The sequence below is a fragment of the Pseudomonas sp. IT-P12 genome, from assembly GCF_949767465.1.
Classification (GTDB): Bacteria; Pseudomonadota; Gammaproteobacteria; order Pseudomonadales; family Pseudomonadaceae; genus Aquipseudomonas.
The window spans coordinates 282,483-338,090 of the sequence record NZ_CATKPY010000024.1 but is presented as its reverse complement, the minus strand read 5'-3'; the positions used below and the strand labels follow the sequence as shown (position 1 = coordinate 338,090).

The 55,608-nt window shown below is 62.1% G+C and carries 54 protein-coding genes and 1 pseudogene (1 of these 55 cut by a window edge); 26 read left to right on the top strand and 29 right to left on the bottom strand.

Annotated elements, in window-relative coordinates:
* The 3 genes from ACM6IM_RS22470 to ppx all read left to right on the top strand — a co-directional run.
* Positions 1-298: the final stretch of an amino acid ABC transporter permease gene (locus tag ACM6IM_RS22470; protein WP_192307053.1), read on the top strand. Its footprint begins 353 nt before the window's first position; 298 of the gene's 651 nt are visible here — the last part of the coding sequence; its start codon lies off the left edge, out of view; its stop codon occupies positions 296-298.
* Complete coding sequence (locus ACM6IM_RS22465) at positions 285-1,022, top strand: amino acid ABC transporter ATP-binding protein (RefSeq protein ID WP_414866340.1); 738 nt, start codon at positions 285-287, stop codon at positions 1,020-1,022. The genes ACM6IM_RS22470 and ACM6IM_RS22465 overlap by 14 nt, the downstream gene beginning before the upstream one ends.
* Before the next feature lie 226 nt (positions 1,023-1,248).
* Positions 1,249-2,751, top strand: coding sequence for an exopolyphosphatase (ppx, locus tag ACM6IM_RS22460; protein ID WP_414866339.1), 1,503 nt, complete (start codon positions 1,249-1,251; stop codon positions 2,749-2,751).
* Positions 2,752-2,848: 97 nt separating this feature from the next.
* Here ppx and ppk1 read toward each other — a convergent pair whose 3' ends face one another.
* Positions 2,849-5,074, bottom strand: coding sequence for a polyphosphate kinase 1 (ppk1, locus tag ACM6IM_RS22455; protein ID WP_414866338.1), 2,226 nt, complete (start codon positions 5,072-5,074; stop codon positions 2,849-2,851).
* Positions 5,075-5,092: 18 nt separating this feature from the next.
* Complete coding sequence (gene hemB / locus ACM6IM_RS22450; RefSeq protein ID WP_192307057.1) at positions 5,093-6,106, bottom strand: porphobilinogen synthase; 1,014 nt, start codon at positions 6,104-6,106, stop codon at positions 5,093-5,095.
* A 208-nt stretch (positions 6,107-6,314) separates the two neighbouring features.
* Between hemB and ACM6IM_RS22445 the strand changes: the two genes are divergently transcribed.
* Positions 6,315-6,947, top strand: a complete 633-nt coding sequence (locus ACM6IM_RS22445; RefSeq protein WP_192307058.1) for a DedA family protein — start codon at positions 6,315-6,317, stop codon at positions 6,945-6,947.
* Here the strand turns inward: ACM6IM_RS22445 and ACM6IM_RS22440 are convergent.
* Positions 6,928-8,163, bottom strand: a complete 1,236-nt coding sequence (locus ACM6IM_RS22440; RefSeq protein WP_414866337.1) for a sterol desaturase family protein — start codon at positions 8,161-8,163, stop codon at positions 6,928-6,930. The two genes, ACM6IM_RS22445 and ACM6IM_RS22440, sit on opposite strands and share 20 nt — an antisense overlap.
* 115 nt (positions 8,164-8,278) lie before the next feature.
* Between ACM6IM_RS22440 and elbB the strand changes: the two genes are divergently transcribed.
* Positions 8,279-8,947 carry an isoprenoid biosynthesis glyoxalase ElbB gene (elbB, locus tag ACM6IM_RS22435; RefSeq protein WP_192307060.1) on the top strand — a complete coding sequence of 223 codons (669 nt, stop codon included), beginning with the start codon at positions 8,279-8,281 and terminating at the stop codon, positions 8,945-8,947.
* A gap of 115 nt (positions 8,948-9,062) precedes the next feature.
* Here the strand turns inward: elbB and ACM6IM_RS22430 are convergent, their stop codons facing one another.
* The gene (locus ACM6IM_RS22430) at positions 9,063-9,518 is read right to left on the bottom strand and encodes a YaiI/YqxD family protein (RefSeq protein WP_414866336.1); all 456 of its coding nucleotides are present in this window, start codon (positions 9,516-9,518) and stop codon (positions 9,063-9,065) included.
* A 60-nt stretch (positions 9,519-9,578) separates the two neighbouring features.
* Positions 9,579-11,477 carry an FTR1 family protein gene (locus ACM6IM_RS22425; protein ID WP_414866335.1) on the bottom strand — a complete coding sequence of 633 codons (1,899 nt, stop codon included), beginning with the start codon at positions 11,475-11,477 and terminating at the stop codon, positions 9,579-9,581.
* A gap of 312 nt (positions 11,478-11,789) precedes the next feature.
* On the opposite strand from ACM6IM_RS22425, the gene ACM6IM_RS22420 reads away from it, so the two are divergent.
* Genes ACM6IM_RS22420 through ACM6IM_RS22405 form a run of 4 tightly spaced genes read left to right on the top strand, consistent with a single transcriptional unit; the run spans position 11,790 to position 14,942 of the window.
* Complete coding sequence (locus ACM6IM_RS22420; RefSeq protein WP_201191479.1) at positions 11,790-13,187, top strand: COG3014 family protein; 1,398 nt, start codon at positions 11,790-11,792, stop codon at positions 13,185-13,187.
* A gap of 15 nt (positions 13,188-13,202) precedes the next feature.
* Entirely contained in the window at positions 13,203-13,574 is a 372-nt protein-coding gene (locus ACM6IM_RS22415; protein WP_192307064.1) for a YcfL family protein, read from the top strand.
* A gap of 33 nt (positions 13,575-13,607) precedes the next feature.
* On the top strand, positions 13,608-14,195 hold the full coding sequence (gene lpoB / locus ACM6IM_RS22410; RefSeq protein WP_192307065.1) for a penicillin-binding protein activator LpoB: 588 nt from the start codon (positions 13,608-13,610) through the stop codon (positions 14,193-14,195).
* 3 nt (positions 14,196-14,198) lie between these two features.
* Complete coding sequence (locus ACM6IM_RS22405; RefSeq protein WP_192307066.1) at positions 14,199-14,942, top strand: penicillin-binding protein activator LpoB; 744 nt, start codon at positions 14,199-14,201, stop codon at positions 14,940-14,942.
* 55 nt (positions 14,943-14,997) lie between these two features.
* Here ACM6IM_RS22405 and ACM6IM_RS22400 read toward each other — a convergent pair whose 3' ends face one another.
* The 3 genes from ACM6IM_RS22400 to ACM6IM_RS22390 form a co-directional block, all read right to left on the bottom strand.
* A complete protein-coding gene (locus tag ACM6IM_RS22400; protein ID WP_192307067.1) occupies positions 14,998-15,630 on the bottom strand; it encodes a LysE family transporter in 633 nt (210 codons plus the stop codon).
* A 135-nt stretch (positions 15,631-15,765) separates the two neighbouring features.
* Positions 15,766-16,347: a mechanosensitive ion channel domain-containing protein gene (locus tag ACM6IM_RS22395; RefSeq protein ID WP_414866334.1), complete on the bottom strand. Its 582-nt coding sequence runs from the start codon at positions 16,345-16,347 to the stop codon at positions 15,766-15,768.
* A complete protein-coding gene (locus ACM6IM_RS22390) occupies positions 16,347-18,257 on the bottom strand; it encodes an ATP-binding cassette domain-containing protein (protein WP_414866333.1) in 1,911 nt (636 codons plus the stop codon). Before ACM6IM_RS22390 ends, ACM6IM_RS22395 begins: the two co-directional genes overlap by 1 nt.
* 50 nt (positions 18,258-18,307) lie before the next feature.
* On the opposite strand from ACM6IM_RS22390, the gene ACM6IM_RS22385 reads away from it, so the two are divergent.
* Complete coding sequence (locus ACM6IM_RS22385) at positions 18,308-18,772, top strand: TIGR02444 family protein (RefSeq protein ID WP_414866332.1); 465 nt, start codon at positions 18,308-18,310, stop codon at positions 18,770-18,772.
* On the opposite strand, the gene ACM6IM_RS22380 is transcribed toward ACM6IM_RS22385, so the two are convergent.
* Positions 18,769-20,070 (bottom strand): AlgP family protein, encoded by a 1,302-nt coding sequence (locus ACM6IM_RS22380; protein WP_414866331.1) that lies wholly within the window; start codon positions 20,068-20,070, stop codon positions 18,769-18,771. The two genes, ACM6IM_RS22385 and ACM6IM_RS22380, sit on opposite strands and share 4 nt — an antisense overlap.
* A 192-nt stretch (positions 20,071-20,262) precedes the next feature.
* On the opposite strand from ACM6IM_RS22380, the gene ACM6IM_RS22375 reads away from it, so the two are divergent.
* The gene (locus ACM6IM_RS22375; protein ID WP_414866330.1) at positions 20,263-20,928 is read left to right on the top strand and encodes an FKBP-type peptidyl-prolyl cis-trans isomerase; all 666 of its coding nucleotides are present in this window, start codon (positions 20,263-20,265) and stop codon (positions 20,926-20,928) included.
* A gap of 60 nt (positions 20,929-20,988) precedes the next feature.
* Here ACM6IM_RS22375 and rsd read toward each other — a convergent pair whose 3' ends face one another.
* The 8 genes and pseudogenes from rsd to ACM6IM_RS22335 all read right to left on the bottom strand — a co-directional run.
* Positions 20,989-21,447, bottom strand: a complete 459-nt coding sequence (rsd, locus tag ACM6IM_RS22370) for a sigma D regulator (RefSeq protein ID WP_192307073.1) — start codon at positions 21,445-21,447, stop codon at positions 20,989-20,991.
* A 177-nt stretch (positions 21,448-21,624) separates the two neighbouring features.
* Positions 21,625-22,176 (bottom strand): disulfide bond formation protein B, encoded by a 552-nt coding sequence (locus ACM6IM_RS22365; protein WP_414866329.1) that lies wholly within the window; start codon positions 22,174-22,176, stop codon positions 21,625-21,627.
* Between the two features lie 261 nt (positions 22,177-22,437).
* A complete protein-coding gene (locus ACM6IM_RS22360) occupies positions 22,438-23,673 on the bottom strand; it encodes a heme biosynthesis protein HemY (RefSeq protein ID WP_414866328.1) in 1,236 nt (411 codons plus the stop codon).
* The gene (locus tag ACM6IM_RS22355; RefSeq protein WP_192307076.1) at positions 23,670-24,830 is read right to left on the bottom strand and encodes a uroporphyrinogen-III C-methyltransferase; all 1,161 of its coding nucleotides are present in this window, start codon (positions 24,828-24,830) and stop codon (positions 23,670-23,672) included. The genes ACM6IM_RS22360 and ACM6IM_RS22355 overlap by 4 nt, the downstream gene beginning before the upstream one ends.
* Before the next feature lie 16 nt (positions 24,831-24,846).
* Positions 24,847-25,614, bottom strand: coding sequence for a uroporphyrinogen-III synthase (locus ACM6IM_RS22350; RefSeq protein WP_414866327.1), 768 nt, complete (start codon positions 25,612-25,614; stop codon positions 24,847-24,849).
* Positions 25,611-26,552, bottom strand: coding sequence for a hydroxymethylbilane synthase (gene hemC / locus ACM6IM_RS22345; RefSeq protein ID WP_414866326.1), 942 nt, complete (start codon positions 26,550-26,552; stop codon positions 25,611-25,613). Before hemC ends, ACM6IM_RS22350 begins: the two co-directional genes overlap by 4 nt.
* Before the next feature lie 139 nt (positions 26,553-26,691).
* Complete coding sequence (locus ACM6IM_RS22340; protein WP_192307079.1) at positions 26,692-27,438, bottom strand: LytR/AlgR family response regulator transcription factor; 747 nt, start codon at positions 27,436-27,438, stop codon at positions 26,692-26,694.
* A pseudogene (locus ACM6IM_RS22335) lies at positions 27,435-27,551 on the bottom strand (sensor histidine kinase); the annotation flags it as partial. The pseudogene ACM6IM_RS22335 and the gene ACM6IM_RS22340, both read right to left, overlap by 4 nt.
* 345 nt (positions 27,552-27,896) lie before the next feature.
* Here ACM6IM_RS22335 and argH point away from each other — a divergent pair.
* Positions 27,897-29,291: an argininosuccinate lyase gene (gene argH, locus ACM6IM_RS22330; protein ID WP_201191451.1), complete on the top strand. Its 1,395-nt coding sequence runs from the start codon at positions 27,897-27,899 to the stop codon at positions 29,289-29,291.
* Positions 29,292-29,414: 123 nt separating this feature from the next.
* On the opposite strand, the gene ACM6IM_RS22325 is transcribed toward argH, so the two are convergent.
* Positions 29,415-30,074, bottom strand: a complete 660-nt coding sequence (locus ACM6IM_RS22325; RefSeq protein ID WP_414866325.1) for a glutathione S-transferase family protein — start codon at positions 30,072-30,074, stop codon at positions 29,415-29,417.
* A 125-nt stretch (positions 30,075-30,199) separates the two neighbouring features.
* Here ACM6IM_RS22325 and ACM6IM_RS22320 point away from each other — a divergent pair, with 125 nt between their 5' ends.
* The 3 genes from ACM6IM_RS22320 (at position 30,200) to ACM6IM_RS22310 (ending at position 33,908) form a co-directional block, all read left to right on the top strand.
* Positions 30,200-30,484 carry a hypothetical protein gene (locus ACM6IM_RS22320; protein ID WP_192307082.1) on the top strand — a complete coding sequence of 95 codons (285 nt, stop codon included), beginning with the start codon at positions 30,200-30,202 and terminating at the stop codon, positions 30,482-30,484.
* Positions 30,485-30,630: 146 nt separating this feature from the next.
* Positions 30,631-30,876 (top strand): TIGR02647 family protein, encoded by a 246-nt coding sequence (locus ACM6IM_RS22315; protein WP_192307083.1) that lies wholly within the window; start codon positions 30,631-30,633, stop codon positions 30,874-30,876.
* Positions 30,877-31,067: 191 nt separating this feature from the next.
* Positions 31,068-33,908 (top strand): class I adenylate cyclase, encoded by a 2,841-nt coding sequence (locus ACM6IM_RS22310; protein ID WP_414866324.1) that lies wholly within the window; start codon positions 31,068-31,070, stop codon positions 33,906-33,908.
* 7 nt (positions 33,909-33,915) lie between these two features.
* Here the strand turns inward: ACM6IM_RS22310 and rnk are convergent, their stop codons facing one another.
* From rnk to cyaY, 3 genes are all read right to left on the bottom strand, one after another.
* Positions 33,916-34,326, bottom strand: a complete 411-nt coding sequence (gene rnk, locus ACM6IM_RS22305; RefSeq protein WP_192307085.1) for a nucleoside diphosphate kinase regulator — start codon at positions 34,324-34,326, stop codon at positions 33,916-33,918.
* Between the two features lie 176 nt (positions 34,327-34,502).
* Positions 34,503-34,721, bottom strand: coding sequence for a DUF1289 domain-containing protein (locus ACM6IM_RS22300; protein WP_192307086.1), 219 nt, complete (start codon positions 34,719-34,721; stop codon positions 34,503-34,505).
* A gap of 4 nt (positions 34,722-34,725) precedes the next feature.
* A complete protein-coding gene (gene cyaY, locus ACM6IM_RS22295) occupies positions 34,726-35,058 on the bottom strand; it encodes an iron donor protein CyaY (RefSeq protein WP_123454569.1) in 333 nt (110 codons plus the stop codon).
* Between the two features lie 318 nt (positions 35,059-35,376).
* Here cyaY and lptM point away from each other — a divergent pair, with 318 nt between their 5' ends.
* Genes lptM through ACM6IM_RS22265 form a run of 6 tightly spaced genes read left to right on the top strand, consistent with a single transcriptional unit; the run spans position 35,377 to position 39,996 of the window.
* Positions 35,377-35,559, top strand: coding sequence for an LPS translocon maturation chaperone LptM (lptM, locus tag ACM6IM_RS22290; protein ID WP_192307087.1), 183 nt, complete (start codon positions 35,377-35,379; stop codon positions 35,557-35,559).
* Between the two features lie 9 nt (positions 35,560-35,568).
* Positions 35,569-36,816 carry a diaminopimelate decarboxylase gene (gene lysA, locus ACM6IM_RS22285; protein ID WP_414866323.1) on the top strand — a complete coding sequence of 416 codons (1,248 nt, stop codon included), beginning with the start codon at positions 35,569-35,571 and terminating at the stop codon, positions 36,814-36,816.
* A 4-nt stretch (positions 36,817-36,820) separates the two neighbouring features.
* Positions 36,821-37,651 (top strand): diaminopimelate epimerase, encoded by an 831-nt coding sequence (dapF, locus tag ACM6IM_RS22280; protein WP_192307089.1) that lies wholly within the window; start codon positions 36,821-36,823, stop codon positions 37,649-37,651.
* A 13-nt stretch (positions 37,652-37,664) separates the two neighbouring features.
* Entirely contained in the window at positions 37,665-38,390 is a 726-nt protein-coding gene (locus tag ACM6IM_RS22275) for a DUF484 family protein (protein WP_414866322.1), read from the top strand.
* Positions 38,391-38,392: 2 nt separating this feature from the next.
* Complete coding sequence (gene xerC, locus ACM6IM_RS22270) at positions 38,393-39,292, top strand: tyrosine recombinase XerC (protein WP_192307091.1); 900 nt, start codon at positions 38,393-38,395, stop codon at positions 39,290-39,292.
* Positions 39,289-39,996 (top strand): HAD family hydrolase, encoded by a 708-nt coding sequence (locus ACM6IM_RS22265; protein WP_201191443.1) that lies wholly within the window; start codon positions 39,289-39,291, stop codon positions 39,994-39,996. The genes xerC and ACM6IM_RS22265 overlap by 4 nt, the downstream gene beginning before the upstream one ends.
* Before the next feature lie 90 nt (positions 39,997-40,086).
* Here the strand turns inward: ACM6IM_RS22265 and sutA are convergent, their stop codons facing one another.
* The 4 genes from sutA to glnK all read right to left on the bottom strand — a co-directional run bounded on the left by sutA (position 40,087) and on the right by glnK (position 42,864).
* Positions 40,087-40,410 (bottom strand): transcriptional regulator SutA, encoded by a 324-nt coding sequence (gene sutA / locus ACM6IM_RS22260; RefSeq protein WP_192307093.1) that lies wholly within the window; start codon positions 40,408-40,410, stop codon positions 40,087-40,089.
* A gap of 101 nt (positions 40,411-40,511) precedes the next feature.
* Positions 40,512-40,937: a secondary thiamine-phosphate synthase enzyme YjbQ gene (locus tag ACM6IM_RS22255; protein ID WP_414866321.1), complete on the bottom strand. Its 426-nt coding sequence runs from the start codon at positions 40,935-40,937 to the stop codon at positions 40,512-40,514.
* Between the two features lie 214 nt (positions 40,938-41,151).
* Positions 41,152-42,489, bottom strand: coding sequence for an ammonium transporter (locus ACM6IM_RS22250; protein ID WP_192307095.1), 1,338 nt, complete (start codon positions 42,487-42,489; stop codon positions 41,152-41,154).
* Between the two features lie 36 nt (positions 42,490-42,525).
* Entirely contained in the window at positions 42,526-42,864 is a 339-nt protein-coding gene (gene glnK, locus ACM6IM_RS22245) for a P-II family nitrogen regulator (protein ID WP_002555808.1), read from the bottom strand.
* 418 nt (positions 42,865-43,282) lie between these two features.
* Between glnK and ACM6IM_RS22240 the strand changes: the two genes are divergently transcribed.
* Both ACM6IM_RS22240 and ACM6IM_RS22235 read left to right on the top strand, forming a co-directional pair.
* Positions 43,283-43,543, top strand: a complete 261-nt coding sequence (locus tag ACM6IM_RS22240; RefSeq protein WP_192307096.1) for an accessory factor UbiK family protein — start codon at positions 43,283-43,285, stop codon at positions 43,541-43,543.
* A 194-nt stretch (positions 43,544-43,737) separates the two neighbouring features.
* On the top strand, positions 43,738-45,231 hold the full coding sequence (locus ACM6IM_RS22235; protein WP_192307097.1) for a YifB family Mg chelatase-like AAA ATPase: 1,494 nt from the start codon (positions 43,738-43,740) through the stop codon (positions 45,229-45,231).
* 112 nt (positions 45,232-45,343) lie between these two features.
* Here ACM6IM_RS22235 and ACM6IM_RS22230 read toward each other — a convergent pair whose 3' ends face one another.
* Both ACM6IM_RS22230 and ACM6IM_RS22225 read right to left on the bottom strand, forming a co-directional pair.
* Entirely contained in the window at positions 45,344-47,320 is a 1,977-nt protein-coding gene (locus ACM6IM_RS22230; RefSeq protein WP_192307098.1) for a methyl-accepting chemotaxis protein, read from the bottom strand.
* A 180-nt stretch (positions 47,321-47,500) separates the two neighbouring features.
* A complete protein-coding gene (locus tag ACM6IM_RS22225; RefSeq protein ID WP_414866320.1) occupies positions 47,501-48,421 on the bottom strand; it encodes a LysR substrate-binding domain-containing protein in 921 nt (306 codons plus the stop codon).
* A gap of 158 nt (positions 48,422-48,579) precedes the next feature.
* Between ACM6IM_RS22225 and ACM6IM_RS22220 the strand changes: the two genes are divergently transcribed.
* A complete protein-coding gene (locus ACM6IM_RS22220) occupies positions 48,580-49,974 on the top strand; it encodes a NorM family multidrug efflux MATE transporter (protein ID WP_192307372.1) in 1,395 nt (464 codons plus the stop codon).
* A gap of 50 nt (positions 49,975-50,024) precedes the next feature.
* Here ACM6IM_RS22220 and ACM6IM_RS22215 read toward each other — a convergent pair whose 3' ends face one another.
* Positions 50,025-51,698, bottom strand: a complete 1,674-nt coding sequence (locus ACM6IM_RS22215) for a putative bifunctional diguanylate cyclase/phosphodiesterase (RefSeq protein ID WP_414866319.1) — start codon at positions 51,696-51,698, stop codon at positions 50,025-50,027.
* 264 nt (positions 51,699-51,962) lie between these two features.
* Here ACM6IM_RS22215 and rep point away from each other — a divergent pair, with 264 nt between their 5' ends.
* Both rep and ACM6IM_RS22205 read left to right on the top strand, forming a co-directional pair.
* On the top strand, positions 51,963-53,972 hold the full coding sequence (rep, locus tag ACM6IM_RS22210) for a DNA helicase Rep (RefSeq protein WP_192307101.1): 2,010 nt from the start codon (positions 51,963-51,965) through the stop codon (positions 53,970-53,972).
* A gap of 191 nt (positions 53,973-54,163) precedes the next feature.
* The gene (locus ACM6IM_RS22205) at positions 54,164-54,736 is read left to right on the top strand and encodes a xanthine phosphoribosyltransferase (protein WP_201191430.1); all 573 of its coding nucleotides are present in this window, start codon (positions 54,164-54,166) and stop codon (positions 54,734-54,736) included.
* Between the two features lie 163 nt (positions 54,737-54,899).
* On the opposite strand, the gene ACM6IM_RS22200 is transcribed toward ACM6IM_RS22205, so the two are convergent.
* Positions 54,900-55,586, bottom strand: coding sequence for a DUF2931 family protein (locus ACM6IM_RS22200; protein ID WP_414866318.1), 687 nt, complete (start codon positions 55,584-55,586; stop codon positions 54,900-54,902).
* Positions 55,587-55,608: the final 22 nt, after the last annotated feature.

Below are 55,608 nucleotides of genomic sequence, written 5' to 3'. Positions count from 1 at the left end.
AGCCTCGTCGAGCCTGGCGCTCAACCCGCTGGAGCAACTGCGCTACGTGATCCTGCCGCAAGCGTTGCGCATCGCCATTGCGCCGACCGTGGGCTTCTCGGTGCAAGTGGTCAAAGGCACCGCCGTCACCTCGATCATCGGCTTTACCGAACTGACCAAGACCGGCGGCATGCTCGCCAATGCGACCTTCGAACCGTTCATGGTCTACGGCCTGGTCGCCCTCGGTTACTTCCTGCTCTGCTACCCCCTGTCTCTCAGTGCGCGCTATCTGGAAAGGAGACTGCATGCCTCTGCTTAGAATTTCCGCCTTGCATAAATACTACGGCGATCACCATGTGCTCAAAGGCATCGACCTGAGCGTCGAGGAAGGCCAGGTCGTGGCGATCATCGGCCGCAGCGGCTCGGGCAAGTCGACCTTGCTGCGCACGCTGAACGGGCTGGAGTCGATCAACGACGGCGTGATCGAGGTCGACGGTGAATACCTCGACTCCGCCCGCGCCGACCTGCGCAGCCTGCGCCAGAAAGTCGGGATGGTGTTCCAGCAGTTCAACCTGTTCCCGCACCTGACGGTGGGCGAGAACGTCATGCTCGCGCCGCAGGTGGTCCAGAAAGTGTCCAAGGCCCGGGCGGCGGAGCTGGCGCGGGAGATGCTTGGACGGGTCGGGCTGGGGGAGAAATTCGATGCCTTCCCGGATCGCCTGTCCGGAGGACAACAGCAGCGCGTGGCGATCGCCCGGGCCCTGGCGATGTCGCCCAAGGTGTTGCTGTGCGACGAAATCACTTCCGCCCTGGACCCGGAGCTGGTCAACGAAGTGCTGAGCGTGGTCCGGCAGCTGGCCAGGGACGGGATGACGCTGATCATGGTCACCCATGAAATGCGCTTTGCCCGGGAAGTGGGGGACAAGCTGGTGTTCATGCACCAGGGCAAGGTGCATGAAGTGGGAGATCCCAAAGAGCTGTTCGCCCATCCACGGACGGCCGAGCTGGCGAACTTCATCGGCACCACCGAAGCGGCAGGCTGACCGTTCTGCTGCGCCTGTGATGCCCTCATCGCGAGCAGGCTCGCTCCCACCGTGGTTCTGCGTCGTACACAGGATCGGTGGCGACATGCAAACCCTGCGGGAGCCAGCCAGCCCGCCCGCGCTCGCCAACTTTCAATGCGCCGGATCAAGGCTTTGAACACTGTGCGTTGGCGTCAGCCTTTGATCGTGGCACGATGTCAGGGTTATCGACCGAGACCCCCTGACCATGCCGCAATCCCAAGCCAAGAACCTGTCCCTGATCGCCGCAATCGACCTGGGCTCCAACAGCTTCCACATGGTCGTGGCCAAGGCCCAGAACGGCGAAATCCGTATTCTCGAACGCCTGGGAGAAAAGGTTCAACTGGCGGCCGGCATCGACGAAGAGCGCCGTCTCAGCGAAGAATCCATGCAACGCGGGCTCGATTGCCTGAAGCGTTTTGCCCAACTGATCAACGGTATGCCGTTGGGCGCGGTGCGGATCGTCGGCACCAACGCCCTGCGTGAAGCGCGCAACCGGGCGGAATTCATCCGCCGCGCCGAAGACATCCTCGGCCACCCGGTGGAAGTGATCTCCGGCCGTGAAGAAGCCCGTCTGATCTACCTCGGCGTCTCCCACACCCTCGCCGACACCCCGGGCAAGCGCCTGGTGGCCGACATCGGCGGCGGCAGTACCGAATTCATCATTGGCCAGCGCTTTGAACCGCTGCTGCGCGAAAGCCTGCAGATGGGCTGCGTCAGCTTCACCCAGCGCTACTTCAAGGACGGCAAGGTCACCCCGGCCCGCTACGCCCAGGCATATACGGCGGCGCGGCTGGAGATCATGAGCATCGAGCACGCCCTGCACCGCCTGACCTGGGATGAAGCGATCGGCTCCTCGGGCACCATTCGGGCCATCGGCCTGGCCTTGAAGGCCGGCGGCCACGGCACCGGCGAGGTGAATGCCGAAGGCCTGGCCTGGCTCAAACGCAAACTGTTCAAGCTGGGCGACGTCGATAAGATCGACTTCGAAGGCATCAAGCCTGACCGCCGGGCGATTTTCCCGGCCGGCCTGGCGATTCTCGAAGCCATCTTCGATGCCCTTGAACTGCAGCGCATGGACCACTGTGAAGGTGCCCTGCGCGAAGGCGTGCTGTATGACCTGCTGGGTCGCCATCACCATGAAGACGTGCGCGAGCGTACGCTGACCTCGCTGATGGAGCGCTACCACGTCGACCTGGAGCAGGCCGCCCGGGTCGAGCGCAAGGCCTTGCATGCCTTCGATCAGGTGGCCAGCGACTGGGACCTGGAAGACGGTGTCTGGCGCGAACTGCTCGGTTGGGCGGCCAAGGTCCATGAAGTGGGCCTGGACATCGCGCACTACCACTACCACAAGCATGGCGCCTACCTGATCGAGCACTCCGACCTCGCCGGATTCTCCCGTGAAGACCAGCAAATGCTCGCGCTGCTGGTACGCGGCCACCGTCGCAACATTCCCAAGGACAAGTTCGCCGAGTTCGGCAACGAAGGCATCAAGCTGATTCGCCTGTGCGTGCTGCTGCGCTTCGCGATCCTGTTCCACCACATTCGCGGCACTCAGCAGATGCCCCAGGTGGAACTGAACGCCAACGGCAACAGCCTGGAAGTGGTGTTCCCGCAAGACTGGCTGGACAACAACCAGCTGACCCAGGCCGACTTCGCGATCGAAGCGGAATGGCTGGCCCGGGTGGATATCGTCCTCAACGTTCGCTGACTGCCCCTGCAGGAGCGAGCTTGCTCCTACAGGGGCCGGGCATGTGCAAAAAAAATGGCGACCCAAACGGGTCGCCATTTTTCATTCCCGCCGCAGGTCAGCTGCTGACCGGCAGAATCGGGCTGCCCAACCGCTCCAGCAAGGTCGCCTGCGCACTGCGCGGGTTCTGGTTGCCGGTCGGCGTGTTGCGGATGTAGCGACCGTCCGCCTGCAGGCTCCAGCTGTGGGTGTTGTCGGTCAGGTACAACTCCAGCTCTTTCTTGACCCGCATGATCAGCTTCTTGCCTTCCACCGGGAAGCAGGTCTCGACGCGCTTGTCGAGGTTGCGCTCCATCCAGTCGGCGCTGGACAGGAACATCTGCTCTTCACCGCCATTGAGGAAGTAGAAGATCCGGGTGTGTTCCAGGAAGCGGCCGATGATCGAGCGCACGTGAATGTTGTGCGAGACGCCGGCGATGCCCGGACGCAGGCAGCACATGCCACGCACCACCAGGTCGATACGCACACCGGACTGGCTGGCCTTGTACAGCGCGCGGATGATCTTCGGATCGGTCAGCGAGTTGAACTTGGCGATGATGTGCGCCGGCTTGCCGTCGAGGGCGAATTGCGTCTCCCGGGCAATCATGTCGAGCATGCCCTTCTTCAACGTGAACGGCGCATGCAGCAACTTCTTCATGCGCAGGGTCTTGCCCATGCCGATCAGCTGGCTGAACAATTTGCCGACGTCTTCGCACAAGGCGTCATCGGAGGTCAGCAGGCTGTAGTCGGTGTACAGGCGGGCGTTGCCGGCGTGGTAGTTACCCGTGCCCAAGTGCGCATAACGCACGATCTCACCGGCTTCGCGGCGCAGGATCAGCATCATCTTGGCGTGGGTCTTGAAGCCGACCACCCCGTAGATCACCACCGCACCGGCCGCTTGCAGGCGGCTGGCCAGTTGCAGGTTGGACTCTTCATCGAACCGCGCCCGCAACTCGATCACCGCCGTGACTTCCTTGCCGTTACGCGCGGCATCCACCAGCGCATCGACGATTTCGGAGTTGGCGCCGGAGCGATAGAGGGTCTGGCGCACGGCGAGCACGTGGGGGTCTTTCGCCGCCTGACGCAGCAGGTCGACCACCGGCGTGAACGACTCGAACGGGTGCAACAACAGGATGTCCTGCTTGCTGATCACGCTGAAGATGTTCTCGCTGTTTTGCAACAGTTTCGGGATCTGCGGCGTGAACGGCAGGTATTGCAGCTCGCGCTGGCTGTCGAGGCCGGTGATGCTGAACAGGCGCGTCAGGTTCACCGGACCGTTGACCTGATACAGCTCGGTCTCGCTCAGGTTGAACTGCTTGAGCAGGTAGTCGGACAGGTGTTTCGGGCAGGTATCGGCCACTTCCAGCCGCACCGCGTCACCGTAGCGACGGGAGAACAATTCGCCGCGCAGGGCGCGGGCCAGGTCTTCCACGTCTTCGGAATCCAGCGCCAGGTCGGCGTTGCGGGTCAGGCGGAACTGATAGCAGCCCTTGACCTTCATGCCCTGGAACAGGTCATCGGCGTGCGCATGGATCATCGACGACAGGAACACGTAGTTGTCGCCCGCGCCGCCGACTTCTTCCGGCACCTTGATGATCCGCGGCAGCAAGCGCGGGGCCGGGATGATCGCCAGACCGGAATCGCGCCCGAACGCATCGATGCCTTCCAGCTCGACGATGAAGTTCAGGCTCTTGTTCACCAGCAGCGGGAACGGGTGCGTCGGGTCGAGGCCGATCGGGGTGATGATCGGGGCGATCTCGTCGCGGAAGAAGCGGCGGACCCAGGTCTTGATCTTGGTCGTCCAGTGACGGCGACGGATGAAGCGGACCTGATGCTTTTCCAGTTCCGGCAGCAGAATATCGTTGAGGATCGCGTACTGGCGGTCGACGTGACCGTGTACCAGCTCGCTGATCCGGGCCAGGGCCTGATGCGGTTGCAGGCCGTCGGCGCCCGCCTGCTCACGGGCGAAGGTAATCTGCTTCTTCAGGCCGGCTACGCGAATTTCGAAGAACTCGTCCAGGTTGCTGGAGAAGATCAACAGGAACTTCAGCCGCTCCAGCAACGGATAGGACTCGTCCAGCGCCTGTTCCAGCACGCGGATGTTGAACTGCAGTTGCGAGAGTTCGCGGTGGATGTACAGGCTGCTGTCATCCAGGCCGGGAATGGCAATCGGCGGGGCCGCCACAACGGGCTCGGCCACCACCGCCGGGGGAGCAGGCTCCAGCTCCGGCGGGGTCTCGTCGAGTTGCTCCACCACGGGTAGAGCCTCGTTTACGGCAACTTCAGTGAGTCCTTCGGTATTCATGGAATGTTCCTGGGAGGGCTATGGTTGCTCTCGTAGCAATTGAGCAGCACGAACGGCAAAGTACGTCAGGATGCCATCAGCCCCTGCACGTTTAAAGGCGGTCAGGGATTCAAGAATCACCCCTTCGCTCAACCAGCCATTCTGGATCGCCGCCATGTGCATGGCGTATTCACCGCTGACCTGATAAACGAAGGTCGGCACTTTGAATTCTTCTTTGACCCGATAAAGGATGTCCAGGTACGGCATGCCCGGTTTCACCATGACCATGTCCGCACCCTCGGCCAGGTCCGCCGCCACTTCGTGCAGGGCTTCGTTGCCGTTGGCCGGGTCCATCTGGTAGGAGGCCTTGTTGGCCTTGCCCAGGTTCAGCGCCGAACCCACCGCATCGCGGAACGGGCCGTAATAGGCGCTGGCGTACTTCGCCGAGTAGGCCATGATCCGCACATTGACGTGCCCGGCCACTTCGAGGGCTTCGCGGATCGCCTGGACACGGCCATCCATCATGTCCGACGGCGCCACCACCTGCGCGCCGGCTTCGGCGTGGGACAGGGCCTGCCTGACCAGTGCGTCGACGGTGATGTCGTTCTGCACATAGCCTTCTTCGTCGAGGATGCCGTCCTGGCCGTGGGTGGTGAACGGGTCCAGTGCCACGTCGGTGATCACCCCCAGCTCGGGGAACTGTGCACGCAAGGCGCGGGTGGCGCGCTGCGCAATGCCTTCGGGGTTCCAGGCTTCAGCCGCGTCCAGGGATTTGAGTTCGGACGGCGTGACCGGGAACAGCGCCACGGCCGGAATCCCCAGCTCCACCCAACCGGCCGCTTCTTCCAGCAACAGGTCGATGGTCAGGCGCTCCACGCCTGGCATCGAGGCCACCGCTTCCCGACGGTTTTCACCGTCCAGCACAAAGACCGGCAGGATCAGGTCATTCGTGGTCAGGACATTTTCACGAACCAGACGGCGCGAAAAATCATCACGACGGTTACGACGCAGACGGGTGGCAGGAAACAAGCGATTGGCGGGGGTAAAGCTCACGGCAGACTCCTGAGCCCGCGCTGACGGGCGAGCGTGACAGTTATAAGCGGCCATTATGACCAACGTATGACAGTTGTGTGCATCCCTGCGACAGGTAGTCGCATTCCATTGTCCTTGTAGGAATTGTTCACGTCGAGACACATTTGGACACTTTCATGAATGTGTGCGAAGGGGTAGGCTGCGCGTTCATTTCGCCAGCACCCAGACAATGCTCCAACAATTTCTGCATGACTTCGGCTACTTTGCCCTGTTTATCGGCACATTCTTCGAAGGCGAAACCATCCTGGTCCTCGCAGGCTTCCTCGCGTTCCGTGGATACATGGACATCAACCTGGTGGTGGTCGTGGCGTTCTTCGGCAGTTATGCCGGCGATCAGCTGTGGTACTTCATGGGACGCAAGCATGGCCGCAAGTTGCTGGCGCGCAAGCCACGCTGGCAAATGATGGGCGACCGGGCGCTGGAACACATTCGCAAGCACCCGGACATCTGGGTGTTGAGTTTCCGCTTCGTCTACGGCCTGCGCACGGTCATGCCCGTGGCCATCGGCCTTTCCGGCTATCCACCAGGCCGCTACCTGCTGCTCAACGGGATTGGCGCGGCGATCTGGGCGACCGCCTTGGCCGCTGCCGCCTATCACTTCGGCGCGGTGCTCGAAGGCATGCTGGGCAGCATCAAGAAATACGAGTTGTGGGTGCTTGGCGCCCTGCTGGTGCTGGGACTGGGCCTGTGGCTGCGCCGGCGCTTCAAGAATGCACGCCTGGCCAGGCAGGTCTATGCCGAGGAGCAGGCCCTGAAAGCCGAACAGGCCAAGGCCGCCGAGGTCAAGACACCAGGCGAGTGAAGCGGTTTCTGCAGCAGTAGAGACCGATGGCGCTGAGCAGGCTGTAGCTCAGCAGGCCGATCCAGCCCACGGCACTGGCCGGCCACAGCCCGACCACCGGCGCCAGCCACACCAGCGGCACGTTCGACACCAGCCGCAGCCACTCCAGCTTCAACGCCCACGGGCGATTCTCCAGGGCCACGCCCAGCGTGAACAAGCCCAACGCCACCGCGCTCCAGCCGAGCACCAGCGCCGCAGTCGACAGGCGCGGTTCGGCGTTCATCAGGTAACTGCCCAGCGCGATGTAGGCGCCAAACTGCAACACGATGTAGATCTGCTGACGTGCGTCCAGCGGCACCTCGAACTTGCGGAACTGGCTCAGGTCCGGCTTGTTCATCGGGTACTTCGCCGCCACGTCGGCCGGTCGCCAACCGGTGCGCATGAACCAGATCCGCAGCTTGTCCCAGGGGCTTTGCGCCCGGCGCGCGTCATCCCAGAGCTGCACATAAAACTGCACGTTCGCCCACAGCGGATTCCAGCTCGCCAGCGGCGTGGTCACCCCGAAAATCACCGGCTCGTTGTCGTCCTCCTCCTGGAACGAACCGAACAGGCGATCCCAAATAATGAACACCCCGCCGTAGTTGCGATCCATGTAGAGAGCGTTCTGCGCATGGTGGGCACGATGATTGGAAGGCGTGACGAAAAACCACTCGAACCAGCCAAGCTTGGGAATATGCCGGGTATGCACCCAGAACTGATACAGCAGGTTAAGCGCCGCAACGCTGACGAACACCAGCAGCGGCACGCCCAGCACCGCCATCGGCAGGTAGAAGATCCAGCTCAGCAGGAAACCGGTGCTGGTCTGGCGCAACGCCGTGGAGAGGTTGTAGTCCTCGCTCTGGTGATGCACAGAGTGCGCCGCCCAGAGGATGTTGCGTTCGTGCCCCAGGCGATGCAGCCAGTAGTAACAAAAATCGTAGAGCACGAAGGCGAACACCCAGACCCAGGCGCGGTCCGCCGACAGTTCGAACAGTGCCAGGTGCTTGAGGGCGAACGCATAGGTCAACAGCCCCACGCCCTTGGTCAGCAGCCCGGTGGTGGTGGACAGCACGCCGGTGCTGATGCTGTTGATGGCATCGGCGACCCGATAATTGCTCATCCCGCGCCAGCGGTCGGCCAGCAGCTCGAAGGCAATCAGCACAAAGAAGAACGGCACCGCATACAGAATGAAGTCCATGACGCGCCCTGATCGGAATCTTTGGGACAGATCCTAGGTGTAGCCGTGAATTAACCCTATGGCAACGAATGACAAATTAGTGGACATTTAACGCCATGAATCAGGAGAAAAGCCCATGAGCAAAAAAGTTGCAGTGATCCTTTCCGGTTGTGGCGTGTACGACGGCGCCGAAATTCAGGAAAGCGTGATCACCTTGCTGCGCCTGGACCAGCGCGGCGCTCAAGTACAGTGTTTCGCCCCCAACATCGCGCAGTTGCATGTGCTCAATCACCTGACCGGTGAAGAGATGCCCGAGTCGCGCAACGTCCTGGTGGAATCGGCGCGGATCGCCCGGGGCGACGTCAAGGATATCCGCGAAGCCGACGTCGAAGACTTCGATGCGCTGATCGTGCCGGGTGGCTTCGGCGTGGCCAAGAACCTGTCGAACTTCGCCATCGAAGGCGCCGGCTGCACGGTTCAACCACAAGTGCTGGCGCTGGCCGAAGCCTTTGCCGAAGCCGGCAAACCGGTTGGGTTGATCTGCATTTCGCCGGCCCTGGCGGCAAAGATCTACGGCCCGGGCGTCGCCTGCACCATCGGCAACGACGCCGATACCGCCGCCGCCATGAACAAGATGGGCGCCACGCACACTGACTGCGCGGTGACCGACATCATCGAGGACAAGGCGCGAAAACTGGTGACCACGCCGGCGTACATGCTGGCGCAATCGATCAGCGAGGCGGCGTCAGGCATCAACAAGCTGATCGACCGCGTGCTCGAACTGACCCACGAAAACGACGCCTGACAAGGCACTGAGGGTGGGAGCGAGCCGGCTCGCGATGGCGGTGAACCAGGCGACACTCGTATCGACTGACACGGCCCCTTCGCCAGCAGGCTCGCCCCCACCGTCAGGACAGTGATCAGGGTTCGCGAGAGAGGCGGGTCAGGATCCGATCCAGCGCATTGGCAAATGCCTGCTTCTCGCGATCGCCATAGGGCGCCGGCCCGCCGCTCATCTGCCCCTGCTCACGCAGATCGGTGAACAGGTTGCGCACCGCCAGTCGATCGCCCATGTTCTGCGCGTCGAACTCCTTGCCTCGCGGATCCAGCGCCGACACGCCCTTCTTCACCAGCCGATCGGCCAGCGGCACATCGCTGCAAATCACCAGTTCACCGGGTTCGGCGTGTTCCACCAGGTAGTCGTCGGCGGCGTCCGGGCCACTTGGCACCACGATCAGCTTCACCAGCGCCAGAGCAGGCTTGATCTGTGGCTGTCCCGCCACCATCACCACCTTGAACTGGCGCTTCAGGGCGAATTTCACCACCAGGTCCCGGGCCGGCCGGGGGCAGGCATCGGCATCGATCCATACGCGCATGATTCTTTTCCTCCGTCGAACGCTTCGACTTTTCCGCGCCGATGAGCGCAGCGATGCCGGTCAGGAAACCTGCACCCGCCGTTTCTCCGCCAGCCAGCTGCGCCCATACAGCAGGATGATCGCAATGATCGCCACCGCCTGGGCACTCAGCGAATAGGCATCGGCATGGATACCCAGCCAGTCGAACTCGAAGAACGGCACCGGCCGCGTGCCGAAGATCCCGGCTTCCTGCAACGCCTTCACGCCATGCCCGGCAAACACCACCGACAGCGCACACAGCAACGCGGCGTTGATGCTGAAGAACAACGACAACGGCAGCCTCGCCGAACCGCGCAGGATCACCCACGCCAGGCCCACCAGCAGCACCAGTGCCGTCGCACCACCGGCCAGCACCGCGTTGTGTCCCGCCGGCCCGGCCTGCAGCCACAGGGTCTCGTAGAACAGGATCACTTCGAACAACTCGCGATACACCGAGAAAAACGCCAGCGTGGCAAAACCGAAACGCCCGCCGCCGCCCACCAGGCTGCTCTTGATGTAGTCCTGCCAGGCGGCCGCGTGGCGACGGTCGTGCATCCACACGCCGAGCCAAAGCACCATGACGGCCGCAAACAACGCCGTGGCGCCTTCCAGCAGCTCACGTTGCGAACCGCTGACATCGATGACGTAGGCCGCCAGCGCCCAGGTTCCCAGTCCAGCCAGCAGCGCCAGGCCCCAGCCGACATTGACGCTGCGCACCGCCGACTGCTGGCCGGTATTGCGCAGAAACGCGAGGATTGCCGCCAGCACCAGGATCGCTTCCAGGCCCTCGCGCAACAGAATCAACAGACCGGAGATGTAGCTCAGGGACCAGCTCAGGCCATCGCCGCCCAGCAGGCCGGCAGACTCCTTCAGCTTGACCTTGGCCGCGTCCAGGCGCTGCTGGACCTCAGCCACCGGCAAGCCGTCCTGCAACGACTGACGGTAAGCCATCAGGGATTTTTCAGTGTCCTTGCGCACGGTGGCGTCGACGTTGTCGAGGGAGCTTTCGACCAGTTCGAAACCTTCCAGGTACGCTGCCACCGACAGGTCGTAGGCCTGATCATGATCACCGCCGCGATAGGCGGCGAGGCTCTTGTCCAGGGTGGTCGCGGTGTAGTCGAGCAGTTGCCCCGGGCCACGCTTGACCTGGGACGGCTGCGCACGCTGGGCACGGAAGGCTGCGGCCGCTTGCGGGCCTTCGGCGGCCAGCACCTCAGCCGGGGTCTGGCGGGCCAGTTCGGCGATATCGTAGGTTTTTTCGCGGGTTGCGGTCGCCGGGTCGGCGCTGAAACTGGCGATGTAGGTCGCCAGGTCCCAGCGCTGACGGTCGTCCAACTGATCGGCGAAGGCTGGCATGTCAGTGCCTTCGACGCCCATCCCCAGGGTGTTGTAGATCGCGTACAGGCTCAGCCGATCCAGTCGCGCGGCATCGCGCAGATTGGCCGGCGGCGGTGTCAGGCCGACACCGGCCGGGCCATCGCCGGCACCGGCATCGCCATGGCAGACCGAACAGTGCTGGGCATACAGCGGTGCCCCACGGGTCGGGTCCGGTGTAATGATCGGCGCCTGGCTCACCTCATAGGTCACGGCCAACTTCGCACCCAGCTGCCTGGCCTGACGTGCAATCTCCGCTCCGTCCTGACGTGTGGCAATGGCGCTGTGCAGCGCGCTGACGCCCTGCTCGAGCCCGGCTTTCTCCGGCTTGTCCGGCATCGCCGCGACCAGCCCCTGCAACACCTTGGCAAATTCCAGTTGTTCGCGGTATTCGGATTCGTTGATAACGTGACCCGCCTCGACCGACTGCGGGTAATCCGCGCCAATGTAATCGAGTAGGTGCAGGGCCTGCGGCGCACCTTCCACGGTGTCGGCCAGCAGATTGAAACTGCACAAGGCAACCAGCGGCATCGCCAGCCAGGCCAGGAAACGGGACGGGGCAGTCATGAATGAATCTCAACTGGAAATACGAAGTAACACATTGTTCACTTCGAAAGCCTTTCACTCAAGCTTTGTTGTGAAACGCGTGCCACGGAAATCGTCCGAGGTTTCCACTGGGTGATGGCACTTTCTGGAGAACAGGGATTAAAAAGCCATTACGAAGCCATCATCCCTGTTTATAATGCCGCGCCTGTTATTGATCGACAGGCCATTCAAGCTCCCCGCTTCAGGGGGAATTGGCAGGACGCCAGTCTGCGCCAATAGGTCTCAACAGCCAGACCGGCAACCACGGCTGCTACATTCAGGGAAGAAGTATCCATGGCCTCCCGCGCCCTTACCTTGATCGCGCTCGGCGCTGTCACCTTGCTCTCCGGCTGTTCGGTGTTTCGCAATTACGATTCCGAACTCGCGCAAACCAACCAGCAACTGGCTTCCGGCAATGTCGACGCCGCACTGACCCTGCTGGAAAAGAACAACACGGGTGATGACAAGGACCTGCTCTACTACTTCGAGAAAGGTGAACTGCTGCGTGCCAAGGGCGACCTGTCCGGCAGCCAGAACGCCTGGGGCAGCGCTGACGTCGTGGTTGGCCAGTGGGAAGACGCGGTCAAGCTCGATACCGGCAAATACCTCGCTCAGTTCGGCAGCTTCCTGGTCAACGACAAGGTTCGTCGCTACGAGGGCTATGACTACGAAAAGGTCATGCTGACCACACAGATGGCCCTGAACCTGCTGGCGGTGAACGACTTCGACGGCGCACGCACCGCAATCAAGAAAACCCACGAGCGTGAAGCGGTGATCGCCGATCTGCGCGACAAGGAATACCTCAAGAGCGAAGAGGAAGCCGAGAAAGAAGGCATCAAGACCGAATACAAGGACCTGCAGGGTTACCCGGTCGCCAGCCTCGATGCGCCGGAAGTCGTCGGCTTGAAAAACAGCTACCAGAGTGCGTTCAGCCACTACCTGGCCGGGTTCGTCTACGAAGCCCTGGGCGAAAAGGACCTGGCCGCGCCGGGCTATCGCAAGGCCGCCGAACTGCGCCCGAACACCCCGCTGCTGGAACAGGCCCTGAAGGACCTCGACAAGAAAAGTGCCAAGGATGAGGACAGCGACATCCTGATCGTCGTGCAAAGCGGCCTGGCGCCGGCCCGGGACTCGATCCGCGTGCCCCTGCCCCTGCCGATCAGCGGCAACGTGGTGATCACCCCGCTGTCGTTCCCGATCATCAAGCCTGACACCTCCACCACCCCGTTCGCCCAGATCGGCGTGAACGGTCAGCAACTGAACCTGACACTCCTCAACAGCACCACCGCCATGTCCCGCCGCGCGCTGCGCGACGACATGCCGGGCATCATCGTACGCACTACCGTGCGTGCCGTGACCCGTGGCGTGGCGCAAAAGCAGATCAACGAGACCAACCCGCTCGCGGGCCTGGCAGTCGGTATCACTTCAGCCGTGCTCGAAGGTGCCGATACCCGTACCTGGCGCACCCTGCCGGACAACACCCAGGTGGTGCGCCTGCGCCTGAAGAAAGGCGAGCACCAGGTCACGCTGCCGAGTGCGGTCGGCGGCTCGGTGGTCAAGATCACCGTGGATCAGCGCTATCAGGTCATCAGCCTGCGTGCCGTGGGCAGCCAGGTGTTCGCCAGCGGCGTGGCCGCTCACGTCATCCCGAGCGCCAACCCGACGGCCGTGGCCAGCCTCAAACAACCTTAAGAACGGAGTCTTTACATGCGTTTCAAACTGATCGCCGTCGCTGCCCTGGCCTTGCTGGCCGGTTGCGCCACACCACCGCCACCGGAGCCTGGCAGCGCCGCCAGCAAGGTCGTAGCCATGGGCAAGCTGAAGAACATCGTGGTGGGCGCCATGCGCGTCGCCCGGGAAAACGGCTTCATGACGGTCAATGTGCAGCTGAGCAACACCAGCTACAGCAACAAGACCTTCTACTACCGCTTTGCCTGGCTCGGCCCTGAAGGCTTCCCGATTGGCGAAGAGGACACCTGGAAAAGCCAGTTGATGTATGGCGAACAGACCAGTTTCGTCCAGGCCATCGCGCCAACGCCCAAAGCCGTGGATTTCCGCCTGGAAATCAAAACGCCTTAATCCCCCTTTCGTTCAGTTCCAGAGAGCATTCCCATGTTTGCACGCTTTTCCTTCATCGCCGTCATCGCCCTCCTGGCCAGCGGTTGCGCCAACACTTCGCCGACCCTGGGCAGCAAGAACATCAGCTACGGCGACACCAAGGCCGTGGAAACCGTGACCAACGAGTTCGGTTCGACCGACCTGCAGATGATCGCCGAATCCATGACCCGCTCCCTCGCCCAGTCCGGCATCCTGCAGGGCCGTCCGGTGGTTCAGGTCTACGACGTGAAGAACAAGACCAGCGAGTACATCGATACCCGCGAGATCACCACCAGCATCAAGACTCAACTGATGAAATCCGGCACCGCCCGTTTTGCCAGCGACAACACCCAGATGCAGAGCCAGGTTGACCAGTTGAAACTGCAGAACCAGAGCGGTCTGTACAAGAAATCCACCGTGGCCAAGACCGGCAACATGGTCGCCGCCAAATATCGCCTCGAAGGTTCGATCAGCTCGATCGTCAAGCGCAGCAGCGACTATAAGGACGTCTTCTACAAATTCAGCCTGCAATTGATCGACGTTGAAAGCGGTCTGGCCGAGTGGATGGACGAGAAAGAGATCCGCAAGACCACGGAGCGTTAATCAATGCGCGCATGGATTGGCATGATGGCCCTGGCTTGCGCATTCAGCGCGCAAGCGGCGCCGAAAGTCGCGGTGACAGACCTGGCGTACCAGGAGCGCGTGGAGCAGTACATCCACATCGTTTCGGCACAGAACAACTTCCAGGCCAACCGTTACAGCGCCAGTGGTGCTTCGAGCTACAACGAAATCGAAGCCACCAGCAGCTACATCGAACAGGGTGAACTGCGTAAATTCACCGGCGACATCAAGGGCGAGATCCTGCGCACCGGCATGTTCCAGCTGGTGCAGGGCACGCCCTACACCGCCTCGTCCAAGGGCGATGTGTATGACGTGATCAAACGGATCAAGGCCGGCAACTTCAAAGGCGCCGACTACGTCCTGTTCGGCACCGTGTCGGACATTGATTTCAACAAGGACGTCACCGAGCTGGCCAATACCGACAGCTACTCGGCGATCCTGGCGTTGACCCTGGTGGCGGATTTCAGCCTGATCAACACACGCACCTTCGAGATCACCTCGGCCTTCACGGCGATGGGCGAAGGCCAGGACACCAAACTGGTGAACCACCGCGACGTGCGTGTCTCGCTGAACCGCCCGCGTGTGGTGCGTGAAGTGTCCAAGGCGCTGGGTGAAGACGTGGCGGCGCAACTGAGCCAACAGCTCGGCGGTGACGGCAACGTGCAGCCAGGCAAGGCTCCGCTGCGCAACAACCTGCCGGCGGATACGGCGCCCATGATTCTGCGCTGATCCCGAAACGAAAAAAGGCGACCCGAACGGGTCGCCTTTTTTTTGCACGAGCGATTTATACCGCGGCTTTGCGCAAGGTCGCCATGAACGCCGCGGCCCCGATGAACAAGCCGGCAAACGTACGGTTCATACGTTTTTGCTGTTTGGGCGTGCGCAACAGGCGCAGCACTTTCGACGCCAGTCCGGTGTAACCGGCCATGACGACCAGATCGACACAGATCATGGTCAGACCGATGACCAGGTACTGAACCAGCAGCGGCGCATGGGGGTCGATGAACTGCGGCAACACCGCCAGCATGAACACCAGGGCCTTGGGGTTGCTGATGTTCACCAGGAAACCACGGAACACCAGGGCCATCGGCTTGCCGATCTGACGCACCGCAGCGTCGTCGCTCATGTCGCTGGGCAGCGCACGCCATTGCTTGATCGCCAGGTAAACCAGATACGCCACGCCGAACCACTTGATCGCGTAAAACGCGGTGGCCGAGGCCGTCAGAATCGCGCCAACGCCGGCGCCGACAATCGCGATCTGCACCGCGAGCCCCAATTGCAGGCCCAGGGCATTCCAGTAACCGCGCCAGAACCCGTATTGCAGACCACTGGACATCGACGCAATAGCGCCGGCACCGGGAGACAGGCTGATCACCCAGCAGGCGGCAAAAAACGCCAGCCATGTTTGAAGCTCCATCGCACACCTCGACTCGGACTCGTGACAGATGTCTAAGCTAATGCGGCTTGGAGCCAATGACCATTGATTTTTTCGGGATGTTGCAACGTCGTAGGCCCTTCGCTGGCGATGGCGATCCGTCGGGCAACGCAGGCCTTACTTCTCAAACCCGCTGGAAGGGAACACATCACTTCCCCGCCAACGCCGCACCGAACGCTGGAAGAACAGGCTGTTGGGCACCTGCACCATGGCACCGCCGGTGCCGAGCTCCTCGGCTTCGATCAACGTGGTGTAGAGCAGGTTGATCGCCACCACCCGGCCTTTGACGCCAGGCTTGTCGGTGGTGTCCACCAGCTCGACGATGTCACCGATACGGAACGGCCCGACGGTGAAGATCAGGATCGCGCAGAGCAGGTTCGACAACACGCTCCACATGGCGAAAAACGCCACCGCCGCCACCGCGACGAACCCGGACAGTGCGGTCCAGAGCACCGTCGCCGAGACGCCAAGGCGTTCCAGCACGAACAGCAGCGCACTGCCCATGATCAACCAGCGCAGGCCACCGCGCAGCGGCATGAGCAACTGCGGGGGCAGCGGATAACGCTCGCCCAGGCGGGTCAGGCATTTGGCGACGAAGCGCTGGGCAAGATAACCGGCCAGGAGGATCAGCAGTATTTGCACCACGAACCAGATCGGCTGGACCCAGGCAGGCGGCACCGGCAGGGTAAACGCTTCCATCAGGACAGCGCCTCCAGCTCCGCCTGCATGCTTTCAAGCAATTCCAGGGCTTGCATCCAGGCCTCTTCCAGTTCGGCTTCACGCACCTTCAGCTTCGCTTGCTCAGCCAGCAGATCGCGCAGGTCGTTCTTGCGCGCCGGTTCGTAAATGTCGCTGTCGCCGAGACTGGCATCGACCTTCGCCAGCTTCTCGTGCAGCTTGCCCAGTTCAGTCTCGAGTTTTTCCGCTTCGCGCTTGTGCGGCGCCAGTTGCTGGCGCAACGCGGCGGCAGCCTGACGCTGGGCCTTCTTGTCGGTCTTGTCCGGGTTGGTCGGCGAGTTGCTGACCGGGGCATTGCGCTGCCGGAAATCGACCAGCCAGCGGGCATAGTCCTCCAGGTCGCCGTCGAACTCCTCGACCTTGCCGTCCGCCACCAGATAGAAATTATCGGTCGTGCTCTTGAGCAGATGGCGATCGTGGGAAACCACCAGCACCGCGCCACTGAATTCCTGCAAAGCCATGGTCAGCGCCAGGCGCATTTCCAGGTCAAGGTGGTTGGTCGGCTCGTCGAGCAGCAACAGGTTCGGCCGCTCCCAGGCGATCAACGCCAGGGCCAGACGCGCCTTTTCGCCACCGGAGAAGTTCAGCACCGGCTCGTCGATCCGTGCACCACGGAAGTCGAAACCGCCGAGGAAGTCGCGCAGGGTCTGCTCGCGCTCGGTCGGTGCCAGGCGCTGCAAGTGCAGCAACGGGCTGGCCTTGGAGTCCAGGGAGTCGAGCTGATGCTGGGCGAAATAGCCGACTACCGTGTTCTCGCCGCGGGTCAGCCGACCGGCCAGCGGTGACAACTCACCCGCCAGGTTTTTGATCAGGGTCGATTTACCGGCACCGTTGGGGCCGAGCAAACCGATGCGCGCGCCAGGGGTCAGCTGCAACTTGACCTTCTCCAGCACGGCTTTGTCGCCGTAGCCCAAACGGGCATCGGACAGGTCGATCAACGGGCTGGAGATCTTCGTCGACTCGCGGAACACGAAATCGAATGGCGAATCGACGTGGGCGGCAGACAACTCCTCCATCCGCTCCAGCGCCTTGATCCGGCTCTGAGCCTGACGGGCCTTGGTGGCCTGGGCCTTGAAGCGAGCGATGTAGCTTTCCATGTGCGCACGTTGCGCCTGCTGCTTCTCGTAGGCCTGTTGCTGCTGGGCCAGACGCTCGGCACGGGCGCGTTCGAAGGCGCTGTAGCCACCGCGGTACAGGGTGATCTTGCGCTGATCGACGTGGGCCACGTGGTCGACAACCGCATCGAGGAAATCCCGGTCGTGGGAAATCAGCAACAGGGTGCCGGGGTAGCTTTTGAGCCACTCTTCGAGCCAGATGATGGCGTCGAGGTCCAGGTGGTTGGTCGGTTCGTCGAGCAGCAGCAGGTCCGAAGGACACATCAGCGCCTGCGCCAGGTTCAGGCGCATTCGCCAGCCACCGGAGAAGTCGCCGACCTGGCGATCCATCTGCTCATTGGTGAACCCAAGCCCGGCCAGCAACTTGCGGGCACGGGCATCGGCGGTATAGCCGTCGGCGCTGTCGAGCTCCGCGTGCAGGCGTGCCTGGGCGGCACCGTCATGGGCTGCCTCGGCGGCGGCCAGGTCGCGTTGCACCTGACGCAGGCGCAGGTCGCCATCGAGCACGTAGTCGACCGCCAGGCGCTCGAGCGTATCGACCTCCTGGCGCATGTGGGCGATACGCCAGTCGGCCGGCAGGAAGCAATCACCCGAGTCCGGGTGCAGCTCACCCCGAAGCAAGGCGAACAGGCTCGATTTGCCGGCGCCATTGGCACCGATGAGGCCGGCTTTCTGGCCGGCGTGCAGGGTCAGCTCGGCGTCTTCTAGCAGACGTTGCGGGCCACGCTGTAAAGTCAGGTTCTGAAGTCGAATCATAATGGCGGCGGAGTCTACCAGCTTCGCTCGCAACTGGCGCGAGTAGCACTATGTCCTCTGACCTGTGGAGCTTTTCCCTGACCACTTACGCCCGATCCGGAGTTGAAGCCGCATGCCTCGACCTGCAGTCGGGCGGGGTGAATGTGTGCCTGCTGTTATGCGGGTTGTGGCTGGGAATACGTGGAACAGCCTGTAACGAACGACGCCTGCAGCAACTGCGCAGTGTGGCCGAGCCTTGGGACGCGGAGGTTGTTCAACCGCTGCGCGCTTTGCGCACACAATGGAAAATCCTCGCCGGCGAAGATGGCGAGCTCAATGCGTTGCGTGAGCAGGTGAAGGCGCTGGAGCTGGAGGCCGAGCGGCAGTTGCTGTGGCGGCTGGAGCGCGCGGCGCAGGATTGGCCGCAGGATGAGGCAGGCGATCTGTTGGCCTGGCTGGACGGTGTGGCGGCACACGCCGCCCACCTGGACCGCGACGCGCTGCATCAGCTGCGCGTCGCGGCAACCGGCACTTAGGAAGCGCTGGTTGGGGTGGTGCTGGTGCTCGACAGTGCCGCTGGCGTTGGCGCCGGAGTGGTGGTCGAGGTGGTGGCTGCTGGTGCAGGAGCAACCGAGGCAGCAGGCGCAGGGGTCGTTGGCTTGGCGGCAGGTGCCGGGGTCGGCTTGGCAGCAGCGGCCGGCTTTTTCACGGCGGGTTTGGCGGCTGGTTTGGCAGCAGCAGGTTTGGCTGCAACGGGTTTCGCGGCTGGCTTGGCAGCAGCAGGTTTGGCTGCAACGGGTTTCGCGGCTGGCTTGGCAGCTGCAGGTTTCGCTGCTGGTTTCGCAGCCGCTGGCTTCGCGGCGGGTTTGGCGGCAGCGGGCTTCGCGGCGGTGGCTGGTTTGGCGACAGCAGGCTTGGCAGCAGACGCTGGCTTGGCAGCAGCGGGTTTAGCGGCGGCAGTTCTTGCTGCGGGCTTCGCCGCTGGCTTGGCAGCAGCCGGTTTGGCCGCTGGTTTTACAGCCGGTTTGGTTGCAGTTTTTGCCGCTGGCTTGGCAGTGGTTTTACCCGCAACAGGTTTGGTCGCCGGTTTGGCAGCAGCGGTTTTTGCAGCAGGCTTCGCGGCGGGTTTGGCAGCAGCAGTTTTAGCCGCCGCAGGTTTGGCTGCGGTGGTTTTTGCAGGCGATTTCGCTGCGGCGGTTTTGGCAGCAACGGGCTTGGCGGCAGGTTTGGCAGCCGCTGTTTTAGCGGCCGGTTTTGCTGCGGATTTTGCGGCTGGTTTTACGGCTGGTTTCGCGGCTGGTTTTGCGGCGCTGGAAGCCACTGCTTTTTTCACAGCAGGCTTGGCGGCCGGTTTGGCGGCAGGCTTGACCGGCGCTTTTGCAGCAGCGGGTTTGGCAGCAGCTTTCTTGGCGGGGGCTGCAGCAGGCTTGGCCGAGCGCAGGGACAATGCCTTGCTGACAGCCTCTTGCACGCGACCAACGCCCTGGGCCAGTTTCAGGCTTTCTTGAGCGTCACGCTTGAGTTGCAGAATGTAGCCACGCGTTTCCGACTGGCGATTTTTCAGAGCGTCGAGCAAGTCCTCGAGCTCCTTGACCGCGTCCTTGGCTTTGGCTTGTGCCTTGGCTTTACCGGCCGATGCAGCGTCCTGCAATTTGGTGCGGGATTTGTGCAGTTTTTCCTGTGCCTTGCCGCGCTGTTTTTCCAGTTTGGCGAGCAGTTTTTCCGCATCAGCCAAGGCTTCGGAACAAGCGGTTTCCAGATGCTCGAGCAGGCTGCCCGAGAGTTGTTGAAGTAAGTGCAACGGGGTATTTACAGACTTCTTGGTGGCCGACATGGTTTACCTCCTGGCTGACGTGGGTGCGGCTCATACTAGCCCTCTGCTGCTACCGCCGCTAGGTCATGTTGACAGTATCGAAAGCGTTGCGTTGCAAGCGATCGAAAATCTTCTGCGCTTGCGCAAAACAAGTTCACTTTCGCGCGCTTGCACACTGGCATAATCTGCCGCATCTCAGGTCGGAGAGTGACGATGTCGCGCTACCTTTTTTTATCGCTGTGCATGCTTTTTTCCGTGGCCCAGGCCACCGAAAAATCCGCTGGGAACGAAGCTCACGATCTCGCTTACAGCCTGGGTGCGAGCCTCGGTGAGCGCTTGCGCCTGGAGGCTCCCGAGCTGCAACTCCAGGCTTTGATCGAAGGTTTGCAACAGGCCTATCAGGGCAAGCCGCTGGCGTTGAAAGACGAGCAGATCGAACAGATTCTGACTGAGCACGAAGCTCAGATGGCCCTGCAGCAAACCCCGCCGCAGAGCGAAGCGTCCCTCGCCAAAGAGAAAAGTTTTCTCGCCGCGGAAAAAGCCAAGCCAGGCGTCCGCGAACTGGCCGACGGCGTCCTGCTCACGGAGCTGGTGCCAGGCAACGGTGCCAAGGCCGGCCCGAACGGCAAGGTGCAGGTGCTGTATATCGGGCGTCTTCCCGATGGCACCGTGTTCGATCAGAACAATCAGCCGCAGTGGTTCAGTCTCGACAGTGTGATCAGCGGATGGCGCAGCGCCCTGCAGAACATGCCGGTCGGTGCGAAGTGGCGATTGGTGATTCCATCGGACCAGGCCTACGGTGCCGATGGTGCCGGTGACTTGATCGAGCCGTTCACCCCGCTGGTGTTCGAAGTCGAATTGCGCGGCGCAACCAGCTGAGCCACAGAACGAAAAACGGCGCGCAATGCGCACCGTTTTTAAGGGGGAAGGCAAGCTGATTCAGGCTTGAACCGAATCCTCTTCCTTGTGAGCGTTGTGCAGGACTTCGATCAGGCAGTCCTCCAGTTCGAAGCGCTCGTGCAACAGGCCACCCAGTTCCTTGAATTTCTCTGCCACGCATTTCCCTGCATCACACAGGTCGTTGAACGCGAGCAGCTTCTCGGTGATGACGTCGATTCGCGGGTAGATCGTCTCGGCCAGCTCGAGTCCGCGCGTATCGCCAAAGGCCTTGGCTTCACCCGTCAACTGTTCATAGATCTCGAAATGTCCGGCAGAGACGTAATCGACCAGCACGCCACAGAATTCCTGCAATGGCTGGCGGTTCTCCCCGAGAGCCTCAGGCTTGGCGCCGAGAGCATCATAGGCCCGAACCAGTTCGTGACGCTCCTGCAACCAGCGATCGATCAGCAGATGCACTCCACCCCAGCGTTCCTGAGCATTCTGACAACTTTCGAGCATGGTGATCTCTCTTCCCTTTTGGGTCATGCTGCCCTGGATCCGTCGTGCTCTTGATGGGCAGAATCGGTCAGGCAGAGCGCCATTCGAGCAACATAAACGCGACGACACGTGCGGGCCAGATTATGCCCGCACGCTAATGGCTTCAAGGTACGCAGGAGATAAAGTTCATACAAGTGTTTAATCGCGAGCCAGCGCCGGGTGCGACGACTCGCCGCTGAGCGGTCGCTGACAAGCGATGCGCAGGAGGCGCAATAACCGGTAGACGCTCAGGACCGTCATGGCCACGAAGAACAGCAGACTCCACTCTGGAAGACTCAGGTCGAACAGCGTCCAGGAAACATGCGCGCAATCGGTGGTGCCGTTGAACATGAGCGGCACGACTTGCATCCAGGGATGGCTGGCCAGCAGGTCGGAGAGGCTGGGTGAACACAGACCCAAATGTGGCTGCGGATTGGCCTGCAACAACACCTGGCGCCACGCCGTCACCGTCCCCGCCAGCGTGCACAGCAAGGCCAGCAGCCAATAGACGAAAGACCCCAGGCGACCCGGCCCGTGCACCGCTGCCATCAGGCAGCATCCGGTGAGCAGTGCGAGAAAAATCCGCTGTAACAGACACATTCCGCAAGGCTGGAGGCCGACCGCATATTCCAGGTGATAGGAAACGCCCAAGGCCAAGGCACCAGCAACGAAAACCATGAAAAACAAGGAGCGTGAGCAGGCCAACGACATGGCTTTTCCGTACCGATAGAGACAAGTGGTTACGGTAGAGGAAAGCGTGCCAGCCTTTCAAGACAACGCAGCAGGGACACTTCTACCGAACCTGTAGGGCGTTGCCGACAGAATCCGGAAGAATGGATGTAGGGACTTGTAGGACTTTGCCTCGGACTGAAAAAAACTGTCAGAAGCGGACAGAATTACCGGTCTCAGTCGACCTCGAGCACGCTGCCTGACGTCACCGGCGTGGTCGCCGGCAACGTCGCATACGCCCCGTCAGGCGTGAACGGACACTGGCAGCGGCGCAGCCAGCAGGCGGTCATCGAGAAGTCCGAGGCCTTCCTGAAACAGCTGGTTGCTACCCTCGGTGTCGCCCAACTGTGCGAGCAATCGCGCCAGCTCCGCACAGGCTTCGGGATTGCGCTGCACCCGCAGGCTGCTTTCCAGATAATCGCGCGCTTTGCCCCACAGGCTGTTTTGCAAACACAGGCGGCCCAGTGTCAACAGCAGGCTTGGATCAGCCGGATGATCCTTGAGCCAGCCCTCGGCGGTCTGCAGTTGACGCGCCGGGTCGCTGCCGCGAACCAAGCCGTAGAGACGCGCCAGATGGCTGTCATAGTGACGCTTGAGCGCCGTTCGCAGAACCTCCTCGGCTTCGACCTGGGCGCCCAGTTGCCGGAGTTGCTCGGCGTACGCCAGCACCAGTTGCGGCTCCTGGCGTTGCGCCGAAGTGAGCTGCTGCCAGGCGCGATTGAGTGACTGCAAACCGACCTCGCCGTCTTCCTGACGTGCCGCCAGGGACAGGTTCTGCCCCCACGCGCGGCGCTCCAGCTCGGCCAGCTCGCTCGATGGCAACACCTTGTCCTTGCGCAGTTCCGGCAGGAGGCGGATCACCTGCGACCACTCACCGCGCTGCTGATGCAAACGCTGCAACTGACGCAGCACCTGAACGTTGTGCGGATGCCGCTCGTGCATGGCCTGCAATGTCGCCAGGGCGCCCTCGGTGTCGCCACGGTCGGTCTGCAATTGGGCATGGTTCAGGGCAATGGCCAGCTCAGCCTGGGGCTGGCGCTCCAGTGCCCGCTCCAGGAGGCTGTCGCTTTCCTCGTAGTGACCTTGTTCATTGGCCGCCCGGGCAGCGCCGAGGTAGTAAAGCAACGGCTGACGCTCGGCCTCGGCGGCACGGTGCAAGTGACGCTGCGCACTGGCCCAGCGACCTTCAGCCAGGTCCAGCTGGCCATGTTCGATCGCCACCTGCACCCGACGGCTGCGATTGCGCCGCGACCAGGGATTGACCACACCACTGGAGGTCATCACCAGCTCGACCAGGGCCTTGATCCCCCAGAACACCAGCCACAACACCGCCACCAGCGCCAGGGTCGCCCACAGGCTCGATTCGAAACGGAAACCCTTGTAAGCGATCAGCACGTAGCCGGAATGCTCGGCAATCGCCAGCCCCAGTGCGGCGGCCGCGGCGATGACCAGGAACACGATCACGTAGAGGCGTTTCATGGCGTGGCCTCCTGCGCGGTGTCCGTGGCAGGTTTGGCCAGGGGTTTGATCGAGTCTTCGGCATTGACATTGCGGCGTTCAAGATAGGCTTGAACGGCGCTCAAGGTCCCGGTCAGGTCCGGTGTCGCCACGGTGACCGGTTCCTTGCTCAATTCGACCACCTGCTCGAGCATCACTTTGCTCTGAGGATTGTCGGGATTGAAGTTGCCCTTGAGCACGTCCCGCGCCTCGGCCAGCGCCTGGGTGTACACCGGCGCCTGGCCATTGAGCGCCGCCCATTGCGCCTGCTCCAGCGCCAGGCTCAAGGCCAGGCGCACCTGGCTCAGGCTCTGGCCGGCCAACAGCGGGCGCACATTCTTGTCGGCATTGAAGTCGATGCGGATGTAGCGGGAAATCTGGTCCCACCATTGCGCCCAGCGGCTGGCACCGTCGCCATCGGCGGTCAGGCCCAGCAGCGATTCGCCGCGATCCTTGTACTCGGGCGCCAGCTCGGTGAGGCTGATCACCTGGTCACGCAACGCCCCCAGGCGCAGGAAAAGGCCGGTGCGATCAGGTTGCTCGGTGCTGCGCAGGGCGACCAGAGTCTTCGCCACCTGCTCGCGAGCGGCAAAGGAGCCCGGATCGTTCTGCTCGCGAAGAATTTCGTCGGCGCCCTGCACCAGGGCCTGGGCGCTGCTGATGTCCTGCAACGCCGATAGGCGCAGGCTGGCCAGGCGCAGCAAGTGCTCGGCCTCAGCCAGGCGCCAATCCTTGCGACTGGCGCCAAGGACGGTTTCCAGACGTTGATTCAGGCGTTGCTGATCGCCCTGCAACTGGATCACCAGTCGACTGCGGGCATCGAGTTCTTCGGCGGCCGGCATTTGCTCGAGGCGCGCGCTCAAGCGCTGTTCGTTGAGCTTCAGGCTTTGCGCCTGGTCGTTCAACGCCTGCACCTGGCTCAACTGCTGTTGCGTGCTGGCTTGCAGGTGTCGCACCTGCCACACGCCCCAACCGCCCACGGCCACGCCGGCGGCGCCCAGCAGCAGTGCGACGATTGCCAGCCCATTGCCCCGGCGCTGCGTGGCAGCGGGCGGTGCACTTTCAACCGGTGTTTCAACCGACGCATCGAGATCGATCACTGGCCGGGAGTCATCTTTAGGCAAGGCAGTTTCGTTCACGTATCCATCCTTTGCATTAGAAAACGGGTTCGGGATGCTCCCGTAACGCCGTCAGCAAAGCCGCGGCACTGGCGCCACGACAATCCACAACTGTTTGGGCACCGGCGGCGCGTGCCAGCTCGGCGACCCTCGGGCTTGGAACAAACAACGGCAACTGCGCCAATTGTGGCCAGGCGTCGCCGGCCAATTGCTGCAGGTGCTCAAAACCCTGTCCACTGCTGACCACCAGCCCATTCAAGCGTTCCGCGCGGATCCGCTCGGGCAGGGCGTGCGCCGCATACTGCGGCAGGCCACGGCGATACAACTCCAGATAATCGACACTAGCACCCAGCTCGCGCAAGCGCTCAGCGAGTAACTCGCGCCCCCCTTCCCCGCGCATGATCAACACTTGCGGCTCAGGCCGGCTCACCGCCTGGCGCAGCGATGCCAGGCCCAACAAGGCTTCGCTGTCATCGCCCTCGGGCGGAAAGCTGACATCCAGCCGGTGACGATCGAGGATCTGCGCGGTCGCCGCGCCCACACTGAACCACTTCAGACCTGCGAGTGGCGGGCCGTATTGCTCCAGCAACTGCACCGCGATCCTCGCGGCAGGTTTACTGACCACAATGATCGCGCAGTAGCGATCCAGCGCCCGAATGACCTGGCGCATTGTGTCAGAGGCTGCAATCGGTTCAATTTCCAAAAGCGGCAGACTGCTGCTGAAAATCCCCTCTTCGGCCAAAACCACGCTCAGCGCCGCCGACTCATCCTCGGGACGCGTCAGCAGCAGGCGCCAGGCGCTCACTCGTGACCTGCCTCGCCATAGACCGCCTTGAGAATGTCATCGGCACCCTGGCCCAGCAGGTCTTCGGCCACTCGCACACCCAATGCCTGGGCATCGCCGCGCGGGGCACGGGCGTCGGCACTCAGCAGCAGGCCGCCCTTCGGATCGCCCACCAGGCCGCGCAACCAGATCTGCTCGCCTTCCAGCACCGCGTAGCAGGCGATCGGCACCTGGCAGCCACCATTCAGATGCTTGTTGAGGGCACGTTCGGCCGTGACACGGGTGGCGGTGTCCTGATGGTGCAGCGGCGCGAGCAACGCCTGGATTTCGCTGTCGGCGGTGCGACACTCGATCCCCACCGCACCCTGGCCACCGGCGGGCAGGCTGTCGTCGACGCTGATGGACGAAGTGATCCGGTCTTCGAAGCCCAGGCGAATCAGGCCGGCGGCGGCCAGGATGATGGCGTCGTACTCGCCGGCATCGAGCTTCGCCAGGCGTGTGTTGACATTGCCCCGCAGGAAGCGGATTTCCAGGTCGGGACGACGGGTCAGCAACTGGGCCTGGCGACGCAGGCTGGAAGTACCGACGATGCTGCCCTGCGGCAAGGCGTCCAGGCTGGCGAAGGCATTGGAAACGAACGCATCACGCGGGTCTTCGCGTTCGCAAATGCAGAACAGGCCAAGGCCTTCAGGGAAGTCCATCGGCACGTCCTTCATGGAGTGCACGGCGATGTCGGCTTCGTTTTCCAGCAGGGCGGTTTCCAGCTCCTTGACGAACAGGCCCTTGCCGCCGATTTTCGACAGCGGCGAGTCCAGCAGCTTGTCGCCGCGACTGACCATGGGAACCAGCGTCACGAGCAGACCCGGATGGGCCTTCTCCAGACACGCTTTGACATATTCGGCCTGCCACAGGGCAAGGGCGCTTTTGCGGGTGGCGATGCGGATTTCGCGAGAGGACATGGATCAATCCGTACTGGAAGAGATACGGCGGATGATAACAGCTCAGCCAAATCCACTTTGACTTGTATCAGGTAATACTCGGCCTCCCTGGCCCCGGATGCCCGGCAATCGGGTGAAAAACTCGCCTGCGCAGGGCGAATTACAACTGCTGCATCATCTTGCGTACGCCCGCCACGTGACGGCGGCTGACGATCAGGGCGTCACCATTGAGGCCTTTGAGAAACAGCTGGAAATGTCCCAATGGCGTGCGTTGCAGGCGTTCGATACGGTCGCGGGCGACGAGAGCGTTGCGGTGGATACGCACGAATCGGTCACCAAATTCATCTTCGAGGGCCTTGAGCGGCTCATCCAGCAGCACTTCGCCGCCCTCGTGGCGCAGGGTCACGTATTTGTGGTCGGCGATGAAATAGACCACCTGCCCCAACGGGATCAGTTCAATGCCTTTGCGGGTTCGCGCGCTGATGTGGCTGCGCGGGCCGCTGCCGGATTCGGCGGCAGGACGGGTCAGGGCGGCGAGCTGGACACGATTGGGCCGCTCGGCATTTTTCAACGCATCATGCAATTGTTCTGTACGCACCGGTTTCACCAGATAGCCTACGGCACTGGCCTGAAAGGCTTCCACGGCAAATTCATCGGACCCTGTGCAAAACACCACAGCCGGCGGGGTCTCGCGTTCGCACAATCGGGCAGCCACTTGCAGGCCATCGAGGCCGGGCATGCGGATATCGAGCAAGACGATATCCGGCTTGTGGCTGTCGATCAGTGCCAACGCCTCTTCGCCGTTCGTGGCGCTGGGCTCCAGGACACTGTATCCCTCGAGTTCGCCAACCATTCGGCTCAGGCGCTCGCGGGCAAGGGGTTCGTCATCAACGATCAGGACATTCATATTGCGCTGGATTCCTGCGTGAGTCTCGCAAAAGGATAGCGTAGACAGGTGAAGTGACGTCCGTCACCGCGATCCACGCTAAGACTAGCGCGAGGGCCAAAAAGTGCCGCCAGGCCGACGGCTAAATTTTCATCTGCCGGGCAATTGGCGGCCCAGGCCCGCATTGGCGGGGCATCGCCACAGGGTTTGCTGATACGCAATATGAACACCCCCCTCTTCTTATAGTCAGCAGCCGCACCGAGAAGTGCACTGCCCCTACTGTCCAACTGTAGACGGTTGCAGGAACGTTATTGCTCAATTGAAAAATATCGTTGCGCATTTGCACTCGCGCAGGCTTCGCCAGAGGCGGGTACATCGGGGAAAACCTGTCGACCAGCGTCAGCGACAGCCTTGGCAACCCTGTTATTATCCGCGCCAGCGTTCAACGCCATCCTTTACCAGCCGATACGAGCGAATTCATGAGCACTGACAAGACCAATCAGTCCTGGGGCGGCCGCTTCAGTGAACCCGTCGACGCCTTCGTCGCCCGCTTCACCGCCTCCGTCACCTTCGACCAGCGCCTGTATCGCCACGACATCATGGGCTCGATCGCCCACGCCACCATGCTGGCCAAGGTCGGCGTGCTGACCGATGCCGAGCGCGACAGCATCATCGATGGCCTGAAGACCATCCAGGGCGAAATCGAGGCCGGTCAGTTCGACTGGCGCATCGATCTCGAAGACGTTCACATGAACATCGAGGCGCGCCTGACCGATCGCATTGGCGTCACCGGTAAGAAACTGCACACCGGCCGCAGCCGCAACGACCAGGTCGCGACGGATATCCGCCTGTGGCTGCGGGACGAGATCGACCTGATCCTGGGCGAAATCACCCGCCTGCAACAAGGCTTGCTGGAACAGGCCGAGCGCGAGGCTGGCAGCATCATGCCGGGCTTCACCCACCTGCAAACCGCGCAACCGGTGACCTTCGGCCACCACATGCTGGCCTGGTTCGAAATGCTCAGCCGCGACTACGAGCGCCTGGTCGACTGCCGCAAGCGCACCAATCGCATGCCGCTGGGCAGTGCAGCACTGGCCGGCACCACCTACCCGATCGACCGCGAATACACCGCGCAACTGCTGGGCTTCGACGCCGTGGGCGGCAACTCACTGGACAACGTGTCCGATCGTGACTTCGCGATCGAATTCTGCGCCGCCGCGAGCATCGCGATGATGCACCTGTCACGCTTCTCCGAAGAGCTGGTGCTGTGGACCAGCGCGCAATTCCAGTTCATCGATCTGCCGGACCGTTTCTGCACCGGTAGCTCGATCATGCCGCAAAAGAAAAACCCGGACGTGCCAGAGCTGGTGCGCGGCAAGACCGGCCGGGTTTTCGGCGCGGTCATGGGCCTGCTGACCCTGATGAAAGGCCAGCCTCTGGCCTACAACAAGGACAATCAGGAGGACAAAGAGCCGCTGTTCGACGCTGCGGACACCCTGCGCGACTCGCTGCGGGCCTTCGCCGACATGATCCCGGCGATCAAACCCAAGCACGCCATCATGCGCGAAGCGGCGCTGCGCGGTTTCTCCACCGCCACCGACCTCGCCGATTACCTGGTGCGCCGTGGCCTGCCGTTCCGTGACTGCCACGAAATCGTCGGCCACGCAGTGAAGTATGGCGTCGAGAGCGGCAAGGACCTGGCGGAAATGAGCCTGGAGGAGCTGCGCAAGTTCAGCGACCAGATCGATCAAGACGTGTTTGCCGTCCTGACCCTGGAAGGTTCGGTGAATGCCCGTGACCATATCGGCGGAACAGCGCCGGCACAGGTGAAAGCGGCGGTGGTGCGGGGCCAGGCGCTGCTTGCTGGCCGGTAAAAGCCAAAAGCTTCGCGAGCAAGCCCGCTCCCACAGTTCCCCGGTGTGCACATCCAGTGTGATCAACCGAATCCCTGTGGGAGCGGGCTTGCCCGCGATGACGGCCTCGAATTCGCTAAAAATCTATTTTTTGCCCGCCACCATCGCCATGAACGCCGGCATCGCCGCTTCCCGGTCAGCCGCGACCCTCTGAACGTTCGGATTCTGTTCCAGACGCTCAAGCAGCGCTTTGGCCGCTGGCAATTGCTCCAGCAGGTCCATATCGAACAGCTTCTTCGCCACTCCACAGGCCAGCGGCACGCTGTACAGGAAGTACAGATCCGCCACGCTCAGGCTGTCCCCCGCCACAAAGGGGCTGAATTTGCTATGCCGAGCCAGTGAAGCGACGCCCAGCAGCAGCTCGGTTCTGGTTTTTTCCTTGATCGCCTCCGGCAGGGGCATGCCGAAATACGCCTCGGCGTAACAGGCACGCGCGGGCAGCTCGATATACAGTTCGATCTCCTTGGCCAGCGCCAGGACCTGCGCCCGCTGGTACGGATCGACGGGCAGCAGCCGCGTACCGGTCTGGCTTGCCTCGATGTAGTCGAGCATCACGCCGGTTTCGTTGATGAACCCCTGTTCGGTCCGCAGCACCGGCACCTTGCCCCGCGGGCTGATGGCCAGTGCCTCCGGAGTCTGGCCGCCGTAGAACGGCACTTCCTTGAACGCCAGTCCTTTCTCCAGCAACGCCAGCTTGACCATGTTGTAGTAATTGCTGACGGAAAAACCATAAAGCTCGAGCATCACAAAGCCTCCGGGCCGTGCGGGGTGGGCAGTGCCTGTCTTATAGATCGTCGGGGGCGTTCCCGCCAGCAGCATCACGACGCTGAATGCAGGTAGACTGGGCGCCTGACCTTGAGGAGCCGGCCATGAGCGAGCCAACCGATATCGATATCGACGAAGAAGAATTCGCCGAAAACACCTTGATCGAAGCCATTGAAAACCAGATCGAAAGCGAAAACCCGCCGGCCGCCAAGGCGACCTTCAACAAACTGACCCTGGTGGGTTACGAGCGTGAAGAGATCCTCAACCTGATGGCCCACGTACTGGCGGTGGAAATCGACGCGATCCTTGAAGAAGACCGCGCGTTCAACACCCAGTGGTACGAAGCGGCGTTGCGCGCCCTGCCCGAGCTGCCACCGGAAAAGAAGTAGCCCACCCCATCGCGAGCGGGCTCGCTCCTGCAGGACGGGCAATTTCATTCCAATTGTAAAACCGTTCTGCGGGCACTGGACATGCCGCACCAGCAGGTTCACCTTAGGGGCGCTGTCGCTCAATTCCTAGAAAGTCTGGAGTCCTTATGTCGCTTACACCTGAATTGGTTGCCGAACTGGAAATCCTCGCACTCTTCAACCTGGACAGTTCCCAGGAAGGTTTGAAAATTCATCAGACCGCTGCCCCGAAAGCTATCGCTGCCGCTCAACGCCTGTTTGAAAAAGGACTGATCGACCAGCCGGATGGCGGTTACCTGACCCGCTTGGGTCACGATGCCGCCGAACACGTACAGTCCCTCCTGATCATCTTGAAGACTCCGGAAACCGCCTGACTCGCACCGTATCGCCCACGGAAAGCCCCACGTCGGGATTTCCGCGGGCACACCGGGTGCCTGCCGTCGCCTCGCAACAGAAATCTGACGTCAAAAACAAAATCCGCTTAAACGTCCCGCTGCCGGGAGGCTAAACTGCGCTGCATCCCGAGACACGATGTCCGAGCCTTTGCGAGCCGGTTTGAGCTGACATGACCCGCACCCATGAAATACGCCCTGATCTGGACGAAGGCATCGACCGCAAGGTGCTCAGCCAGCTGCGTGCACGCTTTTTAAAGCTCAATGAAGGTCGCATGGCCCGCGCCATGGAGGGCCTGTCGACCCGCCAGCAAGGCGTCCTGACCTTGCTGCCGCTGTTCTTTCACGTCAACCATCCCTTGCTGCCGGGTTACGTCTCGGGCAGTACCCCTGCGGGGCTTTCGAACTTCGAACCGGATGCCAATGCCCTGGCCGAAGCCCAGCGCCTGACCCGCTCGTTTTCCTACAAGCCGCGCCATGGCAGCAACCCGCCGCGCCCGATCCACGGCCTGTTCCTGATGGGCAGCCTGGGCACCCTCGCCCAGGCCGATCAGAGCGACATGGACGTCTGGGTCTGCCACGCGCCGGACCTGACGGAAAACGAACTCGCCGAGCTGCGTAAAAAGTGCCAGCTGCTCGAAACCTGGGCCGCCAGCCAGGGCGCCGAGGCGCATTTCTTCCTGATCGATCCGGCGCGCTTCGTGCTGGGCGAACGCGATACGCAGTTGAGTTCGGAAGACTGCGGCACCACCCAGCACTACCTGCTGCTGGACGAGTTCTACCGCACCGCCATCTGGCTGGCCGGGCGCACTCCGATCTGGTGGCTGGTGCCGGTGTACGAAGAAGCGAGCTACGACCGCTACACCCATACGTTGCTGTCCAAACGCTTTATCCGTGCCGACGAGACCCTCGACCTGGGGCATCTGGCCTACATCCCGCCCGGCGAATTCATCGGGGCCGGGTTATGGCAACTGTTCAAGGGCATCGAGTCCCCCTACAAGTCGGTGCTCAAGCTGCTGCTGACCGAGGTCTACGCCAGTGAACACCCCAGGGTCCAGTGCCTGAGCCTGCGGTTCAAGCAAGCGGTGTTCGCCAACCGCCTGGACCTCGACGAGCTGGACCCCTACGTGGTGGTGTACCGGCGCATCGAGGAGTACCTCATCGCCCGTGGCGAACCCGAGCGCCTGGAACTGGTGCGGCGGGCGCTGTATTTGAAGGTCAACCGCAAACTCACCGGCAGCAGTCGCACCCAGAGCTGGCAGCGTTCGCTGCTGGAGCGACTGGCCCATGAATGGCACTGGGATCATCGGCAGTTGGCGCTGCTCGACAGCCGCAGCCAGTGGAAGGTCCGCCAGGTCAGCGCCGAGCGCCGGGCACTGGTCAACGAACTCAATTACAGCTATCGCTTCCTGACCGAGTTCGCCCGCAACGAACAGACCGTGAGCCTGATCAACAAGCGCGACCTCAATGTGCTGGGCCGACGCCTGTACGCGGCGTTCGAGCGCAAGGCAGACAAGGTCGAGTTCATCAATCCGGGCATCGCTCCGGACCTGGCCGAAGACACCCTGACGCTGGTGCACGCTCCCAACAAGGCAGAGTCGGTGCAAACCTACTGGGGCCTGTACAACGGCAGCCTGACAGCCCTTGAATGGGAACATTTCGCCCCGATCAAGCGCAGCCGCCATTTGCTCGAACTGTTGAGCTGGTGCCACCGCAATGGCGTGATCGACAGCAGCACCCGCCTGGCCTTGCATCCCGGCGAGAGCGACCTGAGCGAGTTCGAGCTGTTCAACCTGCTCGGCAGCCTGCAACAGAGCCTCGCCCTGCCGCTGCCGACAGTCGCCGAAGAACCGCTGCTGCGTGCCAGCGTGCCGAGCGAGGTGCTGATTCTGGTGAACGTCGGCGTCGATCCGCTCAAGCACCATCGCGACCTGAACATCCTGATGACCACCGAGCGCACCGACTCCCTGAGTTACGCCGGGGTGCGGGAAAACCTGGTGCTGACCCTGGATCAGGTCACGCTCAATAGCTGGAACGAGGTGCTGGTCAGCCGCTTCGACGGGCCCCATGCCCTGCTCGACTGCCTGCGCGACTACCTCAACAACCTGCCGAACGGCCCGCAGCAACCCAGGTTGCGCGTGCGTTGCTTCTGCCATAACCGCGCGCAGTTCATTGCCCGGCGAGTCGAGGAAGTGCTCGACACGGCGCAGAATCTGCTGTTGAGCAAGCTCAATCACCGCTACCTGATTCAGGTCCAACAGCATTACCACGTGCTGGAACTGGTGCCGGGCCAGGTCAACCACGTTGCCCTCGCCACCTTGCCGGCGCTGTTCGACTACCTGGGCGAAGAACTGGCCAGCTACAGCCCACTGCACCTGGACCCGATGGCGCTGGAAGATCACGACCTGGCGCTGATCCTGCCCATGGGCCAGCCCGCCTGCCTCCAGGTGTTCTACCGGGTGCTCGACACCCAGGCCGAGCTGTACGTGCTGGATGAATTCAATGCTCTGTGGCAACAGCGCCTGCCCTATCACGACGAACAGAGCCTGCTGGTGCCGCTGCAACGCTTCCTGCAATCGATCCAGTACCGGCGTGACGCCTTGCTGTCGATGGAGGCCGCCCAGCCAGGCCTCGACACCCTGTATTACCAGTTGCTGCCCTCCGGCCCCGGACGCGCGCGCCGGGTCGAAGCCCGACCTGCGCCGCAGACCCCGGTCGCCAAGCCGTTCTACGACGTGCAGGCGATCGTGGGCAAGGCCGCACCGGGGGAAGTGCAAGTCACGTTGTACTGCAATCAGCGGGAGTTTTCAGAGCTGGAACATGGTGAGCAGTTGTTCAGCGTGGTCGCCCGGGAAATCGTCGAGCAGCGTCGCGAAACCGAGCGCTATCGCTGCTACATCACCGACCTGGACCTGTCGGGCCTGATCGGTGACGGCCAGAGCTCAAGCAATTTGTACCTGCGCTACAAGGCCGACCTGGAGCGCGCCTTGAACGACGCGCTCGAATTGCTCTGAGGGGTGGTCATTCCGGGAAGGCGCCGCCGTTGGCAGGCTGCGATTCGACCTCGAGCAGGGTGAGCTTGAGGGTTTTACCACCCGGAGCGGGCCAATCGATGTGCTGCCCGACCTTCAGGCCGAGCAACGCGCTGCCCACGGGCGCCAGGATCGAAATCCGGCCTTCGTCGGCATTGGCATCCTTGGGATAGACGAGCGTAAGGTGGTAGTCCTTGCCACTGCCCTCTTCACGGCAATGCACACGGGAATTCATGGTCACGACATCAGCCGGCACTTCATCGTGGCCGACCAGGGTATCGGCGCGGTCCAGTTCGGTTTGCAACGCAATAACGCCCGGCAGCGTGTCGTCCAGGCTTTCGATCAGGCGCTCCAGACGTTGCACGTCCAGTCGGGTAAGGGTGATGGAAGGTGCGGTCATGATCAGGGCAGACTCCTTTCTTCTGCACGAAAAAAGCAAAACCCCGCCAAAATCAGGCGGGGTTTTCACAAGCCTCGATGGGTTGAGGCGTATCCGGACACTATCACAGCTCAAAAAATATACAAGCCGGGGGGATCAAGGGCTGTCGGTATACCCGCTCCCACCGGGACTCTGGATCAGGCGTGGGATTTGCGCTGAATCGCCTGGGCGCAAATCACCCGGCGGCGATCGTCATCGGCCGAACGCCATTCGCGGATGTCTTCGACATGGCGAAAACACCCCAGGCAGACTTTTTGTTCGTCCAGCCGGCACACGCCGCTGCACGGCGACGGCACCGCCGGACTGACATTGCTGTAGAGCGGCTTGGGTGGACGAACGGGAGCAGGCTGGGTCACGGTCTCACAGACCTTCGAAATCGAATTCAGCGCCTGCCTGCTGCTTGACGATGCGCTCCAGCATTTCGCCCAGCTGCTCTTCGCTCTTGTCGCACATCCAGCGTTCGCTTTCTTCGTCGTAGTCGAAGTGGAAACCACCCGACACCGCAGCCAGCCACAGCTGACGCAGGGGTTCCTGGCGGCTGAAAATCAACTGGCTGCCGTTTTCGAACTTGACGGTGAGCACACCGGCCGAGCTCTCCAGATCGATATCCAGGTCGCTGTCGTCAAAGATGTCCTCCAGGGTTTGCTGGGTGGCATCGACCAGATCGTGGAAACGCGCTTCGGACAAACTCATTACGGCAACCTCAAAAAGTGTCTGATCAGGCTCAAGCGCCGCAAGATACGACCGAGGCCCGTCGATTGCAAAGGATAACGACCAGCAACCCTTGTCGATACACCGAATGCTTTCCCTGTGGGAGCGGGCTTGCCCGCGAAAGCGGTGGCTCAGCCAACAGATGTGCTGAATGTGCCGACCTCTTCGCGGGCAAGCCCGCTCCCACAGGGTTCACTGTACTGACTGACAGCCCCGCCGGACGGGAGCCCCCTCGCATAGGCAATCTGCCGGGTGGCCGGTATACTCCGGCGCAATTAATGCATTTTCAAGGATTTCGCCATGAAGCGCCTGATCTCTTCCTTTGCTGCGCTCACTTCGATCGTCGCTTTTGCTTGCCTTGTGTCGGCCTGCGGTCAAAAAGGCCCGCTGTACCTGCCTGACGACAGCCAGGACCCTGCCGAACAGGCGCAGTCCTCGCAGAAGCAGCCTTCCAAAGCACACAAGCACGACGTCTACCAATAAGGGAACGCCATGGACGCTTTTAACTACCGTGGCGGTGAGCTGTTCGCGGAAGGGGTTGCCCTGTCCGCCATCGCCGAACGCTTTGGCACGCCGACTTATGTCTATTCCCGCGCCCACATCGAAGCCCAGTACCTGGCGTACGCCAACGCACTGGAAGGCGTGCCGCACCTGGTCTGCTTCGCGGTCAAGGCCAACTCCAACCTGGGCGTACTGAATGCCCTGGCGCGCCTGGGTGCCGGTTTCGACATCGTATCCCGTGGCGAACTGGAGCGCGTGCTGGCCGCTGGCGGCAGCGCCGACAAGATCGTGTTCTCCGGGGTCGGCAAGACCCGTGACGACATGCGTCGCGCCCTGGAAGTCGGCGTTCACTGCTTCAACGTCGAGTCGACCGATGAGCTGGAGCGCCTGCAGGTGGTCGCCGCCGAGCTGGGCGTTCGCGCACCGATCTCGTTGCGTGTGAACCCGGACGTCGATGCCGGCACGCACCCGTACATTTCCACCGGTCTCAAGGAAAACAAGTTCGGCATCGCCATCGCCGACGCCGAAGACGTGTACGTTCGCGCCGCGCAGCTGCCGAACCTGGAAGTGCTGGGTGTCGATTGCCACATCGGTTCGCAACTGACCAGCCTGCCTCCGTTCCTGGACGCCCTCGACCGCCTGCTGGGCCTGGTCGATCGCCTGGGCGATTGCGGCATCCACCTGCGCCACATCGACCTGGGTGGCGGCGTGGGCGTGCGCTATCGCGATGAAGAGCCGCCCCTGGTCGCCGACTACATCAAGGCCGTGCGCGAGCGTCTCGACGGTCGCGACCTGGCGCTGGTGTTCGAGCCGGGCCGGTTCATCGTCGCCAACGCCGGCGTGCTGCTGACCCGGGTCGAGTACCTCAAGCACACCGAGCACAAGGATTTCGCCATCGTCGACGCGGCCATGAACGACCTGATCCGCCCGGCGCTGTACCAGGCCTGGATGAACGTCACCGCCGTGCGCCCGCGCGATACCGCCGCCCGCACCTACGACGTGGTCGGGCCGATCTGCGAGACCGGCGACTTCCTGGCCAAGGAGCGTCAGCTGGCACTGGAAGAAGGCGATCTGCTGGCCGTGCATTCGGCCGGTGCCTACGGGTTTGTCATGAGTTCCAACTACAACACCCGTGGCCGCGCCGCTGAAGTGTTGGTGGACGGTGATCAGGCATTCGAAGTGCGTCGCCGCGAGACGGTAGCCGAGTTGTTTGCTGGCGAAAGCCTGCTGCCGGAGTAAAACCATGCTGCTGCGTTTTACCAAGATGCACGGCCTGGGCAATGACTTCATGGTTCTCGACCTGGTCAGCCAGCACGCGCACATCCTGCCCAAGCACGCCAAGCAATGGGGTGACCGGCATACGGGCATCGGTTTCGACCAGTTGCTGATCGTCGAGGCGCCGAGTAACCCGGATGTGGATTTCCGCTATCGGATCTTCAACTCCGACGGCTCCGAAGTGGAACAGTGCGGCAACGGCGCACGCTGTTTCGCCCGTTTTGTGCTCGACAAGCGCCTGACCGCAAAGCGGCGGATTCGCGTTGAAACCAAAAGCGGCATCATTGAGCTGGAAATCCGCAATGACGGCCAGATCAGCGTCGACATGGGGGCACCGCGCCTGGTGCCAGCGGACATCCCGTTCGTCGCCGATGCCCAGGCTTCGAGCTACTCGCTCGACGTCGACGGCAAGACGGTCGAACTGGCCGCCGTGTCGATGGGCAACCCCCACGCCGTGCTGCGGGTCAGCGACATCAATGCCGCGCCAGTGCATGAGCTGGGGCCGAAAATCGAGCATCACCCGCGCTTTCCGGCGCGGGTCAATGTCGGTTTCCTGCAGGTCATCGACCGCAACCGCGCGCAGTTGCGCGTCTGGGAACGCGGTGCCGGGGAAACCCAGGCCTGCGGAACCGGCGCTTGTGCGGCAGCCGTCGCCGCCATCAGTCAGGGGTGGATGGATTCGCCGCTATTGATCGACCTGCCCGGCGGGCGCCTGTCCATTGAATGGGCAGGCCCTGGCCAACCGGTACTGATGACCGGCCCGGCAGTCCGAGTCTACGAAGGACAAGTGCGTCTTTGAGCGAGCCAACACCATGACCGACAAGCCCCAGGTTCCCGCCCGACAGCCCGACGAACCCCCCTCCGAAAGCCTCGAGGCTGCGGCGATTGCCGCGTACCTGGAGGCTCACCCGGACTTCTTCGTCGAGCATGAAGAACTGCTCCCGTCCCTGCGCATCCCGCACCAGCGTGGCGACACCATTTCGCTGGTCGAGCGGCAGATGACGATCCTGCGCGACCGCAACATAGAACTGCGCCATCGCCTCTCGCACCTGATGGACGTGGCCCGGGACAACGACCGGCTGTTCGAGAAGACCCGGCGCCTGATCCTTGCGCTGATGGACGCCACCAGTCTGGAAGACGTGGTGATCAGTGTCGAAGACAGCCTGCGCCAGGACTTCCAGGTGCCTTTTGTCAGCCTGATCCTGCTGGGCGACAACCCGATGCCGGTCGGCCGTTGGGTGACCCACGCCGACGCCCAGACGGCAATTGGCGGTTTGCTCTCGGAAGACAAAAGCGTCAGCGGCAGCCTGCGCGAGCATGAACTGGACTTCCTGTTCGGCGAAGAACAGCGCCAGCAGATCGGTTCCACCGCCGTGGTCGCCATCAGTCACCAAGGCATCCACGGCATCCTGGCCATCGCCAGCCGCGATCCGCAGCACTACAAAAGCTCCGTGGGCACCCTGTTCCTGAGCTATATCGCCGAAGTCATGGGTCGCGTGCTGCCACGGGTCAACAACTCCCTGCGCTCGGTACGCTGATCGTGGAAAGACAACTGGACGCCTACTGCGAACACCTGCGCAGTGAGCGGCAGGTGTCGCCCCACACGCTGTCCGCCTACCGCCGCGACCTGGACAAGGTCCTGGGCTGGTGTGTCAAACAGAACATCGGCAGCTGGGCCGCCCTGGATATCCAGCGCCTGCGCAGTCTGATCGCACGCCTGCATGCCCAGGGCCAGTCCTCCCGCAGCCTGGCGCGTCTGTTGTCGGCGGTGCGCGGGCTCTATCACTACCTCAACCGCGAAGGGCTGTGCGACCACGACCCGGCCAATGGCCTGGCCCCGCCCAAAGGCGAGCGTCGACTGCCGAAGACCCTCGACACCGACCGTGCACTGCAACTGCTGGAGGGTGCGGTCGAGGATGACTTCCTGGCGCGTCGCGACCAGGCGATGATGGAACTGTTCTACTCCTCGGGCCTGCGCCTGTCGGAGCTGACCGGGCTCAACCTCGACCAATTGGACCTGGCGGATGGCATGGTCCAGGTGCTGGGCAAAGGCAGCAAGACCCGACTGCTGCCCGTGGGCCAGAAGGCCCGGGAGGCGCTGGAGTTGTGGCTGCCCCTGCGCGCCATGGCCAACCCGGTGGATGACGCCGTGTTCATCGGCCAGCAAGGTCGACGCCTCGGCCCCCGGGCCGTGCAGGTGCGCATCAAGGCTGCTGGCGCGCGCGAACTGGGGCAAAACCTGCACCCGCACATGCTGCGACATTCTTTTGCCAGCCACTTGCTGGAATCCTCCCAGGACCTGCGCGCTGTGCAGGAACTGCTCGGCCACTCGGACATCAAGACCACCCAGATCTACACCCACCTGGACTTCCAGCACCTGGCCACGGTCTACGACAGCGCCCATCCTCGGGCCAAACGCATCAAGGGCGATGATTCATGACTATCCAGCTGATCACCTTCGACCTCGACGACACCCTGTGGGACACCGCCCCGGTGATTGTCAGTGCAGAAGCCGTACTGCGTGAATGGCTGACCGAACATGCGCCGAACCTCGGCGCAGTGCCGGTAGAGCATCTGTGGGGCATTCGCGAGCGCATCCTGAGCACCGAGCCGGGGCTCAAACACCGCATCAGCGCATTGCGTCGCCGGGTGCTGTTCCATGCGCTGCAAGAGGCGGGCTACGAACACGGGCAGGCGTCGGACCTGGCGGACCAGAGCTTTGAAGTCTTCCTGCAGGCGCGGCATCAACTGGAAATCTTCCCGGACGTGCAGCCGACCCTGGAAATACTCGCCAACCACTACGCCCTGGGCGTGGTCACCAACGGCAACGCCGACGTGCGCCGGCTGGGCCTGGCGGACTATTTCAAGTTTGCCTTGTGCGCCGAAGACATCGGTATCGCCAAGCCGGATGCGCGCCTGTTCCAGGAAGCCCTGCAGCGTGGCGACGCCACGGCCGAGACGGCGGTGCACATCGGCGATCATCCGGGGGATGACATCGCCGGGGCGCAACAGGCCGGTCTGCGCGCAATCTGGTTCAACCCCACGGGCAAAGCGTGGGAAGCCGAGCGTTTGCCCGATGCCCAGGTCCGCAGCCTGACCGAGTTGCCGGCCTTGTTGGCGCGGTGGAACAAGACCTCGGCCTGACACCTGCCTTCCATTGCCTTCAACCGGTTATCCGACCCATGAAAAAGCCCGCAGCGACGGCGGGCTTTTTCAGCAAGCAAGGGCAGACGCTCAGATAGGCCGGCTGCCGTACTTATTGTCAGGCTTCTTGGGCGGATCGGCGACCACATTGGCCTCCACTTCCTGCACCTTGCCGCCGCGCGCCAGGAACTCTTCCATGGCCTTGGCCAAGGCATCGCGCTCCTTGTTCTTGGCTTCCACGCTTGGCAGCTCGTCAACCGACACCGCAGCCTTGGCCTTGCCTTTGGCAGTCGGGGCCGGCGTGTCGTCACCGCTGTCTTCAACGACGTCGTCCGCCGCTGCTTCCAGACCTTCTTCGGTATCGTCCTCGTCACCTACTTCGAGGTCGTCGTTTTCCAGATCATCGTCGCTCATGTTCTACCTCATGACTTGCAAAAAGCAGGTTAGTTATAGTCCAGCTTAGCCATCTGTCGAAGGCTGCCGGAAAAATTCAGTAACCGCTGGTGACCAGCGGTTCATGCCCCTTCACCGTGCAAGGTGGCGAGGACTTTACGAGCACCGCCATGATCTCGGTGCTCGCCCAGATAAACGCCTTGCCAGGTGCCCAACGCCAGCCTGCCTGCCGAAACCGGCAAACTGAGCTGACAGCCAAGTACGCTGGCCTTGAAGTGCGCCGGGAGGTCGTCCAGGCCTTCGTCGTTATGCTCATAGCCGTCTGTGCCTTGTGGGATCAGACGATTGAAAAACCGTTCGAAGTCGCGACGTACCGCCGGATCGGCGTTCTCGTTGATGGTCAACGACGCCGAGGTATGCTGCAGCCACAAATGCAACAGACCGACCCGGCATGCCTTGAGTTCAGGCAGGCCGGCGAGTAACTCGTCCGTTACCAGATGAAAGCCCCGGGGCCTTGCCCGCAGGGTAATCAGAGTCTGTTGCCACATACAGTTCTCCGCACGTTCGGGGCGCATTCTAGCGCGCTCTGGGAAAAAACAAAGACCCTAATATTCCTTCAATCACGTAAGTGATTGACCGTAAAAAAACGCCCACTGCAAACGCTATAAAACAGGTACGAAAAAACCTTTCAGCAGTATCTTCACTGACAAATCCCGGGCAAAAAAATGCCCGGCAAGCCGGGCAGTTTTTTTGTTGCGCGTTTTACAGGTTGTAGCCGCGCTCGTTGTGAAGCGCCAGGTCGATGCCGACAGCCTCTTCTTCTTCGGTGACACGCAAGCCCATGACAGCGTCCAGCACCTTGAGGATGATGTAGGTGACGATCGCTGTGTAGATAACGGTGAAGCCCACGCCTTTGCACTGGATCCAGACTTGTGCGGCGATGTCGGTGACGGTGCCGAAGCCACCCAGGGACGGTGCGGCGAACACACCGGTCAGGATCGCGCCGAGGATACCGCCGATACCGTGCACGCCGAAGGCGTCCAGGGAGTCGTCATAACCGAGTTTGCGTTTCAGGGTGGTGGCGCAGAAGAAGCACACCACGCCCGCTGCCAGGCCGATCACCAGCGCGCCCATCGGGCCCACGGTGCCAGCGGCCGGAGTGATGGCGACCAGGCCGGCGACCACACCCGAAGCGATACCCAGTGCACTTGGTTTGCCGTGGGTGACCCACTCGGCGAACATCCAGCCCAGTGCAGCGGCGGCGGTCGCGATCTGGGTGACCAGCATCGCCATGCCGGCGGTGCCGTTGGCGGCGGCGGCGGAACCGGCGTTGAAACCGAACCAGCCGACCCACAGCATGGCGGCGCCCATCAGGGTGTAACCCAGGTTATGCGGAGCCATCGGAGTGGTCGGGAAGCCTTTACGCTTGCCAAGCACGATGCACGCGACCAGACCGGCGATACCGGCGTTGATGTGCACCACGGTGCCGCCCGCGAAATCGAGCACGCCCCAGTCCCACATCAGGCCGCCGTTGCCGGACCAGACCATGTGTGCAATCGGTGCATACACCAGGGTGAACCAGATGCCCATGAACACCAGCATCGCGGAGAACTTCATGCGCTCGGCGAAGGCACCGACGATCAGCGCCGGGGTGATGATGGCGAAGGTCATCTGGAAGGTGATGAACACCGCTTCAGGGAACAACGCCGCCGGGCCGGTCAGGCTGGCTGGCGTGACGCCGGCGAGGAAGGCCTTGCCCATGCCACCGAAGAAGGAGTTGAAGTTGACGACGCCCTGCTCCATGCCCGTGGTGTCGAACGCGATGCTGTAGCCATAAATGACCCACAGGATGCTGATCAGACCGGTAATGGCGAAGCACTGCATCATCACGGAAAGAATGTTTTTCGAGCGAACCATACCGCCGTAGAACAGCGCGAGGCCGGGAATGGTCATGAACAGCACCAGGGCTGTCGAGGTCAGCATCCAGGCGGTGTCGCCGGAATTGAGGACTGGGGCTGCCACTTCGTCTGCCGCCATGGCCAGGCTTGGCATTACGATGGACAACAGGGCTCCTAGCCCTGCGAATTTACGCAGAGTCATATTGTTTTCTCCTGGGGCGTTGGGGTTTGTGGCGGCTTAGATTGCGTCGGTATCGGTTTCGCCGGTACGGATGCGAATCGCCTGTTCCAGATTGACCACGAAGATCTTGCCGTCACCGATCTTGCCGGTGTTGGCGGCCTTGGTTATCGCCTCGATAACCCGGTCGAGATCCTTGTCGTCAATGGCGACATCAATCTTCACCTTTGGCAGGAAATCGACCACGTACTCCGCGCCGCGATACAGCTCGGTGTGACCCTTCTGCCGACCGAAGCCTTTGACTTCAGTGACGGTAATGCCCTGCACGCCGATCTCGGACAACGACTCGCGCACGTCGTCCAACTTGAACGGCTTGATGATGGCAGTGACTAGCTTCATGAAAACTCTCTCCCGAATTGGTGGACTTGCCCCAGGAAAACAAACCCGTCTCAAGTCTAAGCGCAGTGCCTGGCTTTGTAACGCATCGTCGGCCTTACCTGCCCGTCCGACGCCAGCTAACCGCTCCGCGCGAAACACTTCCCCCGTTCCGCTTGGCGCACTGCATTCGTCACAGCGACTGCATCAGTGCATGGGTTACTACCGACTAAGCAGAAAGCTTGCCAGCTCGGCAAAAACCCCGGAATTCAATCGCTTGCCCGCATCAATAGGCCGTTGCGCTTTGATGGCCCGGCTTATACGCACAACAACGGTGCGTTGCCGTCCGTCCGTATGCGCGAAAAGCGTGCAGGACCAGTGGTCGGAATGGGCTTGGGACGCTGCGTGATACACTGCGGGCCTCGTTTACAGGACATTGCCCATGCTTGCGCCCAAAGACTTCCTCGACGCCCTGACCGGCACCGCCTCCCGTCTCTTCAGCGGCGACACGCCGCTGCCGAAAAGCGAAATCGAAAGCCAGTTCAAGATGCTGCTGCAAAGCGCCTTCAGCAAACTGGACCTGGTGAGCCGCGAAGAATTCGACAGCCAGATGGTCGTCCTTGCGCGCACCCGCGCCCGCCTGGAGGCGCTTGAAACCAAGGTCGCGGAAATGGAAGCGAAGCTGACCCCGCCAACCGAATGAAACTCGCGAGCGTGCCCGCTTGTACAGGGGCCTGCCTCGCTGATCGATCCAATTGAGCCTGCGTACCCCACCAGAACCGGCGCGCAACATCCTGCGAAACTTTGCCTTCGCTGTTGCCGCCCGAACCCCTGGCCCCCGTCTACCCTTAAAAAAAGCCGCAGGAAGCGGCCGTCTTATTTGCTCAAGGAACGACCATGTCCCTCTCCATCGTCCACAGCCGCGCCCAAGTCGGCGTGGATGCGCCTGCCGTTACCGTTGAAGTTCATCTGGCCAATGGTTTGCCGTCGTTGACCATGGTGGGTTTACCGGAGGCGGCGGTAAAGGAGAGTAAGGATCGCGTGCGCAGCGCGATCATCAATTCGGGGCTGCAGTTTCCGGCGCGGCGGATCACGCTGAATCTGGCGCCGGCAGACTTGCCCAAGGATGGCGGGCGGTTCGATCTGGCGATTGCCCTGGGGATTCTATCGGCGAGCGTGCAAGTGCCGACCTTGACCCTGGACAACGTAGAATGCCTGGGCGAACTGGCGTTGTCCGGCGAAGTCCGGCCCGTTCGCGGGGTGTTGCCGGCGGCGCTCGCGGCGCGCAGGGCCGGGCGTACGCTGGTGGTGCCCCGGGCGAATGCCGAAGAGGCGTGTCTGGCGTCGGGATTGAGGGTGATTGCGGTGGATCATCTGCTGCAGGCGGTGGCGCATTTCAACGGGCATACACCGGTTGAGCCTTATGCCTCGGACGGTCTGATCCACGCCGCCAAACCCTATCCCGACCTCAGCGAAGTGCAAGGCCAACTGGCGGCCAAGCGCGCGCTGCTGATTGCGGCAGCGGGGGCGCATAACCTGCTGTTCAGTGGACCGCCGGGCACGGGCAAGACCCTGCTCGCCAGCCGATTGCCGGGCTTGCTGCCACCCCTGGCCGAGCATGAAGCCCTGGAAGTCGCAGCGATTCAGTCAGTGGCCAGCGGCGCACCGCTGACCCATTGGCCGCAACGACCATTTCGCCAGCCCCATCACTCGGCGTCCGGTCCGGCGCTGGTCGGGGGCAGTTCAAAACCGCAGCCGGGCGAAATTACCCTGGCCCATCATGGCGTGCTGTTTCTCGATGAACTGCCGGAGTTTGATCGCAAGGTGCTGGAGGTGCTGAGAGAGCCGCTGGAGTCCGGGCATATCGTGATTGCCCGGGCCAGGGAACGCGTGCGCTTTCCGGCGCGCTTTCAGTTGGTGGCGGCGATGAACCCTTGCCCCTGCGGCTATCTTGGCGAGCCCACAGGCCGGTGTTCGTGCACGCCGGACATGGTGCAGCGCTACCGCAACAAACTGTCGGGGCCGCTGCTGGATCGCATCGACTTGCACCTGACCGTGGCCCGGGAAGCCACGGCGCTGAATCCGGCGGTAAAACCCGGCGAAGACACTGCATCAGCCGCCACGCGGGTGGCCGATGCACGCGAACGGCAGCACAGGCGCCAAGGCTGCGCCAATGCCTTCCTCGACCTGCCGGGCTTGCGCCGTCACTGCCACTTGTCCGCAACCGATGAAACGTGGCTGGAGACAGCCTGCGAACGATTGAACCTGTCACTGAGGTCCGCCCATCGACTGCTCAAGGTGGCGCGTACATTGGCGGATCTTGAGCAAGTCGAAGGCATTGCACGTGAGCATCTGGCCGAAGCGTTGCAGTATCGGCCAGCGACTCAGTAAGGCTCGGGATTGAGTCGTGCCCAATCGCGAGCAGGCTCGCTCCCACAATGGATCCGCATACACCGGACCTTGTGGGAGCGAGCCTGCTCGCGATAGCTATCTCAGCCGCACCTCAACGAAACCGGTCGACCTCGGACCGCAGATCTGCCGCCAGTTTCTCCAGCTCCTTGGCCGTGACGGCCAGGTTCGCCACCACTTCGCGCTGCTCGCTGTTGGCCAACGCAATGCTTTGCAGGTTGCTGCTGAGCAGGGTCGCGGTGCTGCTCTGTTCCTGGGTCGCGGTGGTAATCGCTGCGAATTGCTGGCCCGCCGAGCGGCTCTGTTCATCGATGCGCGCCAGCGCCGATGCGACGTTGGCGTTGCGCGACAGGCCTTCCTGCATCAGCACGTTGCCCTGCTCCATGGTGCTGATGGCGTTGCCGGTTTCCTGCTGGATGCTCTGGATCATGCCGGAGATCTCGTCAGTCGCCTGACGCGTGCGGGACGCCAGGTTGCGCACCTCATCGGCCACCACGGCAAAACCACGACCCTGCTCACCGGCACGGGCCGCTTCGATCGCCGCGTTGAGCGCCAGCAGGTTGGTTTGCTCGGCGATGGAAGTGATCGTCCCGACAATGCCGCCGATTTCCTGGGAACGCTGCCCCAGGGTGTTGATCACGGTTGCCGTGCTGTTCAAGGCACCCGCGATCTGTTCCAGGGACGACGACGCTTCGTCCATGGACGTACGACCGATCTGCGTTTGCTGGGCGTTTTCCTGCGCCAGACGCTGAGTGTTGCCCATGTTGTCGGCAATGTTCAGCGACGTGGCGCTGAACTCTTCCACGGCACCGGCCATGCTGGTGATTTCACCCGATTGCTGCTCCATCCCTTCATAGGCGCCACCGGACAGGCCGGACAGCGCCTGAGCGCGGCTGTTGACCTCTTGCGAGGCCTTGCGGATGTGCTCGACCATCGTCGACAGCGCCTGGCTCATCTGGTTGAAAGCACGGGCCAGTTGACCGATTTCATCGTTGCTCGACACATTCAGGCGCACGCTCAGGTCACCGGCACCGAGAGCTTCGGCCTGGCGTACCAGATCGCCCAGCGGCGCCAGCTTGCTGCGCAGCAGCCAGACGGCCGAGCCCACGGCGATCAGCATCGCCAGCAGACTGCCAATCGCCAGTTGAATCCCGACGCTCCAGGTTACCGCGCTGATCTCCTCCTGCGGCATGCTGGCCACGACCGACCACGGGCCGTCCTCGAAAGGCACGGAGACGCTGTAGAAGTCTTCGGACGTGTCGCTCCAGAAGCCGCCCTTGCTCGGCGTTTTCGACAGCGCGTTGATGGCCGGGGCGGCCTTGTCCAGCGCCTGGACGCCAGCGATCGGCACCAGCCAGTTGTTTTTCTCGTCCAGCAGCGCCAGAGAACCGGTCTGGCCGATGCGGAAGCGTTTCAGGTTGGCGAACTGAGCGTTCTGCGCATCGGTGTAGTCGAAGCCGACATACAGCACGGCAATCACCTTGCCGCTGCCATCGCGCACCGGCGTGTACTGCGACATGTAGTAGCGCTCGAACAACAGGGACCGGCCGACGAAGCTTTGCCCTGCCATCAGGCGGGCATATGCCGGGTTCGCGTGGTCGAGAACGGTGCCGATGGCACGACTGCCATCCTGTTTGCTGACGTTGGTACTGACCCGGATGAATTCTTCGCCGCTGCGCACGAAGACCGTGGCCACGCCTGCGGTCATCTGCTTGAACTCGTCCACTTCCTTGAAGTTGTTGTTGAGCACTTCATTGCCCAGGTGCAAGCCCGGTGTCTGCGTACCCGCGACACTGATCTGCTCCTCCGGGTGCACGCTCAGCCCCCCGGTAAAACGCTTTTCGAACAGCCCCGCCAGACGCTGGGTGCTTTCACGCAACGTGCCGTGAAAGGTACTCAGCTGATCGGCCAGCAAGCGGGCCTCACTGGCCAAGTGTTCCTCACGGGTGGCGAGGTTGGCAGTGTCCAGCGAACGCAGGGCAAACAAGGTACTGCCGGTGATGACGACCGCCAGTATCACGGCTAGCGCAAGGCCGAGCTGTGAGGCAATCCGGGCACGGGGTTGAGACATGACGGCTCCTGGCCGAGCGACCACTCTTCCTTGATTGGCTGCTCAGCAAATTTTTCTAATAATGGGAATTGCTCAGAACCTGCACGAGGGTTCCACAATCATACTTTCGGCGCGAATCCCTAATACTTGAGTGGGTATCTCGGATATCTTGCAAGCCCGTAACCACGGGCGCGCAAACGTTCAACACAGGTGCTCGACCGCCGGCAGTTTCATGGCCTGAACCTCGCCCAGCAGGAAATCGCTGAGGCGGCGCAATCGTTCACCTCCGGGGCGGGTTTTCGGCCAGACCAGGTAATAATGCTCACCGCTGGCGACGGCGGTCGGCCACGGCAGACTCAGGCGCCCCTGCGCCACATCCTCGGCCACCATCAGCAGGTCGCCCATCGAGACGCCATAGCCCCGGGCCGCCGCGATCATCCCCAACTCCAGCGTGTCGAACACCTGGCCGCCCTTGAGCGATACCTGATCGGTCAGGCCCATGCGCTCCAGCCAACTGCGCCAGTCACGCCGGTCCGGCGTCGGGTGCAACAGCTCGGCATTGGCCAGACGCGTGACATCCCACGGCTGGTCGTTGAGCAGATTCGGCGCGCCCACCGGGATCAGCTCTTCCGGGAACAGCAAGGTGGCTTCCCAGTCCGGCGGGAACCGCCCGTTGCCGAGGATCACGGCGCAGTCGAAGGGCTCGTGGTTGAAGTCCACCGAATCGATGTCCATCCAGGCGCTGGTCAACTGCACTTCGTTGCCCGGTTGCAGGTGGCGGAACCGGCTCAGCCGCGCCAGCAACCAGCGCATGGTCAGGGTCGACGGGGCTTTCATACGCAGAATGTCATCTTCGGCGCGCAAGGTGTTGCACGCCCGCTCGAGTGCGGTGAAACCTTCGCGAATGCCCGGCAGGATCAACCGCGCCGACTCGGTCAGTTGCAAATGGCGCCCGCTGCGATGAAACAAGCGGCAGGCGAAATGCTCTTCGAGTGTACGAATGTGCCGACTGACTGCGCTCTGCGTAATCGACAGCTCTTCGGCGGCGCGAGTAAACGAGCTATGCCGCGCCGCCGCTTCGAAGGCACGAAGGGCGTAAAGGGGTGGGAGGCGACGAGACACCAGGAATACTCCGACAGCGTAATCCCATCAATCTATCAGAAGCCTCTCTAGATGAGTTTTTATCATGCCACCCATCCTATTTATCCCTTTGTGAAAACCCCGCAGAGCGCCGAGAATCGACGCTTTCCTGTTCTCTTTGACGATTGGGCGTGATGATCATGCAACATCCGGTGCGCACTGAACTCTGGGCCATCCTGCGGCTGGCGGGGCCGTTGATTGCCTCGCAGTTGGCGCACATGCTGATGGTCCTTACCGACACCCTGATGATGGCGCGCCTGAGCCCCGAAGCGCTGGCCGGCGGCGGGCTCGGGGCGGCGACTTACTCATTTGTTTCGATTTTTTGCATCGGCGTGATTGCGGCGGTGGGCACGCTGGTGGCGATCCGTCACGGTGCCGGCGATATTCCCGGCGCGGCGCGGCTGACCCAGGCCGGGTTGTGGCTGGCCTGGTTGATGGCCCTGGTGGCCGCGCTGCTGTTGTGGAACATCGAACCGGTCCTGCTGCTGTTCGGCCAGACCGAGAGCAACGTGCAGGCAGCCGGGCAATTCCTGCTGATCCTGCCGTTCGCCCTGCCCGGCTACCTGAGCTTCATGGCCCTGCGTGGTTTCACCAGCGCCATTGGCCGGCCAACACCGGTGATGGTCATCAGCCTGGGCGGCACCGTGGCCAACTTCGTGCTCAACTACGCATTGATCACGGGCATGTTCGGTCTGCCGAAACTGGGCCTGGTGGGCATCGGCCTGGTCACCGCGATTGTTGCCAATCTCATGGCACTGGCGCTGGCGTGGCACATTCGGCGGCACCCGGCCTACGACGCCTATCCATTGCGCCAGGGGCTGTCACGGCCCAACCGCCAGTATCTGAAAGAGATGTGGCGCCTGGGCCTGCCGATTGGCGGCACCTACGCGGTGGAGGTCGGGCTGTTCGCGTTCGCGGCGCTGTGCATGGGCACCATGGGCAGTACGCAACTGGGCGCGCACCAGATCGCGCTGCAGATCGTCTCGGTGGCATTCATGATTCCGGCGGGGCTGTCCTACGCGATCACCATGCGCATCGGCCAGCATTACGGCGCCGGTCAACTGCAGGATGCACGGATGTCCGGACGGGTCGGCATCGCCTTCGGGGCCGCAGCGATGCTGGGCTTCGCGATGGTCTTCTGGCTGTTGCCGAACCCGTTGATCGGACTGTTCCTGGACCACAACGACCCGGCCTTCCGCCCGGTGATCGAATTGGCGGTGAGCCTGTTGGCAGTCGCCGCCTGGTTCGAATTGTTCGACGGCACGCAAACCATCGCCATGGGCTGCATTCGCGGGCTCAAGGACGCCAAGACCACGTTCCTGGTCGGCCTGGGTTGCTACTGGCTGATTGGCGCGCCCGCCGCCTGGTGGATGGCGTTCCATTTGAACTGGGGGCCGACGGGCGTCTGGTGGGGTTTGGCCCTGGGCCTGGCGTGCGCAGCGGTGAGCCTGACACTGGCATTCGAGTGGAAGATGCAGCGGATGATCCGGCGGGAGTCGTCAACACGGCGTTTTGCAATCGCCCAACCGGACTGAAATCCATATGGGGGGGAGCGAGCCTGCTCGCCCCCACCTTTGTCCTGTGATCAGACAACCACTTCCAGCGCCGGCTGCTGGTTGCTGCCAAACATCAAGAAATCCACCAGCTCCGCCAACGGCAACGGCTTGCTGATCAGGTAGCCCTGCACCTGGTCGCAGCCGAAGCCTCGCAACAGGTCCAGCTGCTCCGGCGTTTCCACCCCTTCGGCGACCACTTCGAGATTGAGGTTATGCGCCAGGTTGATCATCGCGTGGACCAGTTTGCGGTTCTCCTCGCGCTCTTCCATGCCGCCGACAAAGCTCTTGTCGACCTTCAACAGGGCGATCGGCAGGCTGTTGAGGTGCACGAAGGATGAGAAGCCGGTGCCGAAATCGTCCAGCGAGAAACGCACGCCGAGGCGCCCGAGGGCATCCATGGTCTGTTGCACCAGATCGCTGCGCCGCATGACCGCCGTTTCGGTCAGTTCGAACTCCAGCCATTGCGCCTCGACGCCACGCTCGGCAATCAACCGGCTCAGGGTCGACAGCAACTGGCTGTCCTGAAACTGCCGGAACGACAGGTTGATCGCCATGTGCAGCGCCGGCAGGCCGCGTTCACGCAACACCTGCATGTCGCGCAACGCCCGGGAGATCACCCAGTAACCCAGCGGCACAATCAGGCCGCTCTGCTCGGCCAGCGGCACGAATTCGCTCGGTGGCAACAGGCCGCGCTCGGAGTGACGCCAGCGCACCAGGGCTTCGAGGCCGACGATCTGCCCGTCCTCGAGGTTCAGGCGTGGCTGGTAATGCAACTCCAGCTCATCGCGGCGCAACGCCCGGCGCAGCTCGCTTTCAAGGTCGGCCATGCTGCGGGCATTGCGGTTGATGCGTTCGTTGAAGATGTGAAAGGTGCAGCCCTGGGTGCTCTTGGCCTGCTGCATGGCGATGTGTGCGTGCCACATCAGCGGATCGGCGCCGGCCTGGGCACGGGCGTGGGCGATGCCCAGGCTGGAGCCGATCAACAGACTCTCGCCGTCGACCCAGTAGGGTTCGGCCAGCGCTTCGGTGATGCGTTCGGCCATCCACTCGGCGCGTTGCGGCGCGCGGCGGGTGTCGATCAGCAGGGCGAATTCATCGCTGCCCAGCCGCGCCAGCTGATCGCCGGCTTCCAGCTGGCTTTTCAGGCGTGCGACCACTTGCAGGATCAGGCGGTCGCCGGCCTGATGGCCAAGGGCGTCGTTGGCGTGGCGGAAGTTGTCGAGGTCAAGGTGACCGAGGGCCAGGCCACGGCCTTCGTTTTCCGCCAGCCGCGCGGCCAGCAGGGTCTGGAAGCCCTGGCGGTTGGCAATGCCGGTCAACGGGTCCTGCTCGGCCAGGCGCTGCAGAGTGTTTTCCAGCAGACCGCGCTCGCGTACATGCCGCAGGCAGCGACGCAACATGCCCGCGTCGAGGTGATCGCGCACCAACCAGTCGCTCACGCCATCGGGCGGCAGTTGCGGCTCCTGTTCGAGCAGCAACACCGTCGGCAAATTGCACCGGCCCGGCGCGGGTTGAAGGGCCGGGACCGTCAACAACACCGCGCTGCGGTTGTCATCGAACAGAGTGCTGACCGATTCCCAGCTCGGAGCGCTGATGAGCACGGCCGAGCTCCCCATCGGAGCCAGACACTCGCGCAACAACGCTGCCCACGCTGGCTCTTCAGCCAGTAGCAGCAAACGCAAGGGTTCGACAGGCGTAGACAAGCTAGCTCCCTAGACTCTGCAATGATGAGGCGGCTGGCATTATGCCGTGCTGATAACCAATGACCAAATGGCATCCATTATCAGACGAGGTCCTTGTATCCGGAATTACGTACATTAGACGTAAATTCTCCGCGCATCCTGCGTGAAAGTATCAAAACCGGCAAATATGAATCGCGTGTTACGTCACAAGTCGGAGAGAGCAGCACAATTCTCTGAGCCTGTTAAAATGCCGGCCCATTTCTTGACTGACTCCTGAATTCATCTATGTCCCGACTCAATCCCCGGCAGCAGGAAGCCGTGAGCTACGTCGGCGGCCCTCTTTTGGTGCTCGCCGGTGCTGGCTCCGGCAAGACCAGTGTAATCACGCGCAAGATCGCGCACCTGATCCAGAACTGCGGCATTCGCGCGCAGTACATCGTCGCCATGACGTTTACCAACAAGGCCGCGCGCGAGATGAAGGAGCGGGTCGGCACCCTGCTGCGTGCCGGTGAAGGCCGGGGCCTGACGGTGTGCACGTTCCACAACCTGGGGCTGAACATCATCCGCAAGGAACACGTGCGGCTGGGCTACAAACCGGGCTTCTCGATCTTCGACGAGACCGACGTCAAGGCCCTGATGACGGACATCATGCAGAAGGAATACGCGGGCGACGACGGCGTCGACGAGATCAAGAACATGATCGGCGCCTGGAAAAACGACCTGATCCTGCCGGCCGTGGCCCTGGAAAACGCGCGCAACCCCAAGGAACAGACCGCCGCCATCGTCTACACCCACTACCAGCGCACGCTCAAGGCGTTCAACGCGGTGGACTTCGACGACCTGATCCTGCTGCCGGTGAAGCTGTTCGAAGAGCACGCCGACATTCTGGAAAAATGGCAGAACAAGGTGCGCTACCTGCTGGTGGACGAATACCAGGACACCAACGCCAGCCAGTACCTGCTGGTGAAAATGCTCATCGGCAAGCGCAACCAGTTCACGGTGGTGGGCGACGACGACCAGTCGATCTACGCCTGGCGTGGTGCGCGGCCGGAAAACCTGATGCTGCTCAAGGACGACTATCCGTCCTTGAAAGTGGTGATGCTGGAGCAGAACTACCGCTCCACCAGCCGTATCCTGCGCTGCGCCAACGTGCTGATCTCGAACAACCCGCACGAATTCGAGAAGCAGCTGTGGAGCGAAATGGGTCACGGCGACGAGATCCGCGTGATCCGCTGCCGCAACGAAGACGCCGAGGCCGAACGCGTGGCCATGGAAATTCTCAGCCTGCATTTGCGCACCGACCGGCCCTACAGCGATTTCGCGATCCTGTATCGCGGTAACTATCAGGCCAAGCTGATCGAGTTGAAGCTGCAGCACCATCAGGTGCCGTATCGCCTGTCCGGCGGCAACAGCTTTTTCGGACGCCAGGAAGTGAAAGACCTGATGGCCTACTTCCGCCTGATCGTGAACCCGGACGACGACAACGCCTTCCTGCGGGTGATCAACGTCCCACGCCGGGAAATCGGTTCGACCACCCTGGAAAAGCTGGGCAACTACGCCACCGAACGCAAGATCTCGATGTACGCCGCCACCGACGAGATCGGCTTGGGCGAGCACCTGGACAGCCGCTTCACCGATCGCCTGTCGCGCTTCAAGCGCTTCATGGACAAGGTCCGCGAACAGTGCGCCGGCGAAGACCCGATCTCGGCGCTGCGCAGCATGGTCATGGACATCGACTACGAGAACTGGCTGCGCACCAACAGCTCCAGCGACAAGGCCGCCGATTACCGCATGGGTAACGTGTGGTTCCTGATCGAAGCCTTGAAGAACACCCTGGAAAAGGACGAAGACGGCGAAATGACCGTCGAAGACGCCATTGGCAAACTCGTCCTGCGCGACATGCTGGAGCGTCAGCAGGAAGAGGAAGACGGTGCCGAGGGCGTGCAGATGATGACCTTGCATGCCTCCAAGGGCCTGGAGTTCCCCTACGTGTTCATCATGGGCATGGAAGAGGAAATCCTCCCGCACCGCTCCAGCATCGAAGCCGACACCATCGAAGAGGAGCGTCGCCTGGCCTACGTAGGGATCACCCGAGCGCGCCAGACGCTGGCGTTCACCTTCGCCGCCAAGCGCAAGCAGTACGGCGAGATCATCGATTGCGCACCGAGCCGCTTCCTCGACGAGCTGCCACCAGACGACCTGGCCTGGGAAGGCAACGACGACACCCCGACCGAAGTCAAAGCCGTTCGCGGCAATAGCGCATTGGCGGATATACGCGCGATGTTAAAGCGCTAGAATTGACCACTTTTACTTAGACCCGGCATTTCCAGGCGCTGTGAAAACGTAGCGAGCGAGATAGGACAAGGCAAAACAGCGAGGAAGCGGAGTTTGCTGGCTGCAAATGAGCATTCCGAGCCTGTTTTCAACGCAGGATTATCGAGCGCAGTCGTTTTTCCAGTGCCTGGGCGCCAATTGAGGACAGCTTCATGGACGCCCTGCACAAAAAAATCCGCGAAGAAGGCATCGTGCTTTCCGACCAGGTCCTGAAAGTCGACGCCTTTCTGAACCACCAGATCGACCCGGTCCTGATGAAGCAGATCGGCGATGAGTTTGCCGCGCTGTTCAAGGATTCGGGCATCACCAAGATCGTCACGATCGAAGCTTCGGGCATCGCCCCGGCGATCATGACCGGCCTGAACCTGGGCGTACCGGTGATTTTTGCGCGCAAGCACCAGTCCCTGACCCTGACCGAAAACCTGTTGTCGGCGACCGTGTACTCGTTCACCAAGCAGACCGAAAGCACCGTGGCGATCTCCCCGCGCCACCTGACCAGCAGCGACCGCGTGCTGATCATCGATGACTTCCTGGCCAACGGCAAAGCGTCCCAGGCACTGATCTCGATCATCAAGCAGGCCGGCGCCACCGTGGCAGGCCTGGGCATCGTGATCGAGAAGTCGTTCCAGGGCGGCCGCGCCGAGCTGGATGCGCAGGGTTATCGGGTTGAGTCGCTGGCGCGGGTGCAGTCGCTGGCGGGCGGTGAAGTGACCTTCATCGACTAACCCGGCAACGCCGCGTTGCCCCTGTGGGAGCGAGCCTGCTCGCGAAGGCGGTGTTTCAGTCCATGTTTTCATCGACTGAAACACCGCCTTCGCGAGCAGGCTCGCTCCCACAGTCGTTTGGGGGTCGCTGTTATTGCTTGGTCATCGGCAACCCTGTGACGCCTTACCAACTTCCGTAGGGAATACCGAACTTCTCGATGTAGGCTTTGGACTCTTCCAAAAGGGGGTAATAAGCTCCGCCTGATTGGCCCTCGTACGGGCCTTTGGAGTGGATTTTGCCCTGAACCCGGGTGACTTCGATTGCTGTCAAACACGGCCCTTCTACCCAGACTTTAGCAATACCGCCCGGGGCCAGGCCCACCACCAACAACTTCCGATATTGCGTGATGACCTTGCCGTTAAACGCACAAAACACTTCCTCGCGCTTAGCCATCTGCTGTCTAACTGATTCAGGAATCTCGATGAAGGCATGATAGGTTTGTGGTTCGGCCAAAGACTGCCAGCGTACGTACACCAGACGGGGTAGATCGGCCCCGGTTACATACCGGCCTTTTCCTCCGGGCTCTTCAGGCCATCCCGCTGGTTTACCCCTGAATTCGGACGGCACGCCTTTACTCATTCCGCGTGGATACGCCATAGCCGGTATACCGCCGCCCGCCCTCCAGAACACTCGATCATTGATATCAACAACATCGGCCGTTTCGATCCAAACCTCCATGTAGTCGGGAGCAAAAAAATCCAGGCTCCACGCGTCGTATGGCAATGGCCGGATTTTGTGCATGCACCCGCTCAATAGAAGCGCGAACACGACTGCGTAACCTGTTTTGATCAGCGATGAGTGCTTCAGCATTGAAAGTCCATCCGGTCGTGGT

What these genes read in the sequence shown, in the direction of transcription:
- ACM6IM_RS22275 (WP_414866322.1), top strand. Translation starts at nt 37,665, where the DNA reads ATGACCGACAAGCCCCAGGTTCCCGCCCGACAGCCCGACGAACCCCCC.
- ACM6IM_RS22360 (WP_414866328.1), bottom strand. Translation starts at nt 23,673, where the DNA reads ATGAAACGCCTCTACGTGATCGTGTTCCTGGTCATCGCCGCGGCCGCC.
- ACM6IM_RS22340 (WP_192307079.1), bottom strand. Translation starts at nt 27,438, where the DNA reads ATGAATGTCCTGATCGTTGATGACGAACCCCTTGCCCGCGAGCGCCTG.
- ACM6IM_RS22325 (WP_414866325.1), bottom strand. Translation starts at nt 30,074, where the DNA reads ATGCTCGAGCTTTATGGTTTTTCCGTCAGCAATTACTACAACATGGTC.
- ACM6IM_RS22415 (WP_192307064.1), top strand. Translation starts at nt 13,203, where the DNA reads ATGCGTTTCAAACTGATCGCCGTCGCTGCCCTGGCCTTGCTGGCCGGT.
- lptM (WP_192307087.1), top strand. Translation starts at nt 35,377, where the DNA reads ATGAAGCGCCTGATCTCTTCCTTTGCTGCGCTCACTTCGATCGTCGCT.
- ACM6IM_RS22235 (WP_192307097.1), top strand. Translation starts at nt 43,738, where the DNA reads ATGTCCCTCTCCATCGTCCACAGCCGCGCCCAAGTCGGCGTGGATGCG.
- sutA (WP_192307093.1), bottom strand. Translation starts at nt 40,410, where the DNA reads ATGAGCGACGATGATCTGGAAAACGACGACCTCGAAGTAGGTGACGAG.
- lysA (WP_414866323.1), top strand. Translation starts at nt 35,569, where the DNA reads ATGGACGCTTTTAACTACCGTGGCGGTGAGCTGTTCGCGGAAGGGGTT.
- ACM6IM_RS22255 (WP_414866321.1), bottom strand. Translation starts at nt 40,937, where the DNA reads ATGTGGCAACAGACTCTGATTACCCTGCGGGCAAGGCCCCGGGGCTTT.
- ACM6IM_RS22430 (WP_414866336.1), bottom strand. Translation starts at nt 9,518, where the DNA reads ATGCGCGTATGGATCGATGCCGATGCCTGCCCCCGGCCGGCCCGGGAC.
- ACM6IM_RS22445 (WP_192307058.1), top strand. Translation starts at nt 6,315, where the DNA reads ATGCTCCAACAATTTCTGCATGACTTCGGCTACTTTGCCCTGTTTATC.
- ACM6IM_RS22465 (WP_414866340.1), top strand. Translation starts at nt 285, where the DNA reads ATGCCTCTGCTTAGAATTTCCGCCTTGCATAAATACTACGGCGATCAC.
- lpoB (WP_192307065.1), top strand. Translation starts at nt 13,608, where the DNA reads ATGTTTGCACGCTTTTCCTTCATCGCCGTCATCGCCCTCCTGGCCAGC.
- ACM6IM_RS22395 (WP_414866334.1), bottom strand. Translation starts at nt 16,347, where the DNA reads ATGGAAGCGTTTACCCTGCCGGTGCCGCCTGCCTGGGTCCAGCCGATC.
- ppx (WP_414866339.1), top strand. Translation starts at nt 1,249, where the DNA reads ATGCCGCAATCCCAAGCCAAGAACCTGTCCCTGATCGCCGCAATCGAC.
- ACM6IM_RS22390 (WP_414866333.1), bottom strand. Translation starts at nt 18,257, where the DNA reads ATGATTCGACTTCAGAACCTGACTTTACAGCGTGGCCCGCAACGTCTG.
- ACM6IM_RS22400 (WP_192307067.1), bottom strand. Translation starts at nt 15,630, where the DNA reads ATGGAGCTTCAAACATGGCTGGCGTTTTTTGCCGCCTGCTGGGTGATC.
- ACM6IM_RS22420 (WP_201191479.1), top strand. Translation starts at nt 11,790, where the DNA reads ATGGCCTCCCGCGCCCTTACCTTGATCGCGCTCGGCGCTGTCACCTTG.
- ACM6IM_RS22250 (WP_192307095.1), bottom strand. Translation starts at nt 42,489, where the DNA reads ATGACTCTGCGTAAATTCGCAGGGCTAGGAGCCCTGTTGTCCATCGTA.
- hemC (WP_414866326.1), bottom strand. Translation starts at nt 26,552, where the DNA reads ATGTCCTCTCGCGAAATCCGCATCGCCACCCGCAAAAGCGCCCTTGCC.
- glnK (WP_002555808.1), bottom strand. Translation starts at nt 42,864, where the DNA reads ATGAAGCTAGTCACTGCCATCATCAAGCCGTTCAAGTTGGACGACGTG.
- ACM6IM_RS22240 (WP_192307096.1), top strand. Translation starts at nt 43,283, where the DNA reads ATGCTTGCGCCCAAAGACTTCCTCGACGCCCTGACCGGCACCGCCTCC.
- ACM6IM_RS22425 (WP_414866335.1), bottom strand. Translation starts at nt 11,477, where the DNA reads ATGACTGCCCCGTCCCGTTTCCTGGCCTGGCTGGCGATGCCGCTGGTT.
- ppk1 (WP_414866338.1), bottom strand. Translation starts at nt 5,074, where the DNA reads ATGAATACCGAAGGACTCACTGAAGTTGCCGTAAACGAGGCTCTACCC.
- ACM6IM_RS22315 (WP_192307083.1), top strand. Translation starts at nt 30,631, where the DNA reads ATGTCGCTTACACCTGAATTGGTTGCCGAACTGGAAATCCTCGCACTC.
- ACM6IM_RS22320 (WP_192307082.1), top strand. Translation starts at nt 30,200, where the DNA reads ATGAGCGAGCCAACCGATATCGATATCGACGAAGAAGAATTCGCCGAA.
- ACM6IM_RS22265 (WP_201191443.1), top strand. Translation starts at nt 39,289, where the DNA reads ATGACTATCCAGCTGATCACCTTCGACCTCGACGACACCCTGTGGGAC.
- ACM6IM_RS22385 (WP_414866332.1), top strand. Translation starts at nt 18,308, where the DNA reads ATGTCCTCTGACCTGTGGAGCTTTTCCCTGACCACTTACGCCCGATCC.
- ACM6IM_RS22440 (WP_414866337.1), bottom strand. Translation starts at nt 8,163, where the DNA reads ATGGACTTCATTCTGTATGCGGTGCCGTTCTTCTTTGTGCTGATTGCC.
- ACM6IM_RS22200 (WP_414866318.1), bottom strand. Translation starts at nt 55,586, where the DNA reads ATGCTGAAGCACTCATCGCTGATCAAAACAGGTTACGCAGTCGTGTTC.
- ACM6IM_RS22310 (WP_414866324.1), top strand. Translation starts at nt 31,068, where the DNA reads ATGACCCGCACCCATGAAATACGCCCTGATCTGGACGAAGGCATCGAC.
- ACM6IM_RS22220 (WP_192307372.1), top strand. Translation starts at nt 48,580, where the DNA reads ATGCAACATCCGGTGCGCACTGAACTCTGGGCCATCCTGCGGCTGGCG.
- dapF (WP_192307089.1), top strand. Translation starts at nt 36,821, where the DNA reads ATGCTGCTGCGTTTTACCAAGATGCACGGCCTGGGCAATGACTTCATG.
- ACM6IM_RS22205 (WP_201191430.1), top strand. Translation starts at nt 54,164, where the DNA reads ATGGACGCCCTGCACAAAAAAATCCGCGAAGAAGGCATCGTGCTTTCC.
- cyaY (WP_123454569.1), bottom strand. Translation starts at nt 35,058, where the DNA reads ATGAGTTTGTCCGAAGCGCGTTTCCACGATCTGGTCGATGCCACCCAG.
- rnk (WP_192307085.1), bottom strand. Translation starts at nt 34,326, where the DNA reads ATGACCGCACCTTCCATCACCCTTACCCGACTGGACGTGCAACGTCTG.
- ACM6IM_RS22365 (WP_414866329.1), bottom strand. Translation starts at nt 22,176, where the DNA reads ATGTCGTTGGCCTGCTCACGCTCCTTGTTTTTCATGGTTTTCGTTGCT.
- ACM6IM_RS22375 (WP_414866330.1), top strand. Translation starts at nt 20,263, where the DNA reads ATGTCGCGCTACCTTTTTTTATCGCTGTGCATGCTTTTTTCCGTGGCC.
- argH (WP_201191451.1), top strand. Translation starts at nt 27,897, where the DNA reads ATGAGCACTGACAAGACCAATCAGTCCTGGGGCGGCCGCTTCAGTGAA.
- elbB (WP_192307060.1), top strand. Translation starts at nt 8,279, where the DNA reads ATGAGCAAAAAAGTTGCAGTGATCCTTTCCGGTTGTGGCGTGTACGAC.
- ACM6IM_RS22380 (WP_414866331.1), bottom strand. Translation starts at nt 20,070, where the DNA reads ATGTCGGCCACCAAGAAGTCTGTAAATACCCCGTTGCACTTACTTCAA.
- ACM6IM_RS22405 (WP_192307066.1), top strand. Translation starts at nt 14,199, where the DNA reads ATGCGCGCATGGATTGGCATGATGGCCCTGGCTTGCGCATTCAGCGCG.
- ACM6IM_RS22230 (WP_192307098.1), bottom strand. Translation starts at nt 47,320, where the DNA reads ATGTCTCAACCCCGTGCCCGGATTGCCTCACAGCTCGGCCTTGCGCTA.
- rep (WP_192307101.1), top strand. Translation starts at nt 51,963, where the DNA reads ATGTCCCGACTCAATCCCCGGCAGCAGGAAGCCGTGAGCTACGTCGGC.
- rsd (WP_192307073.1), bottom strand. Translation starts at nt 21,447, where the DNA reads ATGCTCGAAAGTTGTCAGAATGCTCAGGAACGCTGGGGTGGAGTGCAT.